The 54,872-nt window shown below is 64.4% G+C and carries 57 protein-coding genes, 1 tRNA gene and 1 other RNA gene (1 of these 59 only partly in view); 22 read left to right on the top strand and 37 right to left on the bottom strand.

Annotated features, from left to right (window positions below):
- Positions 1–58 precede the first annotated feature (58 nt).
- On the top strand, positions 59–2,095 hold the full coding sequence (locus tag MU516_RS09050; protein ID WP_260276902.1) for an OmpA family protein: 2,037 nt from the start codon (positions 59–61) through the stop codon (positions 2,093–2,095).
- A gap of 84 nt (positions 2,096–2,179) precedes the next feature.
- Here the strand turns inward: MU516_RS09050 and MU516_RS09045 are convergent, their stop codons facing one another.
- From MU516_RS09045 to rlmB, 3 genes are all read right to left on the bottom strand, one after another.
- Complete coding sequence (locus MU516_RS09045; RefSeq protein WP_260276901.1) at positions 2,180–2,611, bottom strand: CoA-binding protein; 432 nt, start codon at positions 2,609–2,611, stop codon at positions 2,180–2,182.
- A gap of 214 nt (positions 2,612–2,825) precedes the next feature.
- Entirely contained in the window at positions 2,826–3,239 is a 414-nt protein-coding gene (locus tag MU516_RS09040; RefSeq protein WP_260276900.1) for a YHS domain-containing (seleno)protein, read from the bottom strand.
- An 85-nt stretch (positions 3,240–3,324) separates the two neighbouring features.
- Entirely contained in the window at positions 3,325–4,128 is an 804-nt protein-coding gene (gene rlmB, locus MU516_RS09035) for a 23S rRNA (guanosine(2251)-2'-O)-methyltransferase RlmB (protein WP_260276899.1), read from the bottom strand.
- A 122-nt stretch (positions 4,129–4,250) separates the two neighbouring features.
- On the opposite strand from rlmB, the gene MU516_RS09030 reads away from it, so the two are divergent.
- Positions 4,251–4,334 (top strand) — tRNA-Tyr (locus MU516_RS09030).
- A gap of 424 nt (positions 4,335–4,758) precedes the next feature.
- Here MU516_RS09030 and MU516_RS09025 read toward each other — a convergent pair.
- Positions 4,759–6,465 (bottom strand): D-alanyl-D-alanine carboxypeptidase family protein, encoded by a 1,707-nt coding sequence (locus MU516_RS09025; protein ID WP_425606837.1) that lies wholly within the window; start codon positions 6,463–6,465, stop codon positions 4,759–4,761.
- 269 nt (positions 6,466–6,734) lie between these two features.
- On the opposite strand from MU516_RS09025, the gene clpS reads away from it, so the two are divergent.
- From clpS to MU516_RS09010, 3 genes are read left to right on the top strand one after another with little or no spacing between them, the layout of a single operon-like run.
- Entirely contained in the window at positions 6,735–7,052 is a 318-nt protein-coding gene (gene clpS / locus MU516_RS09020) for an ATP-dependent Clp protease adapter ClpS (RefSeq protein ID WP_260276898.1), read from the top strand.
- A 3-nt stretch (positions 7,053–7,055) separates the two neighbouring features.
- The gene (locus MU516_RS09015; protein WP_260276897.1) at positions 7,056–8,063 is read left to right on the top strand and encodes a class I SAM-dependent methyltransferase; all 1,008 of its coding nucleotides are present in this window, start codon (positions 7,056–7,058) and stop codon (positions 8,061–8,063) included.
- Positions 8,060–8,866, top strand: coding sequence for an SDR family NAD(P)-dependent oxidoreductase (locus MU516_RS09010; protein WP_260276896.1), 807 nt, complete (start codon positions 8,060–8,062; stop codon positions 8,864–8,866). Before MU516_RS09015 ends, MU516_RS09010 begins: the two co-directional genes overlap by 4 nt.
- Before the next feature lie 3 nt (positions 8,867–8,869).
- Here MU516_RS09010 and MU516_RS09005 read toward each other — a convergent pair whose 3' ends face one another.
- Complete coding sequence (locus tag MU516_RS09005) at positions 8,870–9,286, bottom strand: hypothetical protein (protein WP_260276895.1); 417 nt, start codon at positions 9,284–9,286, stop codon at positions 8,870–8,872.
- Between the two features lie 74 nt (positions 9,287–9,360).
- On the opposite strand from MU516_RS09005, the gene hemF reads away from it, so the two are divergent.
- Positions 9,361–10,215 (top strand): oxygen-dependent coproporphyrinogen oxidase, encoded by an 855-nt coding sequence (hemF, locus tag MU516_RS09000; RefSeq protein ID WP_260276894.1) that lies wholly within the window; start codon positions 9,361–9,363, stop codon positions 10,213–10,215.
- An 18-nt stretch (positions 10,216–10,233) separates the two neighbouring features.
- Here hemF and MU516_RS08995 read toward each other — a convergent pair whose 3' ends face one another.
- Entirely contained in the window at positions 10,234–11,112 is an 879-nt protein-coding gene (locus MU516_RS08995) for a DMT family transporter (RefSeq protein WP_260276893.1), read from the bottom strand.
- Positions 11,109–12,137, bottom strand: coding sequence for a uroporphyrinogen decarboxylase (hemE, locus tag MU516_RS08990; protein WP_209055485.1), 1,029 nt, complete (start codon positions 12,135–12,137; stop codon positions 11,109–11,111). Before hemE ends, MU516_RS08995 begins: the two co-directional genes overlap by 4 nt.
- Positions 12,138–12,213: 76 nt before the next feature.
- On the opposite strand from hemE, the gene hemC reads away from it, so the two are divergent.
- On the top strand, positions 12,214–13,155 hold the full coding sequence (hemC, locus tag MU516_RS08985; RefSeq protein ID WP_260276892.1) for a hydroxymethylbilane synthase: 942 nt from the start codon (positions 12,214–12,216) through the stop codon (positions 13,153–13,155).
- 205 nt (positions 13,156–13,360) lie between these two features.
- On the opposite strand, the gene lexA is transcribed toward hemC, so the two are convergent.
- The 4 genes from lexA to trpC form a co-directional block, all read right to left on the bottom strand.
- Positions 13,361–14,092: a transcriptional repressor LexA gene (lexA, locus tag MU516_RS08980; RefSeq protein WP_260276891.1), complete on the bottom strand. Its 732-nt coding sequence runs from the start codon at positions 14,090–14,092 to the stop codon at positions 13,361–13,363.
- 89 nt (positions 14,093–14,181) lie between these two features.
- A complete protein-coding gene (locus tag MU516_RS08975; protein WP_260276890.1) occupies positions 14,182–15,366 on the bottom strand; it encodes a molybdopterin molybdotransferase MoeA in 1,185 nt (394 codons plus the stop codon).
- A complete protein-coding gene (gene moaC / locus MU516_RS08970) occupies positions 15,363–15,836 on the bottom strand; it encodes a cyclic pyranopterin monophosphate synthase MoaC (RefSeq protein ID WP_260276889.1) in 474 nt (157 codons plus the stop codon). Before moaC ends, MU516_RS08975 begins: the two co-directional genes overlap by 4 nt.
- Entirely contained in the window at positions 15,833–16,636 is an 804-nt protein-coding gene (gene trpC, locus MU516_RS08965; RefSeq protein ID WP_260276888.1) for an indole-3-glycerol phosphate synthase TrpC, read from the bottom strand. Before trpC ends, moaC begins: the two co-directional genes overlap by 4 nt.
- 125 nt (positions 16,637–16,761) lie before the next feature.
- Here trpC and MU516_RS08960 point away from each other — a divergent pair, with 125 nt between their 5' ends.
- Genes MU516_RS08960 through MU516_RS08950 form a run of 3 tightly spaced genes read left to right on the top strand, consistent with a single transcriptional unit; the run spans position 16,762 to position 19,187 of the window.
- Positions 16,762–18,063, top strand: a complete 1,302-nt coding sequence (locus MU516_RS08960) for a lipoprotein-releasing ABC transporter permease subunit (protein ID WP_260276887.1) — start codon at positions 16,762–16,764, stop codon at positions 18,061–18,063.
- Positions 18,056–18,730 (top strand): ABC transporter ATP-binding protein, encoded by a 675-nt coding sequence (locus tag MU516_RS08955; RefSeq protein WP_260276886.1) that lies wholly within the window; start codon positions 18,056–18,058, stop codon positions 18,728–18,730. The genes MU516_RS08960 and MU516_RS08955 overlap by 8 nt, the downstream gene beginning before the upstream one ends.
- Before the next feature lie 49 nt (positions 18,731–18,779).
- Positions 18,780–19,187, top strand: a complete 408-nt coding sequence (locus tag MU516_RS08950; RefSeq protein ID WP_260276885.1) for a c-type cytochrome — start codon at positions 18,780–18,782, stop codon at positions 19,185–19,187.
- An 11-nt stretch (positions 19,188–19,198) separates the two neighbouring features.
- Here the strand turns inward: MU516_RS08950 and MU516_RS08945 are convergent, their stop codons facing one another.
- The 5 genes from MU516_RS08945 to glmU all read right to left on the bottom strand — a co-directional run bounded on the left by MU516_RS08945 (position 19,199) and on the right by glmU (position 26,012).
- Positions 19,199–19,978: a hypothetical protein gene (locus MU516_RS08945; protein WP_260276883.1), complete on the bottom strand. Its 780-nt coding sequence runs from the start codon at positions 19,976–19,978 to the stop codon at positions 19,199–19,201.
- Positions 19,979–19,995: 17 nt separating this feature from the next.
- Positions 19,996–21,957: a DNA topoisomerase IV subunit B gene (gene parE, locus MU516_RS08940; RefSeq protein ID WP_260276882.1), complete on the bottom strand. Its 1,962-nt coding sequence runs from the start codon at positions 21,955–21,957 to the stop codon at positions 19,996–19,998.
- Between the two features lie 121 nt (positions 21,958–22,078).
- Positions 22,079–22,738 carry a glutathione S-transferase family protein gene (locus MU516_RS08935; protein ID WP_209055475.1) on the bottom strand — a complete coding sequence of 220 codons (660 nt, stop codon included), beginning with the start codon at positions 22,736–22,738 and terminating at the stop codon, positions 22,079–22,081.
- Between the two features lie 113 nt (positions 22,739–22,851).
- Positions 22,852–24,669 (bottom strand): glutamine--fructose-6-phosphate transaminase (isomerizing), encoded by a 1,818-nt coding sequence (glmS, locus tag MU516_RS08930; protein ID WP_260276881.1) that lies wholly within the window; start codon positions 24,667–24,669, stop codon positions 22,852–22,854.
- The gene (gene glmU / locus MU516_RS08925; protein WP_260277019.1) at positions 24,669–26,012 is read right to left on the bottom strand and encodes a bifunctional UDP-N-acetylglucosamine diphosphorylase/glucosamine-1-phosphate N-acetyltransferase GlmU; all 1,344 of its coding nucleotides are present in this window, start codon (positions 26,010–26,012) and stop codon (positions 24,669–24,671) included. The genes glmS and glmU overlap by 1 nt, the downstream gene beginning before the upstream one ends.
- 129 nt (positions 26,013–26,141) lie before the next feature.
- Between glmU and MU516_RS08920 the strand changes: the two genes are divergently transcribed.
- Positions 26,142–26,855: an HAD hydrolase-like protein gene (locus tag MU516_RS08920; protein WP_260276880.1), complete on the top strand. Its 714-nt coding sequence runs from the start codon at positions 26,142–26,144 to the stop codon at positions 26,853–26,855.
- Positions 26,856–27,060: 205 nt separating this feature from the next.
- Here the strand turns inward: MU516_RS08920 and bfr are convergent, their stop codons facing one another.
- Both bfr and MU516_RS08910 read right to left on the bottom strand, forming a co-directional pair.
- The gene (gene bfr / locus MU516_RS08915; RefSeq protein WP_260276879.1) at positions 27,061–27,546 is read right to left on the bottom strand and encodes a bacterioferritin; all 486 of its coding nucleotides are present in this window, start codon (positions 27,544–27,546) and stop codon (positions 27,061–27,063) included.
- Complete coding sequence (locus MU516_RS08910; protein ID WP_260276878.1) at positions 27,494–27,787, bottom strand: (2Fe-2S)-binding protein; 294 nt, start codon at positions 27,785–27,787, stop codon at positions 27,494–27,496. Before MU516_RS08910 ends, bfr begins: the two co-directional genes overlap by 53 nt.
- A 143-nt stretch (positions 27,788–27,930) precedes the next feature.
- Here MU516_RS08910 and queA point away from each other — a divergent pair, with 143 nt between their 5' ends.
- The 4 genes from queA to MU516_RS08890 all read left to right on the top strand — a co-directional run bounded on the left by queA (position 27,931) and on the right by MU516_RS08890 (position 33,097).
- Positions 27,931–28,977 (top strand): tRNA preQ1(34) S-adenosylmethionine ribosyltransferase-isomerase QueA, encoded by a 1,047-nt coding sequence (gene queA, locus MU516_RS08905; RefSeq protein WP_260276877.1) that lies wholly within the window; start codon positions 27,931–27,933, stop codon positions 28,975–28,977.
- A gap of 90 nt (positions 28,978–29,067) precedes the next feature.
- Positions 29,068–30,330: an MFS transporter gene (locus MU516_RS08900; RefSeq protein WP_260276876.1), complete on the top strand. Its 1,263-nt coding sequence runs from the start codon at positions 29,068–29,070 to the stop codon at positions 30,328–30,330.
- A gap of 79 nt (positions 30,331–30,409) precedes the next feature.
- Positions 30,410–31,801, top strand: a complete 1,392-nt coding sequence (gene lpdA, locus MU516_RS08895) for a dihydrolipoyl dehydrogenase (RefSeq protein WP_260276875.1) — start codon at positions 30,410–30,412, stop codon at positions 31,799–31,801.
- Positions 31,802–31,990: 189 nt separating this feature from the next.
- Positions 31,991–33,097: a Hint domain-containing protein gene (locus tag MU516_RS08890; RefSeq protein ID WP_260276874.1), complete on the top strand. Its 1,107-nt coding sequence runs from the start codon at positions 31,991–31,993 to the stop codon at positions 33,095–33,097.
- 229 nt (positions 33,098–33,326) lie between these two features.
- Here MU516_RS08890 and MU516_RS08885 read toward each other — a convergent pair whose 3' ends face one another.
- Positions 33,327–35,741 (bottom strand): penicillin acylase family protein, encoded by a 2,415-nt coding sequence (locus MU516_RS08885; protein WP_260276873.1) that lies wholly within the window; start codon positions 35,739–35,741, stop codon positions 33,327–33,329.
- A gap of 182 nt (positions 35,742–35,923) precedes the next feature.
- Between MU516_RS08885 and MU516_RS08880 the strand changes: the two genes are divergently transcribed.
- The 3 genes from MU516_RS08880 to MU516_RS08870 all read left to right on the top strand — a co-directional run bounded on the left by MU516_RS08880 (position 35,924) and on the right by MU516_RS08870 (position 39,009).
- Positions 35,924–36,790 (top strand): NAD(P)-dependent oxidoreductase, encoded by an 867-nt coding sequence (locus MU516_RS08880; protein WP_260276872.1) that lies wholly within the window; start codon positions 35,924–35,926, stop codon positions 36,788–36,790.
- Between the two features lie 143 nt (positions 36,791–36,933).
- Positions 36,934–37,320, top strand: coding sequence for a PaaI family thioesterase (locus MU516_RS08875; RefSeq protein ID WP_260276871.1), 387 nt, complete (start codon positions 36,934–36,936; stop codon positions 37,318–37,320).
- 66 nt (positions 37,321–37,386) lie between these two features.
- On the top strand, positions 37,387–39,009 hold the full coding sequence (locus MU516_RS08870; protein WP_260276870.1) for a long-chain fatty acid--CoA ligase: 1,623 nt from the start codon (positions 37,387–37,389) through the stop codon (positions 39,007–39,009).
- A gap of 23 nt (positions 39,010–39,032) precedes the next feature.
- Here MU516_RS08870 and MU516_RS08865 read toward each other — a convergent pair whose 3' ends face one another.
- From MU516_RS08865 to MU516_RS08830, 8 genes are all read right to left on the bottom strand, one after another.
- Positions 39,033–39,911, bottom strand: a complete 879-nt coding sequence (locus tag MU516_RS08865) for a CHAD domain-containing protein (protein ID WP_260276869.1) — start codon at positions 39,909–39,911, stop codon at positions 39,033–39,035.
- Positions 39,912–40,007: 96 nt separating this feature from the next.
- Entirely contained in the window at positions 40,008–40,457 is a 450-nt protein-coding gene (locus MU516_RS08860) for an acyl-CoA thioesterase (protein ID WP_260276868.1), read from the bottom strand.
- Positions 40,458–40,507: 50 nt separating this feature from the next.
- Positions 40,508–40,735, bottom strand: coding sequence for a ribbon-helix-helix domain-containing protein (locus tag MU516_RS08855; protein ID WP_260276867.1), 228 nt, complete (start codon positions 40,733–40,735; stop codon positions 40,508–40,510).
- A 10-nt stretch (positions 40,736–40,745) separates the two neighbouring features.
- The gene (locus MU516_RS08850; protein ID WP_260276866.1) at positions 40,746–40,925 is read right to left on the bottom strand and encodes a DUF4169 family protein; all 180 of its coding nucleotides are present in this window, start codon (positions 40,923–40,925) and stop codon (positions 40,746–40,748) included.
- Positions 40,922–41,305, bottom strand: coding sequence for a VOC family protein (locus tag MU516_RS08845; protein ID WP_260276865.1), 384 nt, complete (start codon positions 41,303–41,305; stop codon positions 40,922–40,924). The genes MU516_RS08850 and MU516_RS08845 overlap by 4 nt, the downstream gene beginning before the upstream one ends.
- Positions 41,302–42,696 (bottom strand): class II fumarate hydratase, encoded by a 1,395-nt coding sequence (gene fumC, locus MU516_RS08840; protein WP_260276864.1) that lies wholly within the window; start codon positions 42,694–42,696, stop codon positions 41,302–41,304. Before fumC ends, MU516_RS08845 begins: the two co-directional genes overlap by 4 nt.
- A gap of 79 nt (positions 42,697–42,775) precedes the next feature.
- Complete coding sequence (locus tag MU516_RS08835) at positions 42,776–43,669, bottom strand: dihydrodipicolinate synthase family protein (RefSeq protein WP_260276863.1); 894 nt, start codon at positions 43,667–43,669, stop codon at positions 42,776–42,778.
- Positions 43,670–43,739: 70 nt separating this feature from the next.
- On the bottom strand, positions 43,740–44,225 hold the full coding sequence (locus MU516_RS08830; RefSeq protein ID WP_260276862.1) for a DUF2306 domain-containing protein: 486 nt from the start codon (positions 44,223–44,225) through the stop codon (positions 43,740–43,742).
- 104 nt (positions 44,226–44,329) lie between these two features.
- On the opposite strand from MU516_RS08830, the gene MU516_RS08825 reads away from it, so the two are divergent.
- Entirely contained in the window at positions 44,330–45,109 is a 780-nt protein-coding gene (locus MU516_RS08825; RefSeq protein WP_260276861.1) for a LytTR family DNA-binding domain-containing protein, read from the top strand.
- Here the strand turns inward: MU516_RS08825 and MU516_RS08820 are convergent.
- From MU516_RS08820 to MU516_RS08805, 4 genes are all read right to left on the bottom strand, one after another.
- A complete protein-coding gene (locus MU516_RS08820) occupies positions 45,104–45,673 on the bottom strand; it encodes a class I SAM-dependent methyltransferase (protein ID WP_209055453.1) in 570 nt (189 codons plus the stop codon). The genes MU516_RS08825 and MU516_RS08820 overlap by 6 nt on opposite strands.
- A 63-nt stretch (positions 45,674–45,736) precedes the next feature.
- Positions 45,737–46,222, bottom strand: coding sequence for an SspB family protein (locus MU516_RS08815; RefSeq protein WP_260276860.1), 486 nt, complete (start codon positions 46,220–46,222; stop codon positions 45,737–45,739).
- A gap of 142 nt (positions 46,223–46,364) precedes the next feature.
- Positions 46,365–46,720, bottom strand: a transfer-messenger RNA (tmRNA) gene (ssrA, locus tag MU516_RS08810).
- 3 nt (positions 46,721–46,723) lie between these two features.
- The gene (locus tag MU516_RS08805; protein ID WP_260276859.1) at positions 46,724–47,179 is read right to left on the bottom strand and encodes a DsrE family protein; all 456 of its coding nucleotides are present in this window, start codon (positions 47,177–47,179) and stop codon (positions 46,724–46,726) included.
- Between the two features lie 112 nt (positions 47,180–47,291).
- Between MU516_RS08805 and MU516_RS08800 the strand changes: the two genes are divergently transcribed.
- Both MU516_RS08800 and MU516_RS08795 read left to right on the top strand, forming a co-directional pair.
- Positions 47,292–47,705: a VOC family protein gene (locus MU516_RS08800; protein WP_260276858.1), complete on the top strand. Its 414-nt coding sequence runs from the start codon at positions 47,292–47,294 to the stop codon at positions 47,703–47,705.
- Entirely contained in the window at positions 47,705–48,391 is a 687-nt protein-coding gene (locus MU516_RS08795; RefSeq protein WP_260277018.1) for a fumarylacetoacetate hydrolase family protein, read from the top strand. Before MU516_RS08800 ends, MU516_RS08795 begins: the two co-directional genes overlap by 1 nt.
- Positions 48,392–48,611: 220 nt before the next feature.
- Here MU516_RS08795 and MU516_RS08790 read toward each other — a convergent pair whose 3' ends face one another.
- The 4 genes from MU516_RS08790 to ectA are packed head-to-tail and all read right to left on the bottom strand — an operon-like array spanning position 48,612 to position 52,343.
- Positions 48,612–50,051, bottom strand: coding sequence for an aspartate kinase (locus tag MU516_RS08790; protein WP_260276857.1), 1,440 nt, complete (start codon positions 50,049–50,051; stop codon positions 48,612–48,614).
- Positions 50,052–50,054: 3 nt separating this feature from the next.
- Complete coding sequence (locus MU516_RS08785) at positions 50,055–50,447, bottom strand: ectoine synthase (RefSeq protein WP_209055448.1); 393 nt, start codon at positions 50,445–50,447, stop codon at positions 50,055–50,057.
- 5 nt (positions 50,448–50,452) lie between these two features.
- Positions 50,453–51,739, bottom strand: coding sequence for a diaminobutyrate--2-oxoglutarate transaminase (gene ectB / locus MU516_RS08780; RefSeq protein WP_260276856.1), 1,287 nt, complete (start codon positions 51,737–51,739; stop codon positions 50,453–50,455).
- A gap of 55 nt (positions 51,740–51,794) precedes the next feature.
- Positions 51,795–52,343 carry a diaminobutyrate acetyltransferase gene (ectA, locus tag MU516_RS08775; protein ID WP_425606836.1) on the bottom strand — a complete coding sequence of 183 codons (549 nt, stop codon included), beginning with the start codon at positions 52,341–52,343 and terminating at the stop codon, positions 51,795–51,797.
- 224 nt (positions 52,344–52,567) lie between these two features.
- Here ectA and MU516_RS08770 point away from each other — a divergent pair, with 224 nt between their 5' ends.
- Entirely contained in the window at positions 52,568–53,074 is a 507-nt protein-coding gene (locus MU516_RS08770; protein WP_209055445.1) for a MarR family winged helix-turn-helix transcriptional regulator, read from the top strand.
- A gap of 22 nt (positions 53,075–53,096) precedes the next feature.
- Here MU516_RS08770 and gndA read toward each other — a convergent pair whose 3' ends face one another.
- Positions 53,097–54,491 (bottom strand): NADP-dependent phosphogluconate dehydrogenase, encoded by a 1,395-nt coding sequence (gndA, locus tag MU516_RS08765; protein WP_260277017.1) that lies wholly within the window; start codon positions 54,489–54,491, stop codon positions 53,097–53,099.
- A gap of 68 nt (positions 54,492–54,559) precedes the next feature.
- Positions 54,560–54,872, bottom strand: partial view of a PaaI family thioesterase gene (locus MU516_RS08760; RefSeq protein ID WP_260276853.1) — the 3' portion only. Its footprint extends 149 nt past the window's final position; the window shows 313 of its 462 coding nt (coding positions 150–462); the start codon falls outside the window, past its right edge; its stop codon occupies positions 54,560–54,562.

Here is a 54,872-nt window from a genome sequence, read left to right as displayed (position 1 = left end):
GACCTGTTATGAAGATCAGGAATGCAGAAGCCGACTTCCGGGATAGGCAGAGGGACCCATGCGCAAGCTTGTTCACAACACGACGGCATTGGCCGCATGTCTTTCAATGATCGCGCCGCAGGTGGCGCTGTCGCAGGGATGGCCTTCGGCCCCGTCGGCGCCGATCACGGCCGCTGGCGATCCCGTGCTGCTGGCCCAGTCGGTCAAGGATCTTCAAGGGATCGACGAGGATGTGCGCAAGCAGCTGATGAAGGCCGAGCGCAAGAAGAAGGAAGAAGCCGCCAAGCCAAAGGCCGAAAAGGCCAAGTCACACGATAAGGGCAAGGCTGACAAGACCAAGGACCGCGGCAAGAAGCAAGCCAAGCAGCAGGCCGATGGGCATGGCAATAAACACGCCTATCGGCCCGACCGTGACCAGAAGGCGAAGCCCGCAAAGCAGCATTCGGGCAACGGGAAGCACGACGAGCGCAAGGCGTCGAGCGAGGGCAAGGGAAAGAAGCCGAAAGAGGATCGTCGCGACAAGGCATCGGCTGGAACGAAGAAGGATGCCCAGGCCCAGGTCGAGGCCGCGCGAAAGGCCAAGCAGCGCAAGGAGCAGGCGCAGCGTCAGGAAGACACGGCTCGGGAAAAGGCCCGCGAAGCGGAACGTGCCCGGGACCGCGATGACCGGCTTAAGGCTGCCGCGGCGAACAGCCGGGTCGGTCGCGCCGGATCGCAGTCCGCCAAGCAACGCGCCGGTGAGATGGCCGGTCTCAGCAAGGTTCTGGATCAGGAGATCGCGTCGGGTCTGACCGAGGATCGGCTGTCCTGCGTGTCGGGCGGCAGCTTTCCCTGTGCGCGGGGCACGCGGGTCATGACGCCGCGCGGCGTCGTGCTGGAGCGGGATGGCGACGGCTATCGCCTTGCGCCGAAAAACGCCCAGACCTATCGCGCCGATGGCGACGGCAAGATGATCGCGCGCGGGTCGAACGACAGCGACCGACGCGGCAATCATGCCGCGAAAGCAGCCGCCAGAGAGACCCGCGCAGCCTTGGCACAGGCGTTGGATGACCGGCAGACACGGCGTGACATCAGGGAACAGCGGATCACCCGGGAAAACAGGCGCAGTTCCTCTCAGGATTTCTCGACCAGTTTGCGCGATGTCTTGGCGCAGACCTCGGGTCAGGCGCCTCGTGATCGCGCGCGCAAGGATGACGACGACGACGACAATGATCTGGTCAAGGCGTTGCTGTTGGGGGCAGGGGCCCTGGCGGTCGGATCGATGCTGAACAACAATCGTCAGGTCGCGCTTAGCAGCCCGGATCGGGTCGTCTTCACGCGTCCTGACGGCAGTCACGAGGTGGTCAAGGACGAAACGGTCCTGCTGCGGCAGCCTGGATCGAACGTGACGACCGAAAATTTCGACGACGGGTCTTCCAGGACCATCGTGACGCGTCCGGATGGCAGCAAGGTCGTGACGATCCGTGACGCGGATCTGCGTATCCTGCGCCGAACGCTGATTTCGGCGGATGGTCGCAGCACAAGGCTGATCGACGATACCGAGACGGTTCCACCCGTCGATATCGCCTCTTTGCCGCGTCCCGTTCCGGCCCCTGCCTCGCGCAACGATGCCGACATGGATCAGGCCGCACTGCGCGAGGCGCTGCGCCGGGAAACGTCGATCGATCGGCGCTTCACACTGGGTCAGATCCGGAACATCCCCGAGGTTCGTTCGCTTGCCGCGCCGCTTGATCTGGATGCGATCACGTTCGACACCGGGTCTGCGGCGCTTCGTCCCGATCAGGCGGCGCAGTTGTCCTCACTGGGGTCGGCGATCAGCACCGCGGTGGCCGAGAACCCGCGCGAGATCTTCATGATCGAGGGATACACCGATACCGTCGGTCCCGACGTTGTGAACCTTGCCCTGTCCGATCGGCGCGCCGAATCCGTGGCGCTTGCGCTGACCGAATATTTCGATGTCCCGCCGGAAAACCTTGTCGTGCAGGGCTATGGAGAACAGTTTCTCAAGGTGCGCGCCGAAGGGGATGTCAGGGACAATCGCCGCGTTGCCGTGCGGCGCGTCACCGACCTGCTGCAGGTCTCCGACAGCCGCTAGCACAACGGGGAACGACCCCAAACATCACAAAGAAGGCCCCGCAGATCCTGTCGGGGCCTTTTCTATCTGCGATCGGGCGTTGCGTCAGAGATGGCGCGGAAACTCGATCTTCGGGCAGCGGTCCTGAACAACCGTGATGCCCCGCTTGGACGCCTTGGCAGCGGCTGCGTCATCGCGGACGCCCAACTGCGTCCAGATCACCCGCAGATCGGGCAGGCACGCAAGGGCTTCGTCCACGATCCCCGCGACCGCCTCGGAACGGCGAAAGATATCGACCATTTGGACGCCGGCGTCAGCAGGGATGTCAGAGAGATCGCCATAGACCCGTTCATCCAGAATGATCGTTCCCGCATGATTCGGGTTGACCGGAATGACCCGATAGCCCTGCGCCTGAAGATAGCGCGCGACGCCCCAGCTTGGCCGATCCTCCTTTGGTGAAAGGCCAACCATCGCAATGACTTTCGTGGATTTCGCAATTCGCGCGATGTCCTCGTCGTCGTCAAGATCAATGTCCATGGCGAGCCTCCCTCCCTCATCCACAGGTTGCAGCAATCTGACATAGAAAAGGCGCCCGGTCCAGAAATCCGGCCGGGCGCAAGTCGCGGAACGAGGGACAGTGATCCGAACATGACCGTTCCGGGGTCATGTTCTATTAGACAAATGAGTATCACCCGTCCAAAGTTCCAGATCTGTCGCGAATTCGTGATTCTGAATCACGGGTTCACGATTTTCATTTCAGTTTTCGCCAGTTCTGCTTTGCCTTCTCAAGCGTCTTTCGCGGGGCGGCAAGTATTCTGCGCGCGGCTGCCTCTGATCGCATCAGGTACAGGTGTTTGCCGATCACCACGACATGCCGGGGATTGCCCTTTTCGCGTCGTCCCTCGGACAGAGACATCGGGCAGAATCCTGCGAATCCGGGCGCGTAGGCGCGTGGGTCTGCTTCGAATCGCGCGCGATTATCCTCGGTCGCGAAATGCCACAGCTTTCCCTTCCACATCGTCACGACATCGCTTCGGCCGGGAACCGCATGGCCCGCGCCACGGGATGCAACCGCGTCAAAGCCGCCCAACGCCCAATCCTGCGCCATCGCGCCAACGGGCGGGCTCAGCAGGGCGATCAGAAGTGACAGGGCAGCGGTCTTCATGCGGGCACTTTCGGGCTATCAGCCTAAATGGCAGGCCCGAAGGTGATTCTCAACGTTGCCATGCCGATGTCGCAGCGAAGTGATGCTAGGATCGGCCGGCGGCATACAGAGCGACGGCCGCGGCGTTCGAGACGTTCAACGACCCGAAATCGGCCGCGAACGGGATGCGGGCAAGATGATCGCAGTTCTTCATCGTCAGGTCGCGCATTCCCGGACCCTCGGCCCCCATGACCAGACAGATGGCGCGCCCCCTCAGGTCGGACAGCAGATCGGGCAGGGTGTCGGTCGCGGTGCCATCAAGGCCGATCAGCGTGAATCCCATGCCCTTCAGCTGCGACAGCGCCTCGGCCAGATTGGGTACCCGCAGGTAGGGCTGCCGTTCCAGCGCCCCCGAGGCGGTCTTGGCCAATGCGCCGGTTTCCGGGGCGGAATGCCGCGCGGGCGCGATGACGGCGCGTGCGCCGAAAACCTCTGCGGATCGCAGGATCGCACCGATATTGTGCGGATCGGTGACGCGATCCAGGGCAACCAGCAGCGGCCGGGTCTCGCCCGGCACTTCGCGCAGGGCGACCTCGCTGAGACTGCCCCATTTCAGCGGCCGCACCTCAAGCGCCGCGCCCTGATGCACGCTGTCGGGCGCAAGGGGCACGGTCTTGCCGAAGACGCGCGGATCGGTGATTTCGGGCGTCATGCCGAATAGATCGCCCAAACGGTCCAGCGCGTTGCGCGTCACGACCAGGCGCAGTTTCTGACGGGCCGGGTTGGCAAGCGCGTCGCGGACCGCGTGCAAACCGAACATCCAGACCGTCTCGGCGGCCGCAGCGCGCCGGCTTCGTTCCTTGTCGATCACCCATGCGGGTTTTTGCGGCTTCGACTCTTTGCCTGCCATCGAAATCTCCTGTTGTCGCGTTCCTCTGTGCGCGTGCAGACGCGTTCGCGCAAGACCCGGAAATCCGCTTGACGCCCCCGAGCGAGGCAGCTAATCACGCCCCCACGCCGACGGCGTTCGGCGGGCGACGTGCTGCAAGGTGCGGCAGCGGACTGTAACTCCGCCGGGGAGACCCATGCCTGGTTCGATTCCAGGGTCGCCCACCATTATTCTTGAAATGACAGGATAATCCGGTGGTTTGATACGGATCGGCGATTTGCCAGAGCGTCATCCCCGGCCAATCTGAAGCTTTGCGGGTTTTCCCAATTCCACGGGCTGTGATCGACGTTCGATCTCGTTCTGCTGATGCTGGGTCGAAACGCTGCACGAAGATGTCAGGACGACCGTGTCTCCTCAGGCACGCGCATCTCTTTCTTTAAAAGCCGGCGCCAATCATTCGCATGCTCAGCTGCGGGTCATGCGAAGGCACTTGCAGACATCGTCTTTGTGGAAATGCATTGGATTGATGGGCTGGAAGCGGCCTACCGCGTCGCGATGATCAGCCAAGGCATCATGGCCTTCTATACGACAGGGGCGCCGCGCATTTGCATCGCGACGCCCCTTTGACTTGTGAACGAGAGTTCGGTCGGATCAGGGACCAACCACGCGGCAGGTCTGCGAACGGGCCTTCAGGCGCTCGCACGCAAGTTGCGCGTCAGATTTCGACAGGTTGACGAAATTCGCCTCGAAACCTCGCAGCGTGTCGGCGATGCGGCGATTTGCCCCTTCAAGCACCGTTCCGTCTTGCAGGGCGGTTTGCAACAGCAGCTTTTCGGCTTCCGAATGCGACCGGTAGAGGCCCAGATTGACACCCCAGTGCCGCCCGCTGTCCGCCGGCCGGGACACGATCTCCAGCGCTTCGGGTTCGGCGATGTCACCTTCGCCCATCGCCGCCAGAATGACTGTCTCGGATCGTGGTTTCGGCGCGGGCGAGGCCAGAAGCGACAGGGAATTGTTGTCCTGCCCGGTTGCCTCGGCGACCGCCTGTGCGACGGCGTCTGCCTTCCCATCATCGCGGGACTGGATTGCCGCAACGCTGGCAGAGCCTTGCGCCTCGCGGCTGCGGGGCGCGCGCGCGGGGCGCATCGACGCTTGCAGAACGGGTGCGGCAAGGCTTGCTGATTGCGCAGCAGGCTCAGCGGCCGAGGCAACCGCGCTGGCAACCGCTTCGTCCACGGCGGCCCCCTGAGCGGCTGGCCGCAGCCTGGGCCGGATGCTGGACGCCAAAGCAAGGCGGCTGGCCGATGCTGCAGGCGACGGCGCAGCCTGTGTCGCTTCGCGCATCGCAGCGGCTAGCGCGTCGCGCGTCGCAACCGCAGCCGTGGACGCCGAGCCACGGCTTGCCGGAGCCGGCGGTTCGGAAGAGTTCAGGACCAGACGTTGCGTCTGGGGTTGTGTCGCTGCCGGTTTCGGCTGGACCTGCGCACGACGCACGACCTTCTGCTGCGCAACCAGTTTGGGCGGGGCCGGGCGGGTTTCGCGCACGCGGTTCGGGACACGGCTGAAGCCCGAATCCAGCAGCTGTGCCATTGTCTGATTGCGCTGCGCGGTCGAGGTGCCCCCGAAAACCGTTGCGATCAGCCTTTTCTTGCCGCGCTGCGCCGAGGCGGTCAGGTTGAAGCCGGCGGCGCGCGTATAGCCCGTCTTGATCCCGTCCGCGCCGGAATAGGCATCAAGGAAACGCTTGTTCGTCGATGAGACCTTGGCGATCCCTGCATCGGCCGAGCGGCGCGAGAACAGGTTGTAATACTGGGGGAAGTCGTAGAACAGATGCCGTCCCAGAATGCTCATGTCATGAGCGGTCGAATAATGGCCCTCTTGCGTCAGACCGTTCGCGTTCTTGAACTGCGTGTTGCGCATTCCAAGCGCCCGCGCCATCGCCGTCATCTGCTGCGCGAACGCGGTTTCGGAACCGGCCAGACCCTCGCCGATCGCCGTCGCCGCGTCGTTGGCCGACTTGATTGCGGCGGCACGCAGCAGATAGCGCAGCTCGATCTTCTGCCCGGCCCGGAGGCCCAGTTTCGAGGGCGGCTCGGCCGCGGCGTTGGACGACACCGGGAACTTCGAATCCAGACGCACCTGGCCGCGTTCGATCGCGGTGAACGCCAGATACAGGGTCATCATCTTTGTCAGGGACGCCGGATGAAGCTTAGTATCGGCGTTTTGCTTGTAGATCGGTTGACCGGTGCGTGCGTCCATCACATAGGCGGCAAACGGTGCCGCCGAAAGGCTGACCGGCATCAGGACGGCCAGCATGATAAAGGCCCACAGCCGGGCTGTCAGGGAAAATCGGGTCACTGTCGCGGTCTCTCTGCCTCGTGCAGGTGTATCTTTTGTCGCACACCCGTCGTTGATAAAACGATAATAGCATGAGTATATTGCACGTGAAACCTTGCATTTGACTTATTTTGCCTGCGTGTCGTCCGCGGTCGCCGTCGGCAGTTGCGGGGCTTTCATCCACGGCAGAATCGACTATATTTCAACGCGAACGGGCTGCGCTGGTCGCGGCCCGAAAATTCTTCCAGCAGGCCCCAAGACGGCCGGAACATGACGCGATGACGCATTGGATGACCGACAGCGACAAACCCGACGATCAGATCGAACTGGCCGTCAAGCCGCGCACGAAACCGCAGCGACCGCCCCTGTACAAGGTGCTGATGCTGAATGATGATTTCACGCCGATGGAGTTCGTCGTCCATGTCCTTGAGCGGCTTTTCAACATGACCCATGCGCAAGCGATCGAGATCATGCTGACCGTGCATCGCAAGGGTGTCGCGGTGGTCGGTGTCTTCTCGCACGAGATTGCAGAAACCAAGGTGGCTCAGGTCATGGAACTTGCGCGCCGCCAGCAGCACCCGCTGCAATGCACCATGGAAAAAGAGTAGCCCGTGTCGGGATCAAGATTCGCGCTGGCCTTTCCGGCCGGCAGCCCCGAGGGCAGGGTTCTGGTCGCCGGCGCACGCGCCGACAGCGATCTTGCGGGCCTCGATCCGTCCGCGACGCGGATTCGGCAGGGACATTTCCCGGATCACCGGGCGCTGTCCGCGCAAGGCTGGCAGGTATCGCCGCGGGTCGAGGGGGAATTCGACACGGCCATCGTCGTGCTGCCCCGCGCCAAGCCGCAGGCGCGTGCGTGGATCGCGGACGCCGCCAGCGGCCTTCCCGCAGGCGCATCGCTGTGGATCGACGGGCAGAAGACGGATGGCATCGATTCGATGCTTAGGGAAATGCGCAGGCTTGCCGATGTCGATGAGGTGCACAGCAAGGCGCATGGCAAGATCTTCCGGGTGACAGTGCCCCAGGGCGACTGGCTGCCTGCGGACTGGGCCGCGAAACCACATCAGGCCGCGCCGGGCTTTGTCACCCGACCGGGTGTCTTCTCGGCAGACGGCGTCGATCCGGGTTCTGCGCTGCTGGCGAGGCATCTTCCCGACAGGCTGCCGACCCGGTTGGTCGATTTGGGCGCGGGCTGGGGCTGGCTTGCCGCGCAGGCCCTGTCCCATTCCGGTGTCGAGATCGTGCATCTTGTCGAGGCCGATCACGATGCGCTGGAATCCGCGCGCGACAATATCGCCGATCCACGCGCCAGGTTTCACTGGGCCGACGCACGCGACTTCACTCTGCCCGAACCTGTGAACGGGGTCATCATGAACCCGCCGTTTCATCTGGGGCGCGATGCCGATCCCAGGCTGGGCGCGGCGTTCATTGCGTCGGCGGCGCGATTGCTGACCGGCGCGGGCCGGTTGTGGATGGTCGCGAACCGTCACCTGCCGTACGAGAACGTGCTTGCCGATCATTTTGCCCAGATCGCAGAGATCGGTGGCGACAATCGCTTCAAGGTCATCGAAGCCAGCGGGGCCGGACGCCCGGCGAACCGCAAGGGAGGCCGAAAATGAGCCTGTCCATTCAGGGCAAGACCGCCATCGTCACCGGTGCGGCCCGGGGCATCGGCCTTGCCGTCGCCCAGAACCTTGTCGAACGCGGCGCGAATGTCGTCTTCACCGACGCGGACGAGGAAGGTCTGGACCGGGTGGTATCGGACCATGGCAAGGACAATCCCCAGGTTCTGGATTTTCCCGGCGACATCTGTGAAAAACTGGTCATGGCCAACCTGCTGTCGGCGACGCTGGATGCCTATGATCGTGTCGATATCCTTGTGAACGCGCATCGTTTCGTGAAGGGATCGGACCCGCTGGACACCGATCCCGGAATTCTGGAAGAAATGCTGCGCCAGAACATGATCGCCGGGTTGCGGCTGTCGCAGATGGTCGCCAAGCGGATGATCAAGCAAAGCGAAGGCCAACCCGATATCGTGCAGGCAGGATCGATCGTGAATGTCTCGACGCTGGCGGCATCGCGCCCGGTGCCCGCAATGCTGGGCTATTCCATTGCATGCGCGGCGCAGGAACAGGCAACGCGCGGGCTGGCGCTGGCGCTGGCGCCGCACCGGATCCGGGTGAACGGGGTGCGTTTCAGCAGCATCATGTCGCACGAACTGAAATGTGCGCTGAAGGAAGACGTCGATATGCGTCAGCAGATCATCGACGGCACGCCCCTGGGCCGCATCGCGTCGGCTGACGAACTGGCCGACGCGGTCCATTATCTGGCCAGCGAAGGCGCCCGCTTCATCACCGGGCAGATCGTCACGGTCGATGGCGGGCGCAGCCTTGCCGACCCGGTCACGGCGCAGGATCTGTAGCCGCTATTGCCCATCCTCGGGGAAGGCCGTCTTGCAGGCGCGGACATAGGCGGCGGCCCGATCGCTCAGCGCGGCCTTGCGCGCCGCCAGACCGTCACGCTTGCGCTGTTCGGCCGCCGGATCGATCGGCACGCGATAGCGTTCGGTATCGACATAATCCCGCCAGCAGGGTGTATAGCTGACCTGCGCGTTCCCGTCCTTGTCGCGATAAACGTCGCGGCATTGGGTCAGACGGTCGCGGACGACCTGGCGTTCCTCCCACGCATAGCCGCGCGCCAGGTTGCCCTCGACCTCGGCCAGCAGGCGGCTGACGGTGCGGTATTCGCCGGTGTGGCGGCTGATGCAGCGATCCTGTGGTGTGCCACAGGCCGCAAGTGCCAGCGGCAGGACGATCACGGCAAGGGTGGTGTTGCGGGGCATGGCCTGTCTCATTAAGCGTGTCAGGGGATGCTATCTGCCGGGCGGCCCGCTTGGCAACTCACGATGAGGTTTGAATGCTGGACCAACGTCGCCACGCCGCAAGCTGGTTTCGGGAACTTCGCGATCGGATCGTGCTGGCCTTCGAGGCGCTGGAGGATCGCGGTCCTGGAACCGGCATGCCCGGCCGTTTCGTCGTAACGCCGACGCAGCGCGGCGAGGATGGCGGCGGCGGGCTGATGTCGGTGATGCGCGGCGGCCGGGTCTTCGAGAAGGTCGGTGTCAACTGGTCCGAGGTCCATGGCACGCTGGCCCCCAAGGCCCAGGCGGCGATGGCCGCGCGCGGTGTGCCGGGCATGGACACGGATCCGCGCTTCTGGGCTTCGGGGATCAGCCTCGTGGCGCATATGCAGAACCCGCACGCGCCTGCCGTGCACATGAATACACGGATGTTCTGGACCCCCGGCGCGTGGTGGTTCGGCGGCGGATCGGACCTTAACCCCTGCATCGAGTACCCCGAGGATACGGCCCATTTCCACCAGACGCTTCGCGATGCCTGCGCGCCTCATGGCAGCGATTACTATGATCGCTTCAAGGCATGGGCCGACGAGTATTTCTTCATTCCGCATCGCGGCCGCGCCCGCGGCGTCGGCGGGATCTTCTACGACGATCTGAACAGCGGCGACTGGCAGGCGGATTTCGCTTTCACACGCGACGTTGGCGCCGCATTCCTGCCGGCCTTCCTGCCGCTGGCCGAGGCGCGCATGTCGCAGCCATGGGACGACGCCGACCGCGAGACGCAGCTTGTGCATCGCGGGCTTTATGCCGAATACAACCTTGTCTATGACCGCGGAACCCGGTTCGGGCTTGAGACAGGGCATGATCCGGATGCGGTCCTGATGAGTCTGCCGCCGCTGGCGAAATGGACCTGATGCGCGCGTGAGACGGGATCAGGTCGTTGCGACCGCCAGCAGCAACCCGACCCCGGCCACGATCAATGCCATCCCGGCCAGTTGCCGTTTCGAGGTCCGTTCACGAAACACCCGCCCCGAGACGATCTGCGCGAACACCACCTCGACCAGTGCCAGCGTCCGCACATTCGCCGCCGGCGTCAGCGCGAAGCCGATGAACCAGAACAGCGATGCGAAGGCGCCAAGCGCCCCAGCCGAAAGCGATACCCGCCATTCCGCGACGATTCCGCGCAACGCGGCACGGTCAACCATGATCAGCCAGACCAGCATCGCCGCCGATTGCAGCGCCAGTGTCAGGACCAGGATCGTCAGCGCGTGCACGACATAGCCGCCGGGCGGCAGCGACAGCAGGGCGCCGCGGAAACCGACCGCGGACAGACCGAACAGCGCGCCTGCCACCAGCCCGGTCAGCACCGGGCGCAGCCCTGCGCGCGACCATCTCGCACCGCTGCTCAGAACCACGCCAAGCGTTGCCATCGCAATCGCGGTCATCCGTGCCGGGCCAAGCGGTTCGGCCAGCACGACCGCGCCAATGATGGCCAGCGTCACGGGTTCGGTCTTCATCAGGGCGGTGGCGATGCCAAAGCTTTGGCCGCGCATGGTCAGCAGCATGAATGCCGTGGCGGCAATCTGCGCGACCGCGCCAAGCGCCGTGAACGCAAGTGCGCGGAGGGCGATCGGCGGCAGATCGGCAAAGGCCGACAGGCACAGCAAGGCCAGCGCCGCGAAGGGCAGCCCGAAGATGAACCGGACCGAGGTCGCGCCGATCGTGCCGATCCGCGCGGTCAGACCGGACTGCGCGGCGTTTCGCGCGGTCTGCGCCAGCGCCGCGATCAGGGTGGCGGCGACCCAGATCATGCGGTCCGGACAGCCTCGATCATTCGCGCGACGTTGTCGGGATCGGCGTCGGGCGTGATGCCGTGGCCTAGGTTGAAGACATGTGGGCCGCCGCGCAGGGCGCGGGTGATGCGCTGCGCCTCGGAAACCAGATCGGGACCGCCGGTGACCATGTGGCGCGGATCAAGATTTCCCTGCACGCAGCCTTGGGTCTGCACGTTCTTGGCCGCCCATTCCGCGCCGACCGAATTGTCCAGCGCCACGCAGTCTGCCCCCGTCGCCTGCGCAAAGCCAACATAGCGTTCGCCCGCCTCGCGCGGGAACGCGATGATCGGGATGCCGGGATGGCGCGCCTTCAGCGTCGCGATGATCTTGCGGGCCGGGGCCACCGAGAAGTCATCGAAATCGCGCCCGACCAGGCTGCCGGCCCAACTGTCGAACAGCTTCACGGCCTCGGCGCCCGCATCGATCTGGGCGGACAGATACAGGATCGTCGCCTCGGTGATGCGGTCGATCAGCGCGGAAAACGCGGCGCGGTCGGCCGATTTGAACTGATGCGCGGGGCCCTGATCGGGCGTGCCGCGGCCGGCGATCATGTAGGTCGCGACTGTCCAGGGGGCACCGGCGAAACCTATCAGCGGCACATCTGCGGGCAGTTCGCGCGACAGGATCCGCACCGTTTCGTAGATTGGGGACAGCGTCTCGTGCACGTCCTCGGCGGGCCTCAGTTCCGAGACACCGGCCGCATCAGTGATGGTGGACAGGCGCGGACCCTCGCCCTTTACGAACCACAGATCCGCCCCCAGCGCCTGCGGAACCAGCAGGATGTCGGCGAACAGGATGGCGGCATCAAAGCCGAAACGCCGGATCGGTTGCAACGTCACCTCGGCGGCCAGCTCGGGATTGTAGCACAGCGACAGGAAGTCGCCGGCCTTCTCGCGGGTGGCGCGGTATTCGGGCAGATAGCGTCCGGCCTGACGCATCATCCAGATCGGGGGCGTCGGCAGGGTCTCTCCGGCCAGGGCGCGCAGCAGCAGTTTCGTCATGGGGCCTCCTTGTCCGGCCCATGAAGGCGAGGCGGCAGGCGTTGTCAAGGACGCGGCCGCCAGCTATGGCAGGGCCATGACACAGATGCCCGATCCCACCCGTCCTCTGAAAATCGGCACGCGCGGCTCGGTCCTGGCGCTGGCGCAGGCGCATGAGACGCGTGCCCGGCTAATGGCCGCCCACGACCTGCCTGCCGAGGCGTTCGAGGTCGTGGTCATCAAGACCACTGGCGACCGCGTGACCGACCGGCCCCTGAAGGAAATCGGTGGCAAGGGACTTTTCACCAAGGAAATCGAAGAGGCGCTGACCCAGGGCGAGATCGACATCGCCGTGCATTCGATGAAGGACATGCCGACGATCCAGCCGGACGGCCTGCTGATCGACTGCCTGTTGCCGCGCGAAGACGTGCGCGATGCTTTCGTCAGCCCGCATGTCGCCTCGATCGCCGAGATACCCGAAGGCGCGGTTGTCGGTTCGTCCAGCCTGCGGCGGCGCGCGCAGCTGGCGCATCGCAGGCCCGATCTGAAACTGGTCGAGTTCCGCGGCAATGTGCAGACCCGGCTGAAAAAGCTGCAGGATGGCGTGGCGGTGGCGACCTTCCTCGCCATGGCGGGATTGCGCCGGCTGGACATGCTGCATGTGGCGCGCAGCGCCATCGATCCTGCCGAAATGCTGCCTGCCGTGGCCCAAGGCGCCATCGGCATCGAGCGTCGCGACGATGACATGATGACGGCGGCGCTTCTGCGACCGATCCATGATGTCGAGACCGGCCAGCGCATTGCCGCGGAACGGGCGTTCCTGGCCAGGCTGGACGGGTCATGCGAAACGCCGATCGGCGCACTTGCGGAACTGATTGATGGTAGATTGGTTCTGCGCGGCCAGATCCTGCTTCCGGACGGGTCGATCGAGATCAGCGGTCGGCGCGATGGCGAAATCGCCGACGGGCCGGCGATGGGGCATGATCTGGCAGAGGAATTGCTGGCCAAGGCCGGTCCCGGCTTCTTCGATCATATCTGATCCAAGGCCGCGAAACGTGACCCGAGGACATCCCGGCAGACCTGGGTGCGTCCCGCCTCAGACTGCGCCTTCCCGGTCGTCGCGGCTTAACGTCCTGCGCTGCAGTTGACTGCGGGCCGATCATGGCGCGCAGGCGGCGCGCCAGTCTTACGTGACTGGCAATTGCAGTATTCGCCGGGCAGGCTGGCCGCCAGCCGCGACCCGATCAGTAGCTGCGGATAAGTCCGACAAGCCGCCCCTGGATACGCACGCTTTCCTCGGGCAGGATGCGGGTCTCGTAGGCGGGATTGGCGGCCTCCAGCGCGATCATCGCACCCTTGCGGCGATATCTTTTCAATGTTGCCTCGTGCCCTTCGATCAGGGCGACGATGATATCGCCGTTGTCGGCGATGTCCTGTTCGCGGATCACCACCACGTCGCCGTCATTGATCCCGGCCTCGATCATCGAATCGCCCCGGACTTCCAGCGCATAGTGATGATCGCGCCCGGACAGCATCGTGCCGGGCACCGAGATATGGTGCGAAATCTCTGAAATCGCCTCGATCGGAACGCCAGCCGCGATCCGGCCCATCAGAGGCAGTTCAACCGCCGGGCTGTCGACGATGCTGACGGCGCCCCGCGGCCGCGCCGGACGGTCGTTCGAGATCACGCGCGGACGGAACCCGCCGCCATGATACTCGGAATCCTTTGGCTTGGGATCGGGCGCCGCAAGACCGGACAGCGCATCGGGCAGCCGAACGATTTCCAGGGCCCGCGCACGGTGCGGCAGGCGGCGGATGAAGCCGCGTTCCTCCAGCGCCGTGACCAGCCGATGAATACCGGACTTCGAGCGCAGATCCAGCGCATCCTTCATCTCATCGAACGAGGGGGGGACGCCGTCGCGCGCCATCCGCTTGTGGATGAATTCAAGCAGCTGAATCTGCTTCTTGGTCAGCATCGGTTTGTCCTCACCACATGTTCCGTTAATGTTCTAGCCTGCATCGCGAATCGCGTCAATCAGCAGAACAAAACGGGGTGAAGAAACGGTTAAGCCTGACGTGGCAGCGGCAGGTATGTCACGATGTCGCCCGCAGCGCGTGCCGGGTCCGCAGCAGGACGCACCAGCAACGCGTCTGCCTGCGACATCAGGGACAGCCGCGCCGAATCCTGGTCCGCGAAAGGCCGGATCAGCGGCAGGTCGTCGCCGTCCCGCAGCCCGGCGCGCAGATAATGCTGGCGCGGCCCTTCGGGACCAAGATCGCGGTCCAGCCGTGCGCGCCGCAACGTGATGCCGTCGCCAAGCCCTTGCATCGCGCGGATCAGAGGTTGCATGAACAGTATTCCGCAAACCATTGCCGAGACGGGGTTTCCCGGAAGGCCAAGCATTGGCAAGTCGGCGATCTTCCCGGCCATCAGCGGTTTGCCGGGACGCATGGCAATCTTGTAGAAGCTGCGCTGCATTCCCAATTCGGCCGCGACCTTGGCGATCAGATCGTGATCGCCGACCGAGGCGCCGCCGATGGTCACGATCAGGTCGGCGTCCGACGCGGCGGCAAACCCCTCACGCAGACTTTCCAGCGTATCCCGGGCAATGGGCAGGATCTGCGGGATGCCACCGGCCTCGGCCACCTGTGCCGCGATGGCCAGGTCATTGGAACTGATGATCTGGCCGTCCATCGGCGTCTGACCCGGCCGGATCAGTTCGTCGCCACCCGCAAGGATCGCGACACGAGGACAGCGGGCAACCGTGACCTCGGGGACGTTCATCGCGGCCAGCAGGCCGATATCGGCGGCGTTCAGCCGCCGTCCTGGGGCAAGCTGGTCGCCGGTGGCGAAATCCCCGCCACGGGGGCGGATATGAGTGGCCTCGCCACACTCGGTCACGGTCAGGCGATCACCCTCGCGTCGGGCATTTTCCTGCATGATCACCCGATCATAACCCGCAGGGACCGGAGCACCGGTGAAGATGCGGATCGCGGTGCCGGGCGCGGCCTTGCCCGACCAGGGATGCCCTGCCGCGGCCTCGCCGATGACGGTCAACGTGCCGTTCAGATCCTCGGATCGCAGCGCATAGCCGTCCATCGCCGCGGAATCGAAGGGGGGCTGGGTCAGTCTTGCAGTCGCAGGCTGCAGCAGCGCCCGTCCCGCTGCATGATCCAGGCTAACGGTCTCTGGCCGGGGCGAGCCGGCCAGCGCAAGCACATGGGCAAGGGCCTCGACGACCGAAATCATGGCTCTGCCCTGTAGTCGCCCGATTTCCCGCCGCTTTTCGCCACCAGCCGGATCGCGTCGATGCGCATGGATTTCTGCGCCGCCTTCAGCATGTCATAGATCGTCAGGCAGGCCACCGAAACGGCGGTCAGGGCCTCCATCTCGACGCCAGTTCGGCCGGTCGTGCGCACCGTTGCGGTCACGCGAATTCCCGGCAGTTCGTCATCCGGCGTCAGGTCCAGTGCAACGCGCGACAAGGGCAGGGGATGGCACAGCGGGATCAGGTCCGAGGTCCGCTTGGCCGCCATGATCCCTGCCAGCCGCGCCACGCCCAGAACATCGCCCTTGGCCGCGCCGCCCTGCGCCAGCGCAAGGGTGTCTGCCGTCATCAGGACACAGCCTTCAGCGGTGGCTTCGCGCGTCGTCACATCCTTGGTCGAGACATCGACCATATGTGCCTGACCGGCGCTGTCGAAATGGGTCAGGCTCATGCTGCCCCCGCCGGGGCGACATCCAGGATGCGGCGCGTTGCGGTGGCCACGTCGGACTGCCGCATCAGGCTTTCGCCGATCAGGAAACGGCGCGCCCCGACATGCATCATCGCTGCCAGGTCATCGGGGCTGAACAGCCCGCTTTCGCACACGATCCGGCGATCTGCCGGAATGCGCGGCGCCAGCTCGCGCGTGACATCAAGAGTGACGTCGAACGTCTTGAGATTGCGGTTGTTTATGCCGATCATCGGCGATTTCAGGCGCAGCGCACGGTCCAGCTCGGCGGCGTCGTGAACCTCGATCAGCGCGTCCATGCCCCAGTGCCGCGCGGCATCCTCAAGCTCGGCCGCCTGAGTGTCATCGACCGACGCCATGATGATCAGGATGCAATCGGCGCCCCACGCGCGCGCTTCGGCGACCTGATAGGTGTCATAGAGGAAATCCTTGCGCAGCGCTGGCAGGTCGCAAGCCTCGCGGGCGGCGCCAAGAAATTCGGGCGCCCCCTGAAAACTGGGACCATCGGTCAGAACCGACAGGCACGTCGCGCCGCCCTGCTGATAGGCTCGGGCCAGCGCCGGCGGGTCGAAATCCGGACGGATCAGGCCCTTCGACGGGCTCGCCTTCTTGATCTCGGCGATCAACGCGGGGCCGGTTTCGGCATTGGCGTCCAGCGCGCGGGCAAAGCCGCGCGGCGCGGATGCGGCGCGGGCGGCGGCCTCGATATCCGCCAGCGGGCGCGCGGCCTTGGCGGCGGCGATCTCGTCCAGCTTGTAGGCCTTGATCTTGTCCAGAATATCCATGCCCCGGTTCTAGCGCCGTGTGCGCGCCGAGGGAAGGGGGCGGGCACGCGCCGCTCACGCCATTGTCGGCTTGAACTTCCCGGCGCGCGGGGTCAGGGTCTGCGCGATTTTCGCAAGGTTCACGCATGTCCAGCCCCGCGCCTTTCTCTCGATACGAATTCATGATCGCCTGGCGCTATCTGCGCGCAAGACGGGCCGAGGGCGGGGTCAGCGTGATGACCTGGATCAGCCTGATCGGGATCGCCCTGGGGGTGATGGCGCTGATCGCAACGCTGTCGGTGCGCGCGGGCTTCCGCGCCGAGTTCGTGGACACGATCCTGGGTGCCAACGCGCATACCACCGTCTACATGGCGCCGCAGCGGGTCGAGAACGAGTTCACCGACGATGTCTATGTCGTGCCGGGCCGGATCGCGGATTACGATCAGATGGCGGCCAGGCTGGCGCAGATCCCCGGGGTCGAACGGACCGCGCCGGTCATCCGTGGGCAGGTCATGGCGACCGCCAACGACAATTCAAACGTCGCTGAAGTTTACGGGATAACTGCCGAAAATCTCAAGAAAATGCCTCGGATCGTGGATCCGATCACGGCCACCGGAGACATCGCGGATTTCGACAACGGCGTCGCCATCGGCGCCGGGATCGCGCGCGAACTGAACCTGCGGATCGGTGACAAGGTCAGGTTGATCGCCCCCGAGGGCGCGCGCACCGCCTTCGGCACGACGCCGCGCGTCAACGCCTACGAGGTGGTTTATGTCTTCAGCGCCGGTCGCTATGACATCGACCGTACGCGCATCTACATGCCGATGTCCGAGGCGCAAAGCTATTTCAACCGCGAAGGCGTCGCTGACGAGATCGAGGTCTTCGTGGACGATCCCGAAAGTGTCGATGACTGGACTCTGCCGCTGCTTCGCGCCGCGGGCGAGGGCGCCCAGGTCTGGAGCTGGCGCGACGCCTCGGGATCCTTCCTGTCCGCGCTGGACATGGAAGACGACGTGATGTTCGTGATCCTGTCGGTGCTGGTGCTGATCGCGTCGATGAACATCACCTCGGGGCTGATCATGCTGGTCAAGAACAAGGGCCGCGATATCGGCATCCTGCGCACGATGGGCCTGACCCAGGGCGCGGTGCTGCGAGTGTTCTTCCTGTGCGGGGCGTTCACCGGCGTCATCGGGACCGTCGTCGGGGTGATCCTTGGTGTGCTGCTGGCGCTGAACGTGGATCACATCATGGCGGGCATCAATGCGCTGACCGGGGGCGGGGCTTGGCAACCCGAGGTGCGCGGCATCTATCGGCTGCCGGCGGAACTGCGGGCATGGGACATCTTCCGGGCCGTGGCGCTGTCGCTGGGGCTGTCCTTCATCGTGACGATCTTTCCCGCGCGCCGTGCCGCGCGCATGAACCCGGTCGAGGCGCTGCGCTATGAGTAACGAGGTTCTGCGTCTGGAAGCGGTCGGCAAGACCTATGGCAAGAACGGCCCCGCGCCGGTCGAGGTGCTGCACGGGCTGGACCTGACCGTGGCGCGCGGCGAGGTCGTGGCGCTGGTCGCGCCCTCGGGGGCGGGAAAATCCACGCTGCTGCATATCGCGGGGCTTCTGGACACGCCGGATTCGGGGCGGGTCCTGCTGAACGGGCGGGACATGACCGGACTGGGGGACAAGGCGCGAACCCAGGCGCGGCGCCGCGAGCTGGGCTTTGTCTATCAGTTCCACCACCTGCTGCCCGAATTCACCGCGGCCGAGAATATCGTTCTGCCGCAACTGGCGAATGCGGTTCCGGCACGGCAAGCCCGGCTGCGGGCCGCCGACTTGCTGGACCGTGTGGGGCTTGGCCCGCGCGCCGATCACCGCCCGGCGGAACTGTCGGGCGGCGAACAGCAGCGGGTGGCGTTCTGCCGGGCGCTGGCCAACAGCCCGGCCCTGCTGCTGGCGGACGAGCCGACCGGCAATCTGGACCCCGAAACCTCGGACCGGGTCTTCGGCGTGCTGATGGATCTGGTGCGCGATACCGGACTGTCGGCGCTGATCGCGACGCATAACCACGATCTTGCCGCGCGGATGGACCGGGTGATCCGGCTTGACGAAAGGCTTGCCTGAGGCTTGCTGGCGATGCAAGCTTGGGCACAGGCAATACAAGGTGGCAGCGATGAAACCGTTATTCTGTGCAGGTTTGGCCGGTGTGACGCTGGCGGGGCTGATCGCCGCCTGCGCGCCGCAGACGCAGGCGTCCAGCGCGGCTGAGGATTATGTGACGCTGTGCGCCGATTGCCATGGCCCCGGCGGCAAGGGCGACGGCCCGCTGGCCGAGGGTATGACGCCCAGGCCCGTGGACATCACCCGGATCGCGCGCGACAATGGCGGCGTCCTGCCGAAGGCGCGGGTGATGAGCCATATCTACGGCTTCACCCCCGGCCGCAGCGAATCGCCGATGCCGCAATTCGGCGACCTGATGGACGGCAAGACGGTGATGTATGACAGCGGCGACGGCATCCCGACGCCCACGCCCGCGCGTCTGGTGGCGCTGCTGGAATATGTCGAGGGGTTGCAGGAATAGGTCGTGACCATCTAGCGCAGTTCGACCAGCGATTTTCCCAGCCGGAACGGCGCGGCAATGGCAATCAGCGACAGTGCCAGCACCTGAAACAGCACGAACAGCGAATTGCTTTGCAGGAATTCCCAGTCGGCCTTCACGCGCCTTAGCGATTCGATCAGATCGCGATATGTCAGGGCCAGAACCCGGAAATCTGCGGCGATCTCTGGCGTTGCGATTTCAGCGATCTTGATCGCCATGACGACCTCCGCATCAAGTGGTTCAAAGGCAACCAGCTTTGCCATGTCGAACTGCTGCACGCGGGCCAGCTTGTCGGCATAATCCGCCCGGGCTTCGCCGTCCGGATGCATCGGTTCTCCGATCAGGGGGCGCAACGCTCGCAGCGGTGCGCTGGCATGGGCGACATCCGCGAAAAACGGCAGATCGGCGTTGATCGCGGTCGAGGCCGACAGGAACTCGACCTTGTCACACAGGATCAGGACGGCCGGGGCGGGCACGGCCGCGCAATATCGCAAACGAAAGCGCGCCGCATCTCGATCAAAGCTGTCGGATGCCGAAAAGCTCAGGTCGATTTGCCGCTTCAGCCGGTTGCTGTCATCGGCATAGACACCGGCCAGCAGCGCGGTGACCACACCCAGGCCACCAAGCGCGACCCAGACCAGATCCGCGATGCGCCACCAGCGGCTGTGACGGCTGTGGCGCATGACCACAGCCATGCCAAGAAGCCCAGCCACAAAGCAGCACAGAATGATCGGCAGTTGATGTTCGATGATGGCGGAGACAATCGACTGCATCATCTCCGCTCACCGTTTCACACGTCCAGTTCTTCCACGAACCGGGCGTTTTCCTGGATATACTCGAATCGCAGTTCCGGTTTCTTGCCCATCAGCCGTTCGACCAGATCACCGGTTTCGCCGCCCTCGTCGTCGTCGATGCTGACCCGGATCAGCTTGCGCGTCTTCGGGTTCATGGTGGTTTCCTTCAGGTCCTTGGCGTCCATCTCGCCCAGACCCTTGAATCGCTGCATGTCCACCTTGCCCTTGCCGCCCAGACCTTTCGCCAGCAGCCGGTCCTTTTCGGCGTCGTCGGCGACATAGACGCGATGCGCGCCCTGCGTCAGGCGGTAAAGGGGCGGGCAGGCCAGATACAGATGCCCCTTGTCGATCATCGGCCGCATCTGGCTGAAGAAGAACGTCATCAAGAGCGACGCGATATGGGCACCGTCCACATCCGCGTCGGTCATGATGATGACCTTGTCATAGCGCAGGTCGTCGATGTTGAAGCGCGATCCCATTCCGACGCCAAGCGCCTGGCACAGATCGTTGATCTCCTGGTTCTGGCCCAGTTTCGAACTTGCCGCGCCCAGCACGTTCAGGATCTTGCCGCGCAGCGGCAGCAGCGCCTGCGTCTGGCGTTCCCGCGCGGCCTTGGCCGACCCGCCCGCGCTGTCGCCCTCGACGATGAACAGTTCGGTGCCGTCGCGGTTGGTGGCGCTGCAATCGACCAGCTTGCCCGGCAGGCGCAGCTTCTTGGTCGCGGTCTTGCGGGCGGTTTCCTTTTCCTGGCGGCGGCGCAGACGTTCCTCGGCCCGCAGGACCAGAAAATCAAGAATCGCCCCGGCCGATTTCGTGTCCGAGGCCAGCCAGTTGTCGAAATGGTCGCGCACCGCATTTTCGACCAGCCGCGCGGCCTCGCTGGTGGCCAGCCGGTCCTTGGTCTGGCCGACGAATTCCGGCTCGCGGATAAAGCACGATACCAGCGCGCAGCCGCCGGTCAGCAGATCCTCGCGGGTGATCTGCGCCGCCTTCTTGTTGCTGACACGTTCGCCATAGGCGCGCACGCCCTTCAGGATCGCTGCCCAAAACCCCGCCTCGTGGGTGCCGCCCTCGGGCGTCGGCACGGTATTGCAATAGGACTGGATGAACCCGTCGCGCGACGGCGTCCAGTTGATCGCCCAATCGACCTTGCCCGGCACGTTGAAGCGCTTGAAATCGACCGTTCCGGCGAAGGGGCGGTCGGCATAGCTGCTGGCGCCGTTCAGCGTTTCCGACAGATAGTCGGCAAGCCCGCCGGGAAAATGAAATACCGCCTCGACGGGCGTCTCGCCGTCGTCGATCTTGGATTTCCAGCGGATCTCGACGCCCGAAAACAGATAGGCCTTGGATTTCACCATCTTCATCAGCCGCGCGGGCTTGAAGCGGTGATGGCCGAAGATCTCTTCATCGGCGTGGAAGGTGACGGTGGTGCCGCGCCGGTTCGGCGCCGCGCCGATCCTGGCGACCGGGCCTTCGGGCACACCGCGCGAAAATCGCTGTTCGAACAATTCCTTGTTGCGCGCCACCTGCACGACAAGGCTGTCCGACAGCGCATTGACGACTGACGCGCCGACGCCGTGCAGGCCGCCCGAAGTGGCATAGGCATCGCCCGAGAACTTGCCCCCCGCATGCAACGTGCACAGGATCACCTCAAGCGCGGACTTGCTGGGAAATTTCGGATGCGGGTCGATCGGAATGCCGCGCCCGTTGTCGCGCACGACGACGCTGAAATCGGCCAGCAGTTCGACCTCGATGCGGCTGGCGTGACCGGCCACGGCCTCGTCCATCGAGTTGTCGAGGATTTCGGCGACCAGATGATGCAGCGCCCGTTCATCGGTGCCGCCGATATACATGCCGGGCCGCTTGCGGACAGGTTCCAGCCCTTCCAGAACCTCGATCGACGAGGCGGAATAGCTGTCTGCACCGGCGTCGGCGGCGGAAAGAAGATCGTCGGCCATGGGCTGCTCGTTTTCTTTGTATCGCTTTGGTGGCACTATCTCATGGCGAAGGCCGCGGCGGCAAGGGTTTGTGGTGGACCGCAGATATGTCCACATCCCCTAGCGTCGGCCCGGCCTGCCTCTATTCCGGTTCGGCCAGCCGCGCTTCCCACATCTTGCGGAAGGCGGGGCGTGACTGGCAATCCTCCAGCCATGCCCGGATCGCGGGAAACCGGTCCAGCAATGGCCGGTAGCCCTGCGCATAGCGCAGCACCTCGGCCATGTTGATGTCGGCGACGGTAAATCGCCGCCCCACCATGTTCCCCTGCGTGGTCAGGTGATCCTCGACCACGCTCAGCGGACGGATCAGGCGTTCGGCGGCCACCTCGACGGCGGCGGCCTCGTTGGCCGACGGGGTCCGGCCGGGCGCATGCAGGAACAGCAGCGTCAGGGCATCGGTCTCGATCGTCGCCGCGGCGTAGAAGCTCCACTGCATCATCAGCGCGTCTTCGGCCGCGTCGGCGGGGCCGAAGGGCTGGCCATATTTGCGCGCCAGATACAGGGTGCAGGCCATCGACTCGCTCAGTCGCAGCCCGTCATCCTCGATCACCGGGATCGCACCCGCCGGCGACAGCCGCAGGAATGCAGACGACCGCGTGTTCAGCGGCGCATCCGCAGCCATCGGGTCGGGCAGGCGATAGGCCTGGATCACCGGGATCTGGCGGAACGGCAGCCCGATCTCGTGGCACAGCCAGATGATCCGTGACGCGCGCGATCGGGTGACGCCGTGAATGGTCAGCATGGGCGGGCTCCTTGGTCCAGCATCTGCGGCGCGCAGGTTAGCCGCGCGGCGGGGCGACGAAAAGCGGCATCATCGGGCAAGGTTCAGGATCCCGCCGGGACGACCGTCCCGGTTCATTCGACCGTCACGGATTTTGCAAGGTTTCTGGGTTGATCGACGTCGGTGCCTTTCGCGACGGCGCTGTGATAGGCCAGATACTGCATCGGGATGGCATACAGGATCGGCTGAAAGATCCCGCCGCCTTCGGGCAGGCACAGCGTCGCGTGGGGGCCGTCACCCGCAGCCGCGATCCCGGCGCGGTCCGACAGCAGCAGGATCTGGCCATGCCGGGCCATCACCTCCTGCATGTTCGAGACGGTCTTTTCGAACAGCGCGTCATGCGGGGCCAGCACGATCACCGGCACGTCGCGGTCGATCAGCGCGATGGGGCCGTGCTTCAGCTCGCCCGAGGCATAGCCCTCGGCGTGGATATAGCTTAGCTCCTTCAGCTTCAGCGCGCCTTCCAGCGCCACCGGGAACAGGGCGCCGCGTCCCAGATACAGCACGTCCTGTGCCTGGGACAGCCATTCGGACAGCACCCGGCAATCATCCGACAGGTCCAGCGCCTGTTGCATAAGGCCGGGGATGCGGCGCAGGTCGGCCAGGTGCCGGGCCAGGTCCGCATCGCCGATCCGGCCCCGGTCATGGGCGGCCTTCAGCGCCAGGATCGCCAGAACCGTCAACTGGCAGGTAAACGCCTTCGACGACGCGACGCTGACCTCGATCCCGGCCAGCGTCGGCAGCGCGATATCGCTGTCGCGGGCGATCGCCGAGGTGCCGACATTCACCAGCCCGACCGTCCGCGCGACATGGTCGCGCGCGTAATGCAGCGCGGCCAGCGTGTCGGCGGTCTCGCCCGACTGGCTGATCGCGACGAACCAGCTTTGCGCCGACAAGGGCGGCTCGCGATAGCGGAACTCGGACGCCACGTCGATGTCGCAGGGCAGTCCGGCCAGCTGCTCGAACCAGTATCGCGCCACATGTCCGGCCAGATGCGCGGTGCCGCAGCCGACCAGCGCGATACGGTCGACGCCCGCGAAATCAAGCCCGTCGGGCAGCACGATCCGGTCGCCCTTGACATAGTGGTTCAACACATCGCCGATCACCACCGGCTGCTCGGCGATCTCCTTAGCCATGAAATGGCGGTAGCCGCCCTTGTCGATCGCGGTCGCGCCCACGTCGATGCGGGTCTCGCGGCGGGCGACCGGGCTGCCGTCGCCGTCGAACACCTGCGCCCCGGCGCGGGTCAGCACGGCGTGGTCGCCGTCCTCAAGATAGGTGATGCGGTCGGTAAAGGGGGCCAGCGCCACCGCGTCCGAGCCGACGAACATCTCGCCCGCGCCATGGCCGATGGCCAGCGGGCTGCCCTTGCGGGCGACGACCATCAGGTCGGTCTCGCCCTGGAACAGGAAGGCCAGCGCGAAGGCGCCGCGCAGCCTGGCCAGCGTCGCGCGTGCGGCCTCGACCGGGGACAGGCCCTGTTCCATGTGCCGGCCGGTCATCAGGGCCACGGTCTCGGTATCGGTCTGCGATTGCGGCTGAATGCCGGCGGCGATCAGCTCGTCCCGCAATTCGCGGAAATTCTCGATGATGCCGTTATGGACGACCGCGACCGGCCCGTGCCGGTGCGGATGCGCGTTCGCTTCGGTCGCGGCACCATGGGTGGCCCATCGCGTGTGGCCGATCCCGGCGTGACCGCGCAGCGGCTCGTGCACCAGTCGGTCGGACAGGTTGATCAGCTTGCCGACCGCGCGGCGGCGGTCCAGCCGGCCGCCCGCGTCCACGGTCGCGACGCCGGCGCTGTCATAGCCGCGATATTCCAGCCGCCGCAGCGCATCGACCAACTGCGGCGAGACCTCGTGCTTTCCCAGAATGCCGATGATGCCGCACATTATCTCTTCTCCTTCGCGGCGCGCAGGCTGGCCATCAACCGCACCGCAAGGCCGGGCTTGTTGGCCTGTCGCGCCCGCGCCACCGCCAGCGCCCCGTCCGGCACGTCCTGGGTGATCACCGATCCCGATCCGGTCAGCGCCTCGGCGCCGACACGCACCGGCGCGACCAGCATCGTGTCGCTGCCGATGAAGGCGCGGGGACCGATCTCGGTGCGGTGCTTGCCGACGCCGTCGTAATTGCAGGTGATCGTGCCCGCGCCGATATTGCTGTGCTCGCCCACATGCGCGTCGCCCAGATAGGTCAGGTGGCCGACCTTGACGCCCTCTTCCAGCACCGCGTTCTTGATCTCGACGAAATTGCCGACATGAGCATCCCCGCCCAGCTCGGCCCCCGGACGCAGCCGCGCAAACGGCCCGACCGTCGCCCCGGCCGAGACATGGCAGCCTTCGAGATGGCAGAAGGGCAGGATCTCGGCGCCGGATTCGATCGTCACGCCCGGTCCGAAGACGACATTCTGGCCGATGATCGCATCGCGCCCGATACAGGTGTCCAGCGCGAACCAGACCGTGCCCGGATCGCTCAGCGTGACGCCGTTCTCCAGGGCTTCGGCGCGGGCGCGGGCCTGGAACGCGGCCTCGGCGGCGGCCAGTTCGGCGCGGGTATTGATGCCCAGCGTCTCTTCCTCGTCGCAGGTCACGACATCGGCGCGCAGTCCCTCGGCACGGGCCAGCGCGACCAGGTCGGTCAGATAGTATTCGCCCGCCGCGTTGTCGTTGCCCAGCCGCCCGATCAGTTGCCGCAGCCGCGCGGCGTCCAGCGCCATCACACCGCTGTTGCACAAGGCGATCTGCCGGGTGGCTGCGTCCGCGTCCTTGTATTCGACGATCCGTTCCAGCCCGCGCGCGCCGACCACCAGCCGGCCATAGCGGCCCGGATCCTCGGCCTCGAAGCCCAGCACCACCAGATCGGCGGGGTGGCTGGCCAGCGCGGCCAGCGTGTCGGCGCCGATAAAGGGCGTGTCGCCGTAAAGCACGACGACCTTGCCTTCGAACCCTTCCATCTCGGGCAGGGACTGGCGCACCGCGTGGCCGGTGCCAAGTTGTTCGCGCTGCAGCACGATCCGCGCATCGGGATCCAGCCTCGCCACCGCCCCCTGCACCAGATCGGCGCCATGGCCCGCGACGACGATGACCTGTTCCGGATCAAGGCTGCGCGCGCCCGCAAGCGCGTGACCGATCAGCGGCACGCCGCCCAGACGGTGCAGCACCTTCGGCAGATCCGACTGCATCCGGCTGCCCTGACCCGCCGCCAGGATCACCACCGCTATCGGAACATCCGCCATCTCTGCCCTCATTACCTGTTCATTTTGCTTGCAAAGCGTTCTAGTCCGGGCACGGCGCGCTGGAAAGGCCCTGTCGGCCCGGGCGCGTTCACCTTTGTTTACGGAACATTTCGCAAGGCAGGATGGCGCATGACGGGAACGGTGGTCTTCGATCTGGACGGCACGCTGGCCGATACCTCGGGCGATCTGGTCGCCGCGGCGAATGCCTGTTTCGAGGCGCGCGGCCTTGGCGCGCTGCTGGACCCGGTGGCGGACGCGCTGATCGCCTTTCACGGCGGCCGCGCGATGTTGCGGGCGGGATACGGGCGGATCGGCAGCGACACGCTGTTACCGCCCGCGGCCGAGGATGAGGATTATCCCCGGCTTCTGGATCACTACGGTCGCAACATCGCCGTCCACACGCGGCTGTATCCCGGGGTCGCGGCGGCGCTGGACCGGCTGCAGGACGACGGGTTCCGGCTTGCCGTCTGCACCAACAAGCCCGAGGCGCTGGCCCGAACACTGCTGGCCGAGCTGGGCATCGCGGGCGTGTTTCACGCGCTGATCGGGGCCGACACGCTGCCGGTTCGCAAGCCCGATCCGCGCCCCTACCGGGCGGCGGTCGAGGCGGCCGGCGGGCAGGTCGGTCAGTCCTTTCTGCTGGGGGACACGGAAACCGATCGTCGCACCGGCCATGCCGCCGGGGTTCGGGTGGCACTGGTGTCCTTCGGCCCCGAGGGCGAGGCGATCGCGCGGCTGGCCCCCGACGCGCTGATCGGCCATTATGACGAGTTGCACGGCTTGGCGCATCGCTGGCTGCGGTCATCGGGGTCGGGGGATGCCGGTCACGGTTTGGCGCTGTGAAGGGGGCGGTTCGCCCCCGTCCCGTGCCGGGACCGCCCCGGAGGATCTTTCTGAAAAGAAGAAGACGGCGTTAAGCCTTCGTTAACCGTTCCGCGTTAACGGTTCCCATGCGGGCGGTCAGAGGCGCCGCCCCGCAAATCAGGCAGCGTGTCCCGCCCGTGCCAGATCTGCCAGTCGGCAGGGGCGGGACACGCAAATGCCGGGCCTATTCCGCTTCGCTGGCCGGCTTGGCGTTCAGCTGGCCGTATTGCTGGGCGCCGATCGTGTCGTGCAGTTCCAGCTGGGTTTCCAGGAAGTCGATATGGCCTTCCTCGTCCGCGATCAGATCCTCGAACAGGTTCTTGCTGACATAATCGCCGACCTTGTCGCAGTGGTCGCGCGCCTCGACATACAAGGTCCGCGCATCATGCTCACCGGCCAGATCGGCTTCCAGCGTTTCCTTGAGATTCTGGCCGATCCGCAGCGGATCCAGCTTCTGCAGGTTCGGATGACCTTCCAGGAAAATGATTCGCTGGATCAGCCGGTCGGCATGGTTCATCTCTTCGATGGATTCGGCCCGCGACTTGTCGGCCACGTGGCCATAGCCCCAGTCTTCCTGCAGGCGGTAATGCAGCCAGTACTGGCTGACCGCCGTCAGTTCAGAGCGTAGTGCCGCGTTGAGATATTCGATGACCTTTGCGTCGCCCTTCATTCCGGTTGCCTTTCGTATAACCTGATTTCGCCCGCAAGATCGGTGGGGCTACTCCCAGACTATCGCAACCGCGCATGGTGTCCAGAAACAGCGGCATGCAGCCGCCACAATCTGCTGACTTTCCAAGGGCGTGATAGATCTTTCCGGGGGTGATGATCGTGTGCGGGTCCGACGCGCGCATCCACTCGATGGCGGCGCGGATCTCGTGGTCGGAAATCTGGGTGCAGTGGCAGACGATCATGAGGCCTCCGGAACTGGGCGGACCCTAGCGAATTTGTCAGATAAGTAAAGACCAAGGTTTTCGATTGGGAATCACATGCGGGCGAGTGTCGCTTGACGAGTGTCGCTTGACCTGCCGCGCGCGCGGGCGCAGAAGCCCGGGCCATGAAACTGTCCGATTTCGATTTCCACCTGCCCGAGCATCTGATCGCCACCCGCCCGGCGCGGCCGCGCAGTTCCGCGCGTCTGCTGCTGGCCGAAGGCGGCGCGATCGCGGATCGGCGTGTCAGCGACCTGCCGCAGATCCTGCGTGCGGGCGATCTGCTGGTGCTGAACGACACACGGGTGATCCCGGCGCGGCTGACCGGCACGCGAACCCGTCAGACGGGGCAGGGCGAGGCGGTCGCCAGGGTCGAGGTCACGCTGCTGGAACCCGCCGCCGATGGCTGGCAGGCCCTGGCCAAGCCGCTGCGCAAGCTGCGCGAGGGCGAGGTGATCCGCTTCGGCGATGCGCTGTCGGCCGAGGTGACCCGGATCGACGAGGGCGGGCTGCGATTGCGATTCGATGCGACGGGCGAGGCGTTCGATGCGGCGCTGAACGCCGTCGGCGCGATGCCGTTGCCGCCCTATATCGCCAGCCTGCGCGCGCCCGACGCGCAGGACCGCCACGATTACCAGACCGTCTGGGCGAACCGGCAGGGGGCCGTGGCCGCGCCCACCGCCAGCCTGCATTTCGATGCGTCGCTGTTGCAGGCGCTGGCTGCGCGGGGCGTCGAATTCGTGCATGTCACGCTGCATGTCGGCGCCGGCACCTTCCTGCCTGTCAAGGTCGAGGATGTGACGACGCACCGGATGCACGCGGAATGGGGCGAGGTGACGCCGGACGCCGCCGCACGCATCAACGCCGCCCGCGCGCAGGGGCGGCGGGTGATCCCGGTGGGGACCACCGCGCTGCGACTGATCGAATCGGCGGCGGACGCCGACGGAACGATGCGCCCGTTTGAGGGGACCACCGACATCTTCATCTATCCCGGCCATCAATTCCGGGTGACCGACGGGCTGATGACCAATTTCCATCTGCCGAAATCGACGCTGCTGATGCTGGTCTCGGCACTGATGGGATCGGAAAATATCGAACGGATCTATGCACATGCCGTTGCGGAACAATACCGCTTCTTCAGTTACGGCGATGCGTCGCTTCTGATACCCTGACGGCGGATTCCGGCTGGCATCCGCACGCTGCCGGACGTAGTGGCAGACAAACTGACTGATCAGTCAAATCTTGATGGAATGGGGTGCCGAATGTCTTCGGTGATGCGCAGCTCTTGGCCGCTGCTTTTGGGGATTCTGTTGCTGATGGTCGGCAACGGGATGCAGGGCACGCTGCTGGGGATTCGCGGCGGGATCGAGGGGATCCCGACGTCGCAGATGTCGGTCGTGATGGCGGCCTATTTCGGGGGCTTCCTGCTGGGCAGCCTCGTCGCGCCGCGGATGATCCAAAGCGTCGGCCATGTGCGCGTGTTCGCCGCGCTGGGGTCGCTGATCTCGGCGGTGCTGGTGTTGTATGCGGTGGCGCCCGACTGGATCTTCTGGTCGGTGATGCGGTTCCTGATCGGGTTCTCGTTCTGCGGCGTCTATATCACCGCGGAAAGCTGGCTGAACGCCAGTGCCACCAACAAGACGCGCGGGCAGGCGCTGGCCGCCTACATGATCGTGCAGATGCTGGGCATCATCATCGCGCAGCTTCTGCTGAACACCGGCGATCCGGCGGGCTTTCTGCTGTTCATCATTCCGTCGGTTCTGGTGTCGCTGTCCTTCACCCCGATCCTGCTGTCGGCCCAGCCCGCGCCCGCGTTCGAGACGATCAAGCGGATGTCCTTCGGGCGTCTCTATCGTGCCTCGCCGCTGGGCTGCATCGGCATCTTCCTGATGGGCGGCGTCTTTTCGGCGATGTTCGGCATGTCCTCGGTCTGGGGGTCGGCCAAGGGATTGTCGGTCCGCGACATCTCGATCTTCGTCGCGGCGATCTATGCGGGCGGGCTGCTGCTGCAATTTCCGATCGGCTGGCTGTCGGACCGCATGGACCGGCGCAAGCTGGTGCTGGCGCTGTCCGTCATAGGCACGCTGGTCGTCGTGGCGACCGTGGCGCTGCAGCCTGGCATCATGTGGCTGACGGTCGCGGGCGCGCTGATCGGCGGCGTCGCCAACCCGGTCTATGGCCTGCTTCTGGCCTATACCAACGATTATCTGGACCAGTCCGACATGGCGGCCGCCTCGGCGGGGCTGCTGTTCATAAACGGGCTCGGCTCGATGGCCGGGCCGCTGATCACCGGCTGGCTGATGGGGCTGATCGGCCCGGACGGGTTCTGGGTCTATATGGGCGTGCTGATGGCCGCCCTCAGCGTATATGCCGGCTGGCGGATGACGCGTCGCGCCGCGCTGCCCACCGCCGATCAGGGCAATTATGCCGTCATCACCCCCAGCGCGACCGTCCTTGCGGTCGAGGCCGCGCTGGACGACGCACAATCCCCTGACGACGCCGAAAGACCTGCCGCGCAAGGCTGATCTGCGCCCTCCGCCCCCTGCTTGCTGACCCCGGTCAAATGGTTTAACGCTGAACTATCTTCAGCAAGCGGGGGACGCGATGGCCCAGAATTTCGACATGGTGGTGATTGGCGCGGGGCCTGGCGGATATGTCGCCGCGATCCGCGGGGCGCAGCTTGGCCTGAAAGTGGCCTGCATCGAACGCGAACACCTGGGCGGCATCTGCCTGAACTGGGGCTGCATCCCCACCAAGGCCCTGCTGCGCTCGGCCGAGGTCTTTCACCTGATGGAACGGGCCAAGGATTTCGGCCTGTCCGCCGACAAGATCGGCTATGATCTGGACAAGGTCGTGGACAGGTCGCGGGGGGTCGCCAAGCAGTTGTCGGGCGGCATCGGTCATCTGTTCAAGAAGAACAAGGTGACCACCATCATGGGCGCGGCGACCCTGTCGGGCAAGGGCAAGGTCACTGTCAAGACCGACAAGGGCACCGAAGAGGTAACGGCGAAATCCATCGTCATCGCCACCGGCGCGCGGGCCCGCGAATTGCCGGGGCTGGAACCCGACGGTAAGCTGGTCTGGAACTACAAGCATGCACTGAAGCCGCCGCATATGCCGAAAAGGCTGCTGGTCATCGGATCGGGCGCCATCGGCATCGAATTCGCGAGCTTCTTCAACACGCTGGGCGCCGATACCACCGTGGTCGAGGTGATGGACCGCGTCCTGCCGGTCGAGGATGCCGAGGTGTCGGCCTTCGCCAAGAAAGCCTTCGAAAAACAAGGCATGAAGATCATCGAGAAGGCGTCGGTCAAGAAGCTGGACCGCAAGGGCGACAAGGTCACTGCCCATATCGAAAAGGCGGGCAAGACCGACACGATGGAATTCGACACCGTGATCTCGGCCGTCGGCATCGTCGGCAATACCGAGGGGCTAGGCCTCGAAGAGGCCGGCATCAAGGTGGATCGCACCCATATCGTCACCGACGAATATTGCCGCACCGGGGTCGAGGGCGTCTATGCCATCGGCGACGTGGCGGGCGCGCCCTGGCTTGCGCACAAGGCCAGCCACGAGGGCGTGATGATCGCCGAACTGATCAATGGCGGCCATCCGCACCCGGTCAAGCCGTCCAGCATCGCGGGCTGCACCTACTGCCAGCCGCAGGTCGCCTCGGTCGGGCTGACCGAGGCCAAGGCCAAGGAACAGGGCTACGACATCAAGGTCGGCAAGTTCCCCTTCATCGGCAATGGCAAGGCCATCGCGCTTGGCGAACCCGAGGGCTTCATCAAGACCGTCTTCGACGCCAAGACCGGCGAGCTTCTGGGCGCCCACATGATCGGTGCCGAGGTGACCGAACTGATCCAGGGCTACATCGTCGGTCGCACGCTGGAAACGACCGAGGCCGAATTGATGGAAACCGTCTTCCCGCACCCGACCCTGTCCGAGATGATGCACGAGGCGGTCCTGGACGCCTATGGCCGCGCGATCCACTTCTAGGCACCAACGGGCCTGCCTGACCGGAGCCCGGCTCTGGTCAGGCAGGGACTCTTGCTATGTGTCTCGATCGCCACGCTCCGACCGTTTCGCTGCCCCCGCTCAATTGGGTGTATCTGCGCGAACTGAAGATTGAGTTTTACGCAAGACAGGATATGGTTCCGGGCGCGCGGCTAATTTGCAGGATGCAGCATGCCCAGATGGTTTTCATATCGTCAGACAATTTTTGGAACGCAGACGACTGTGAATGGTGCTGCGTTCGATTTCGTGGCAGGACCCGGTGTCGGCCAGACATTCCGATGGACCGGATCGCAGTTCACCCACACGGTCCGCGAACAAAGCGATACTGCGACGAATTACAATGGCGATCCGACCAACGAAGAGGTTTCGCCTAACGAACGGATTGGCGCGACTGGTCAGCAGTCCACCGAGGTCGCGGGCACGGCACGTCCGACGATCATTGACTATGTCTTCGGCGTCACCGATGGAACGCAGTCCTACCAGATTGGTGTGATTGATGTCGATCTCAACGGAAATAACACTATCGGCACGGGCGAGAACGGGTATTACCTGATTTTCATCGGGGATCCACCGCCCGCTGACACCGACCTGACGATTCAGGGCATCACCAGCAACAACAACGCGTACCCGCACGACGATTTGGGTGCGCTTGTAGTCTGTTTTGCCCGCGATACGCAGATCATGACCGATCAGGGCCAGGTTGCCGTCCAGGTCCTGGGCGGGGGCGACCTGATCATGACGCGCGATGCGGGGCTTAGACCCGTGCGCTGGATCGGCAGCCAGCGCCTGTCAGCTGCCACGCTGAATGCGTTCCCAAATCTGCGGCCGATCAGGATTCGCGCAGGCGCCTTGGGCGAAGGATGTCCCTCTCAGGATCTGCTCGTGTCGCCGCAGCACCGCGTTCTGGTCCGGTCGCGACTTGCACAGGATCTGTTCGGCACGGACGAAGTTCTGGTGGCGGCCAAGCAACTGCTGTCGATTGCCGGGATCGAGACCGCCGAAGATCTGCCCGACGTCGAGTATTTTCATTTCCTTCTCGACGATCATCAGGTCGTCTTCGCCAACGGTGCCGAGGCTGAAAGCCTCTATACGGGCCGACAGGCGTTGAAGGCCGTGGGACGCGCCGCGCTTGACGAGATCTATGCGATTTTCCCAGAGCTGCGGGATCGCGACCCGGATGACCGACCCGAGGCCGCCCGCCGTCTCTTGACCGGCCGCCAGGGACGCATCCTTGCCGCGCGCCACGCTGCTGCGAACCGCCCGCTGCTGGACGCCTAGAGGACGCGGGCCATGAGATCTGGGCGCGAGGGCATCTTCTTGCAGCTGGCGCGCTGAAACCGGGCAGCGTCGGAAACCGCGCAACGCGCGCACGCTGTGTACAGGCTGTGCACAGCTTGTGCCGCCCCGGTGCACGGCCTGTGCAGCCAGAAACCCAGCAAATGCTGGCCGCAGATATCGCGGCATCTGTTGCGTGTGCTCATGCAACGCGCGTTGCTGTTGCGCCGTGCTATTCCTCTGCCGGGATCAGCCGCGTGACGCCCAGTGCCGCGGCGCGCGCCAGTTCCGGGTCCAGCGACATTCCGATATACTCGCCCCGCCGCCACAGCCCCGCCAGGTCGTCATAGTGGCGTGAAAACGGGTGCCCGGATTGGCCGGTTGAGGTGATGAAGACCGAACTGTCGGGATCGGCAAGATCATAAACGCCGCGATACCCCGCGCCCGTCGCGGCCTCGAAAGGTTCCGCACCACCGCCCAGCAAGCCACTGACCGCGATGGTAAAATCCCCGCCCGACACGGATTGCGTCAGGTTGACGATCCATCCCAGCGCCGGCAGATCGCCCAGGCCAGGATGCAGGTGCCGGGCCTGATGCGCGTCGCCCCATCGCCAGCTTGTGACATTCGGGCCAAAGCGTTCGGTCAGGTCCAGGATCGCCCGGTCCAGCGCCTGCCGGGCGATGGTCGTGCAGTCCTCGACCGGCGCGCTTTGCACGATGTCGCACCACCGCGCCGCGCCATCCCTGTTGCGAAACACCGCGTCGATGAAGCCCGGCTGCAGCATCGTGATGTCGTCCGCCAGCGGCCCAAGCTCATCCCGGATCAACCGGTCCTGCAACGCCCGCATCCACGCCGCATATATCAGCGGCTCGGGCAGGTGCTCGCTCATTTCGCCGTCCCATTCGGCCAGCAGATTCAGGGCATCCTGACGCTGACGCTCGGGCGTGCCGGGCGCTGCGGGCTCGCCCGTGAACCACAGATCGGCACCGACAGGCGGCAGCAGCGCGCGCGCCGCCGGGCTGACCGTATCCAGCTGCGTGGCGATGAAGCTGTCGCGCGAATGCACCTCGCGATCCTGCAGCAACCGGCCTAGCCGCGTGCGCCGCAGCGCCGGGGCATCGCGTTCCTCGGTGGCGATCAGAATGCCATCGGACGGGCTGATGTCGGTGGTCACCGGCTCGGCGCCCTGCCAGCCGGTGCTGTCCAGCCAACCCGGCGTCGGCAGAGCCCCGCCGGTCGGGTGGTCTTCGGCACGGCGCGGCATGGCACCGGCCGTGATCTGCCGCACGCCGTCCTCGTCGGCCAGCGTTACCGTCAGGGCAGGCGCGACGACCTTGGCCAGCGCGGAACTGGCGCTTTGGGTGTCCGGCGCGCGCATCAGACCGATCAGCGCGGACATGGTGCGATCGGTGTCGGAAAGCCCGGTCCAGTTCAGGGCGGCGACATGGCCAGCTGGGGTGATATCGGGCAGTCCGGGATCGAAGCCGGGGACCAGCGGCCCGTTCTCGGTCCGCCGCAGGGTGATCGACTGGTCCTGGCCGTCCAGAACGCGAATGACCTCTTGCCGTGTCTGGAACTCGGTCCAGCCGTTTCTGCCGCGATACCGGGCCGAGTTGCCCGGCTGAAGCTCTTCGATGAACAGATCGGCATCGTCGACGGGCGCCGGGGTGATGCCCCACGCCAGCCGAGGGTTGCGCCCTGACAGGATCGCGGGAATTCCCGGAATGGTCGCGCCGATCACCCCGCCCGAGGAAAGTTGCAGCCGGGCCAGATAATACAGCGATGGCACCGTCAGCGGCACATGCGGGTCGTTGGCCAGCAATGCGCCGCCGACCGCCGTGCGATCCGACGCAGCGGCAAAGCCGTTAGCACCAAGGCCCTGTCCGGGGCGCAGGAAGGCCAGCGGATCGCGGGATTGATCGGGGGCGACTTGCGCGCGCGGCGGGCCAAGCCTGGTGCCCGGAAACAGCGTCGCATAGGCCGGAAGGCCAGGTAGGCTGGCGCCGTCCAACACCTCGGTTCCGTGTTCGGGTGCTGCCAGCGACAGGCGCGCGCGCAGAACCTCTTCCGTTGCGGCGTTGCTGGATGCGGCGGCGAACAGTTTCAGGATCGCCAGCGAATCCTCGGGTTGCCAATAGGAGATCTGTCCGGGAACCAGGAAGAATTCAGGTGCGCCACGTCCCAGCGCATTCTGGTTCACCTCGGCGATCCACTGATTCACCCCGGCGGCATAGGCGTCAAGCGCGGCGCGCGTATCGCTGTCCTGCGCCTCAAGCGAGGCCGAGGCAGTGCGGTACAGTTCCAGCCGCCGAGCCAGATTGTCGCTGCCAAAGGCGCGCGCGCCAACGATTTCCGACAGGCGGCCCTGTGCGGCGCGGCGCAGCACGGTCATTTGGAACAGCCGGTCCTGCGCGTGGGCGACGCCAAGCGCGAAGAACATGTCGGCATCGCTTTGGCCGAAGACATGCGGGACATTCTCGGTCGACCGGACGATCTCGACCGGCGCCGACAGACCCTCCATCCTGTAACTTGCGCCATAGTCCGGCAGGGACCGGACGGCGAAATACCAGGCCAGCAGCGCGGCCAGCACCAGAAAGGCGATCAGAACGACGGTCAGCCGAAGCAGCCAGCGGAATAGGGTCAGCATGAGAGGACGTCGTTCATCTGCAGGGCTGCTAGCCTTGAAAGGGCGTGCCGGTGCTTGACCATGGCACGCTTGAATGGTGGTGTGTTGCATAGGACAGCCGCGTTGTCATTTCAACGCGCGAGCGGTGGCGCAGGTCACAACCGCTGCGACTGTCGGGGCGCGGCAACACTGGAGGATGGAATATGGCGAAACTGGCGTTTCTGGGCCTTGGGGTGATGGGGTATCCGATGGCCGGGCATCTGAAAGCCGCGGGGCATGATGTCACGGTCTATAACCGCACGGAGTCAAAGGCGAAATCCTGGGCGGCCCAACATGGCGGCGCATCGGCGCCGACCCCGCGCGAGGCGTCGTCGGGTGCTGACCTTGTGATGGCATGCGTGGGCAACGACGACGATCTTCGGTCGATCTGTCTTGGCGAAGACGGCGCGTTCGCGGGGATGGCGAAAGGCGCGATTTTCGTCGATCACACCACTGTATCCGCCGCAGTCACGCGAGAACTGGCCGCAATCGCCCGCGAACACGGGATAGGCTATGTCGATGCGCCGATCTCGGGCGGACAGGCCGGTGCCGAAAACGCTCAGCTTTCGGTGATGTGTGGCGGCGATCAGCAGGATTTCGACAGCGCTGCGCCGGTTATCGACGTCTATGCCAAGATCTGCCGCCGGATGGGCGATGTCGGTGCCGGGCAGATGACGAAGATGTGCAATCAGATCGCCATCGCCGGGCTGGTTCAGGGCCTGTCCGAATCGCTGGCCTTCGCACAGAAGGCCGGGCTGGATGTCGAGAAGGTGGTCGAAGTCATCAGCCAGGGCGCTGCGGGCAGTTGGCAGATGGTCAATCGCCACAAGACCATGGCCGCAGGTCAGTTCGAACACGGCTTTGCGGTCAACTGGATGCGCAAGGATCTGTCGATCTGCCTTGCCGCTGCCGACGAGGTGGGGGCGTCGATGCCTGTCACGGCCCTGGTCGATCAGTTCTACAAGGACGTGCAGGTGATGGGCGGGGGACGTTGGGATACCTCGTCGCTGATCGCGCGGCTGACCCGCTGACTGGGTCCGGCGTCCGGTCTGTCCGCATTGCGCGGCATTATCCCAATGCAAGGCCGGAACGCCGGATGGTCCCATCGCGTTTAACACGGGCTATGAGGAATCGCCGGCCTATCGCTCGGCGCGTTAGCAGACAGGAGGCCATGATGGCCAACCGCACCTTGACCGGACAGGTCGAGTTCGACGTTACTGGTGTATCCGAGACCGAGGCGCAGGGCGAGATGCAGATCGGTCCAGGTATGTTGAACCCTGTCGGCACGGTCCACGCCGGTGCATTGATGTGGTTTGCAGACGTCGTGGCAACCAATCTTGTCATGGGGGGCGAACAGGTCACCGAAGGCATGGACAGCTTTCCGGTGGCCATCACGCTGAACGCGCAGCTTCTGGCCAATCAGAAGCATGGCAGCCTTGCTGCGCGGGCCGTCTGGCTGCGTCGGGGGCGGCGCGTCTCGACCGTACGGACCCAAGTGACCGACGAAAGCGGCAAGGTTCTGCTGGATCTGACCTCGACCCATCTGGGCACACACCGCTGAAAGCCGTCGCTTGATCCGCGCGGGCGCTGGCTGCAATCTGTTCCGAACCAAGGGAGGACAGGACGGATGGACGGCCTGATGATGCATCGCCCGCTGATCCAGAGCGGGCTTCTGGACTATGCCGCCGACAGCTTTCCCGACGCCGAGATCGTATCGCGGCGGGTCGAGGGAGATCTGCACAGACAGACTTACGGTGCCGCAAGGAAGCGGGCGGTCCAGCTATCCTTCGCGTTGCAGCAGATGGGCATTGGCGCGGGCGACCGCGTGGCGACCTTGGCGTGGAACGGCTATCGGCATTTCGAGATATATTATGCGGCACCGGGCATTGGCGCGATCTGCCACACGATCAATCCGCGCCTGTCGGCCGAACAACTGATCTTCATTGCCCACCACGCGGGCGACAAGGTGCTGTTTCTGGACCTGACCTTCCTGCCGATAGTCGAGCGGCTGAAGGATCGGTTGCCGCAAATGCGCTATGTGCTGATGACCGATCGGGCCAACATGCCGGAAAACAGCCTTGATGCGCTGTGCTACGAAGATCTTCTGCTGGGGCAGCCCTCGGACCGGGACTGGCCCGAGTTTCCCGAAACCACGGCATCGGGGCTGTGCTACACGTCGGGCACGACGGGTGATCCCAAGGGCACGTTGTATTCCCATCGGTCCAACATGCTGCACGCGATGAGCGTTGTGGTCTGCCTGTCCGCCGATCTTGGACCGCAGCCGCGCATCCTGCCGGTGGTGCCGCTGTTTCACGTCAACGCCTGGGGGCTGCCATTCGCCGGGCCGTTGATGGGCGCGTCGCTGGTGATGCCGGGGCCGCAGTTGGACGGATCCAGCCTGTGGCAGCTTTGCGAAGACGAAGCGGTCGAAAGCGCCTGGGGCGTGCCGACGATCTGGCAAGGGCTTTACGCCGAAATCCGTCGCCGCGGCGCCAAGCCCGACGCGCTGCGCCATATCGTCGTCGGCGGCAGTGCGATGCCACGCAGCCTGACCGAAGGTTTCGAGCAACTGGGCATCGAGGTGAATCACGCCTGGGGCATGACGGAAACTTCGCCGCTTGGAAGCCACGGGTCCTTACCCGTCAGCAGCCGCGCCGAGCCCTTCGAGGCGCGCATGGCGCTGAAGGCTACGCAGGGGCGTCGGGTCTTTGGCGTCGAGATGAAGATCGTGGACGATGCCGGACAGCGACAGCCCCATGACGGCAACGCGATGGGGCAGTTGTTCGTTCGTGGAAACACCATCGCCAGCGGATATTTCAACAATGAAGAAGCCAGTCGGAAGGTGATCGACGCCGAGGGCTGGTTCGCCACCGGCGATATCGCCTCGATCAGTCCCGACGGATATCTGACCTTGCGCGACCGGGCGAAGGATCTGATCAAGTCGGGTGGCGAATGGATCAGTTCGATCGATGTCGAGAATTGCGCGCTGGCCCATCCAAAGGTTGCGCAATGCGCGGTCATCGCCATGCCGCACCCGAAATGGGGCGAGCGTCCGCTGATGATCGTCAAACCCGCAAACGCTGACGATCGGCCTAACCTAAGCGAAATCCATGAAGTTCTTTCCCCGCATCTGGCCCAGTGGCAATTGCCCGATGATCTGGTTTTCGTGGACGAACTGCCACTGACAGCGACAGGCAAGGTCAGCAAGCTGAAGCTGCGCGAACAGTTTCGCGACCATGTGATGCCATAGTCTTCGCCAGGCTGGCTCGCGGCTCAGGAGAGAGGCGCACCCGTCCACCATGGCGGGATCTGCCGCAGCTTCTTCCAAGCCTTCTGGGCAGTGCGCAAAGCGTCGGCTTCGATCTGGTCGGCGTCTGGCGGCAGACCCGGGGCGGTCTCGTTTGACGCCTCGGCGGCGCGCATCGTGTCGATATCGTTCACGATGCCCAGTGCGTCCTGCATGCCGGCCATCCTTTTCGACATGGTCTTCGGATCATCGTTGAAGACTGGGCCAAAAAATTCGGAAAGATAGCGCATGTCCTTGGCCCGCTTGCGGAATTCGTGCAATTCGCCGCGCGGCAGGCGGCGCAGGTCGGGGCCGAAGGACAGAAGCTCGGTCCATGCGGTCTGTAACGCGCGCGACGCCATTACGCCCACCGGCGACGCGGCAAGACGCTGGCGCCGCGCGCCACGCATCACAGCGTTGGTATCGTGCAGCAGCGCTTCGATCTCGGTCTTCAGGGACAGCGCCTTGTCTGACGAAAGTTGTTCACGAATATCAGCACGCAGACTGGCGGCTTCCCTGGACGCCGCCTCGGCGTGGTCGGTCTGGCTTAGCGCCTCGGCGTGTACGTCGGCGTCGCGCAGCGGCCCCAACGCCTGAAATCGGGACTTCAAAAGATCGCTCAGCCGATCCGCGCTCTTGCGGGTCAGCATGTCTGAAAAGCCGCGAACCAGCGACCGCAATCGCCGCAGCGCAACCCTTGCCTGATGGACATGCTCGGGATCGTCCGATTCCAGAATGCCAACACGGCGCGCCTCGTAGATCGCAGCACCCTCGCGCAACAGGCGCCGCAAGGCGTCGATCCCGGTCGTCTCGGGCGCGATGCCTGCGGATTTCACCATCTTCTTCGCTTTGGGTTTGCTGGTCATGCCATATCCGTGGTGTCAGGTGGGGCAGGGTGCCTTTTGCGTCAGTCTAACGCATAACGTGGGCAAGCCAGGCAGGTTTCAGCGGTCGCGATGACGTCAGCTCTGCGGGGTGGCCTGCAGGGACCGGAACGCATCAAGCTGCGGCGCGGGGGTCGGGATGGGTCTGCGGGTGTCGTTGTCCACGGTCACCAGAACGAAAAAGGCGCGCGCGGATTCGGCCTGATCCATTTCGCGAAACATCCCCAGTTCGATGCGGATCGAGCTGTTGCCAAGCGCCTCGACCCGCAGCCCGATCTGCAGGCGATCCGGATGGGCAACCTCGCGGAAATAGGTGCAGCCATTTTCGACCACGACCTGGATCGGACCTGGCCCGCGATGGTCAAGCAGGCCCATCCCCATCAAAGTCATGTTCATCGCTTCGTCGAAAAGCGCGATATATGTCGCGTTATAAAGATGTCCGAACTGGTCGTTGTCGTTCCAGCGGGTCTGCATCGGCTGGAATATGGCATAGGCGTCGCGGCTGTGCGGGGTCTTTCGTGGGGACATGCTTCCTCGGGGCTTCAGGCGTGGCGGTCAGGCTGGTTACGGCGTGTCATTCAGCTGTCCCGCCCGGACTTTTGCACATCGGCAAGAACGAACAGGCGGATGGCGGTGGCCAGGCCGACATTGGCGGGTCGGGCATGGTCGATCTGCCCGATCAGCAGCGCGCGCGTCGTGTCACGGGCTCGCGCGGCGCGGCCCAGCGCCGTCCAGAACGGATCTTCCAGAGAAACCGACGTACGATGCCCGTCGATGGTGACCGACCGCTTGATAGGCGGCGTCATCGGAGGCAGGTCAGCCGTCATCGCGCTTGTGGGCGTCGTGGGCCCGGTCGTTTCGCCTTGCCTCGGCCTCGCGTGCCTGACGCTGGTTCTTGGCCTCGCCGAATTTCGCGGCGTTCGCGTCGCCCTTGGCGCGCTTGTCCATCCGACCGCGCTGCTTGCGCGCCTGCCGCAGATTGATGATCGTGGTCATGCGCTTTCCCCTGATGTCAGCGCGATCTGCCAGCTGACGCCGAACCTGTCGGTCAGCCAAGTATAGCGCGGCGCGAAGGGATATTCACCCAGCGGCATCAGGATATCTCCGCCGGTTGCCAGAATCCGGGCGATCCGGTCCATCCGGGTCGCGCTGTCACAGCGGATCAACAGGCAGAACGGCCGCGCATCTGCGGGTTCGTCGTCAGGCGTTCCACCGGTCAGGATCAGCGGTTGGCCGGCGATCTCGACCCGCTGCGCGCACGGTGGGCCGTCTGCGCCGGTCGGTTCGGCCGACATGTCCGGGAAAGCGAGGGACCAGAGCGCGACGGCATCAGCCACCGCGCCCCGAAGTTTCAGTTGCGGCGTATCCGCCGTCAATCCTTTGGACCGATCATGTCCTCGGGGCGCACGATCCGGTCAAAGGTCTCGCCATCCACGAAGCCAAGCGCGATCGCCTCTTCGCGCAACGTCGTGCCGTTCTTGTGCGCGGTCTTCGCGACCTTGGTGGCGTTATCATAGCCGATGGTCGGGGCCAGCGCCGTGACCAGCATCAGCGATTCCTTCATCAGCTTTTCGATCCGCTCGATATTGGCCTTGGTGCCGACCACCATGTTGTCGGTAAAGCTGCTGGCCGCATCGCCCAGTAGCTGCATGGACTGCATGACGTTATAGGACATCATCGGGTTATAGACATTCAGTTCGAAATGTCCCTGCGACCCCGCAAACGTGACGGCGGCGTCGTTGCCCATCACATGCGCGCAGGCCATGGTCAGCGCCTCGGCCTGGGTCGGGTTCACCTTGCCGGGCATGATCGACGATCCCGGTTCGTTTTCCGGCAGGATCAGTTCGCCCAGACCCGAACGCGGCCCCGAGCCGAGCAGACGCATGTCGTTCGCAATCTTGAACAGCGATGCGGCAACCGTCTTAAGCGCGCCGGAAAAGAACACCATCGCATCATGGGCGGCCAGCGCCTCGAATTTGTTCGGCGCTGTCACGAAGGGCAGGTCGGTAATCTTGGCGATTTCGGCCGCGATGGCGGTGTCCCAGCCCTTCCTGGTGTTCAGCCCTGTGCCCACGGCGGTGCCGCCCTGTGCCAGTTCGTAGATCTGCGGCAGGCACATCCGCACACGCTCGATACCCATCTTCACCTGATGGGCGTAACCGCCGAATTCCTGGCCCAAGGTCAGCGGCGTGGCGTCCTGGGTATGGGTGCGACCGATCTTGATGATGTCCTTGAATTCCTGCGACTTGTCTTCCAGCGCCTTGTGCAGCTTTTCCAGGCCGGGGATCAGCACGTCGCGGGCCATCATGCCGATGCCGACATGCATCGCGGTCGGGAAGGTGTCGTTCGAAGACTGCCCCATATTGCAGTGGTCGTTGGGGTGAACGGGATCCTTGCTGCCCAGCTTGCCGCCGAGGATCTCGATGGCGCGATTGCTGATGACCTCGTTGGCGTTCATGTTCGACTGCGTGCCCGACCCGGTCTGCCAGACGACCAAGGGGAAGTTGTCGTCAAATTTACCCTCGAAGACCTCGGTGGCGGCCTGTTCCATCGCGCGACCGATGCGTTCGTCCAGCTTGCCCTCAGACATGTTGATCCGCGCCGCAGCCAGCTTGATTGCCCCCAGCGCGCGAATGATCGCGACCGGCTGACGTTCCCAGCCGATGGGGAAATTCATGATCGAGCGTTGGGTCTGGGCGCCCCAATATTTGCTGGCGTCCACCTCCAGCGGGCCGAAGCTGTCGGTTTCAGTGCGGGTCTTGGTCATGATGATGGCTCCCTCGCGGTTTCGCGGCGGTTTTACCGCCCGGTGGCCTGATTGGCAATTCGTATGCAGTCGTATGCCGTTAAGGCCGCGGCAGCGCCTCCAGCGCTTCGCGAAGCCTGTCATGTTGTGTCCCGGGCAGGGGCAGGATCGGCAGAGGTGGTTGGGCGTCGGACAGTCCCAGCTTATTGGCGGCGGCGTAAACGACCCGAAGACTGCCGAAGTCGCGGAACAGGGACCACAGCAGCCCGAAGGCCGCATCGATCCGCCCGGTCAGTGTCGCATCGTCCGACATCGCGGCGCGCCCCAGCCGCAGGAACGGTTCGGGCAGCAATCCGGCGGCGACGCTGAAGAACGCATCCGCCCCGGCCAGCAGTGAGGGCGCCGCACCCCAGTCGCCACTGTAGCCGATGACGAAATCCGGGGGCAGGGCATCGCGAAGACGCCCGATCTCGCCCGCGAAATCGCCATCCCCAGGCAGAGGCATCTTGACCGCGCAGATATTGGGCAATTGCGCGAGGCGGGCCAGCAGCGGCACGGAAAAGCTGAAATGCGTGGTCGATGGATTGTTGTAGATGCATAGCGGCAGTCCCGCGGCCTCGGACACGGCTGCGAAGTGATGGAACACCTCGTCCTCGGTCAGCGGCGTATAGCTGACGGGTGCCAGCAGCAATCCGTTGGCACCGGCGCGTTCGGCGTGCCGCGCCAATGCCACGGCATCGGCCGTGCGCAGGGCGCCGACGCCGGTGACAACCGGAACCTGTCCGTCGACCCGCGCCAGAGCCAGGTCCAGGACGCGCTGACGTTCGGCCAGCCCAAGATAGGCATATCCGCCCGTGCTGCCCAGAAGACCGACCGAATCGACCCGCGCGGCGACTAGCCGATCCAGAAGCCGCCTCAACGCGGCAGGATCGGCGCAGCCATCGGCATCTGTCGGGGTGATCGGGAAGGCCGAGATGCCTTGGAAAAGGGTCATGGGCGGTTCCTTCGCTTGCGCGTGAAGATCGCCATGGATGCACGCGGAAGGCAAGATGTCAGCCGCGATTTTACCTGAACTCCCGCGCGGCGCGTGTATGGATCGCCAGCCAGACCAACCCTGCCGCAAGAAGGCCCAGAAACACCAAAGCCCACGACTGCCCCGCCGAAAACGCGACGTGATGCATGATCCGGCCCGGCAGGAAGGTGAAGGCGCCAGCGCCCACCAGCGCGAACCAGAAAAGCTGCGTCACACTGCGGCGGTGTGCGGTGATCCGACCCGCGCGCGCAAGCATCGGGATCCGCACGCACAGGACAAGCGTCAGGGCCGACAGCAGATGGATCGGCGAGAATGGCCCGATCATGCGGATCGTCTGGATCCAGAAGGACGCGACCGCCGCGACCACCATCAGGATGATCCAGATCCTGCCCCAGAAGCGATGACGGTTCGTGCCCTTGCGCCCCAGCAGCAGGGCGACACCCAGCAAAGCGGCCGGAATGACCACCGCGACATGGATCTGGATCGCAATCGGGGCGTGGATCAGCGGGTCGAACATGGTCGGGCCTCCTTCCGGGCAGCATCGGTTGCGGTTGCCCATGCAACTGGCCATTCTTGGGGCAGATCATCAACGCGGCCTGCGCCGTCCGACCGGAGAAATGCGTGAACGCAAAAGACCTGCATTCCGCGCTTCGCGAGTTGCAGCACAACTTGTCGCTGCCGCGCCTGTGGATCGTGTTCGCGGTGGTGGTGGGACTGTTCGCCGTGACCGGACCGTTCGGGACATATGACCGGCTGCCACCCGCCGCACGGCTGGGATACTGGCTGATCGTGCAGGCGCTGGCGTGGCTGTTCGCCCTTTCCGCGGCAGTCCTGTCGGGATCGCTTCTGCAGCGCGTCGTTCCCGGCGCATTCATCCGCCTTCTGATCGCCGGGGCCATCGCGGCGCTGCCGATCGGGGTCATGGTGACGCTGGTCGACCGGGTCATCCTTGGTGACAGGATCGACCTCTCCGGCATTGTGCTGGGTGTCGCCCACGCGCTGCCGGTCAGTGTCGCGGTATGCGCGCTGAACTGGCTGGCGCTGGACCAACCGGATCCACCCTCCTCGGACACGGTGTCAGCGCCCGCGCTGCTGCGGCGATTGCCTGCGCCGGCGCGCGGCGCGCTGATCCGGATCGAGGTGCAGGATCACTATGTCCTCGTCGTCACAGACCGGGGCCGCGAGATGCTGCTGATGCGGTTTTCGGACGCCATCGCCGAAACCGATCCTGCGCCGGGGATCAGGGTGCATCGTTCGCACTGGATCGCGCTGCGCGACGATATTCAGACGGTTCGGTCGTCGGGCAGGAACGCCCGGCTGATGCTGAGGACCGCCGATGGCGCGCAGATCCCTGTCAGCCGCAGCTACCTGACAGATGTGCGCAGCAGGGTGGGATCATAGGCCGGGCGTCGCACGGTCCTGTCGGAAGACATAGACGCGTGCGGGCGGCAGATTGGCCCAGATGCGCCTGCTGCGTTCGTGGCGCAGCCCGAACTGGCGCCGCACGCTTTCCGACAGCGGCGGCAGCGGGCCATAGGTGATCTGCACAAAGGCGGCGCCCGGCCGCATCATCTGCAGCGCCGCGCCGACGATGGCCGCCTGCAACGCATCCGGCATCGGCAGGGTCGGCACACCCGAGATCACCGCGTCAAGATTCGCCCGCCCGACATTGACCATTTCCTGCGCGGGCAGGTTGTGGACGCGGGTGCCGGGATACAGGGTCCGAAGCCTGTCGCAGAAGGCCGCATTCAGTTCGTAAAGTTCCAGCGCCTCTGGCGGCAGACCACGCCCAAGGATGGCGCGCGTGATGGTGCCCGTGCCTGCCCCGATCTCGGCCACCGCACGCATGTCCGGCGTGATCACCCGCGCCATTTCACGGGCAGCCGCGCGTCCGGTCGGCGCAACCGCTCGGATCTCGGATGGGTGCCGGATGAACTGGCGAAAGAATAACGACAGGTCTGACATGGCGGACTCCTGCTGGTATGCCGAAGTCCGACCTATTTCAAACGGGTTACAGACGTATGACGCCTACTTGCGCCAGCGATCCAACTGAACGACCTCGCCACCGCCGGGGGGAATGTCGTCGGGGCTGTCGTCGCTGCCCTGATCGTCGTCAAGCTGGTATTCGGCGTCCTCGTGCTCTTCGTCGTCATCGCTGTCCTGCGTTTCGAAACGCAGGCCGAATTCGACCGAAGGATCGACAAAGGTCCGCAGCGCGTCGAACGGGATCCGCAAGGGTTCGGGCGAGTTTCCGAAATTCAGCGTGATGCCGAAACCCTCATCGTCGATGATCAGATTTTCGAACCAGCTTTGGATGACGATGGTCATTTCTTCGGGATAGCGTTCGCGCAGCCAGTCGGCCATCTCGACGCCATCTTCACGGGTATCGAAGGTGATGAAGAAATGATGATCACCAGGCAGCCCGTCCCGGGCCACGCCTTCCAGCACGCGCGCGATCAGTCCCTGCATCGCGCGATGCATCATTCCACCGTAGTCGATCCCTGACCGCGCCATGCCGTCACCTCTGCTGATTGGGGCCAAGCATAGGGATCTGACGGGCGATGAAAAGGGGGCGTGTTCGCGCCTGCCGGGCAAAATGTGCCGACCGGCCGCGATCTGCCGCGGCGGCTGCAAGCCAATCGATAAAAGGGGTGAAGGTGCAGGATTCTGTTGCAAGGCTCCTGCGGGCCCCGCCTTACGCTGCTAGGCGCAAGGAGTTAGGTTTCGGTTACTCGAGCTGCTTACGCAGCCAGAGCGACCGGAGCACGGTTGTCGTTGGCAACTGTACATTTCGCACCGATAACGGTGGTAGCTCACCGGGACAAAGCAAACCCCTTTAGACGTTCGTCGATCCTGTTTCGGCCCCATGATCCCCCAACGAGGTGATTTTTGGTGGAGCCGCCGGGTACCGCCCCCGGGTCCGATCCGCTTATTACGAGCGCGTTTATGTCCATAGTCCGGCTTGCGCCGAACAGTCCCAATATAGGGGCGGACCCGGTGCGCCGCAAGGCGGTGTCAGGGTTTGATATAGGCGAAACCTTCCATTTGCAGCTTGCCCAGTTCCGCCACCCCGGACGGCACGATGTCTTCCGGCCAGACATCGAACAGATCTGTCTCTGCGTCGATGTCGCGACCTTCCAAGGTGTTGTTGCAGACAAGAAAACGTACGCCATCATTCTTCAGGCCCGAGATCAGGCCCTGCAGTTGCTGGTTGTCCTTGGCCTTCGCCAGCAGGTCGAGCCCATCCCCATGCATGACGACGCGCAGGTCCAGATTATCCTTTCCGACGGCCTTGATGTGATTGCGGATATTGCCAAGCGCCCCCTTGTAGCCGCTTCCGTCATCGCCGCCGGTTTCATTGATGTGATAGACGACCTTCTGGGGTGCATAGCCGTCCTGTGCGACGACCGGGCCGCTCGCCAGCGCCCAGATCGCGGCAGCCGCCACGATGAGTGTTCCGATCAGTTTCATTGCGCGTCTCCTCCTGTTCGCATTCCATTATCGGCATGTCGAAGGGGTATGATGCAAGCTTTTCCATGGCGCAGGGCGAATCGATCGGCTAGCTGATGCACAGGAGGACACCATGCGATCACTGTTTCATCTGGCAATTCATGTCACCGACCTGGAGGCGGCGCGTCGGTTCTACGGCGAGGTTCTGGGCTGCGCCGAGGGACGCTCGACCGATAGCTGGATCGATTTTGATTTCTTCGGACACCAGCTTTCTCTGCATCTGGGCCAGCCGTTCGGCACAAGCCGCACTGGCAAGGTTGGCGACCACATGGTGATGATGCCGCATATGGGCGTGGTCCTGCCGCTGCCAGATTGGATGGCCCTGGCCGACCGGCTGGCGGCAAAGGGGGTCGCCTTCGACATTCCGCCCGTGATCCGGTTCCAGGATCAGCCGGGTGAACAGAGGACAATGTTCTTCTTCGATCCTTCCGGAAACCCGATCGAGATCAAGGGTTTTCGCAACTTCGACGGGCTGTTCGCATCATGATGGACTATGTCTTCGCCCCAGCTCCGCTGCCGTCGGTGCCGGTCGCGGGGCAGGCTGCGCGTTTTCCGGTGCGGCGGATCTTTTGTGTGGGCCGCAACTATGCCGAACATGCGCGCGAGATGGGCCATGACCCCGACCGCGAGCCGCCGTTCTTCTTTACCAAGCCCGCCGATGCGCTGCTGACGGATAACGGCGATCTGCGCTATCCACCGCAGACCGCCGATCTGCATTTCGAGGCGGAACTGGTCGTGGCGATTGGCCACGGCGGTCGCGACATCGCGCCGGCTGACGCGCAGGACCATGTCTGGGGCTATGCCGCCGGCAACGACTTCACCCGACGCGACCTGCAGGCGCAGGCGAAGAAAGCCGGCCGGCCGTGGGACATGGCGAAGGGGTTCGATCAGTCGGCGGGCTGCGGCGTTATTCATCCGGTGTCCGGCACAGGTCCGCGCGACAGTGGCGCAATCCGGCTGACAGTAGATGGGATCATCCGCCAGGATGGCGATCTGGCGCAGATGATCTGGTCGGTGCCCGAGGTGATCGGGCATCTGTCATCACTGGTCGCGCTGGCACCGGGTGATCTGATCTATACCGGCACCCCGGCAGGCGTCGGTGCGGTGGAACGAGGGCAAGTCGTGCGGGTCGAGATCGACGGGCTGACCCCGCTGGAGACGCGCATCGTCTAGGGCTGCGACCGACGACCAGAGGGTATCACGAGCCACCGAGTTCGTAACATCCACGATGCGGCATGCAAAGCCGTGTGGTCGTTGGGGTATCCTCTGCGGCTTGCCGCCCCAACCAGCAAAACCCGCGTGCTTGACGCTGTGGACCAAGTGATCCCCAGATCTGGTCGCATGAAAAAGGCCCCGTCGCCGGGGCCCTTTCCACTTCTTGCGTATATTGCGATCAGGCGGCTTCTTGCACCGTCCGGGCGTCGGATTCGACTAGTGCGCGGTGCAGCGCCTTGATCGCCGGCTTCATGATCTCGCGTTCGACGATGAACTGGACATCGACCGGGCGAGGGCCCTGCGTGGCGCCGATCGCCTCCAGCCCGTTTTCGGCCAGAGCGTTGAGGCCACGGCTGAGAACGGCCAGCGTGTCCAAATCGCGCCCAACAGCGGCCACCATCGCGATCGAGCGCGAGGTGATGACGGCAGACGGGTATTTCGCCTGCAGATCCTTCTCGACCCGGCGAAGCACTTTCAGGCTGCTGTCGACGTAATGCGTGATCGTATTGGCGTTCGACACCTTCGATACGATGCGCACATCGTGACGCGTCAGGATGTCGATGATCGTCGCGTCGTAGCCTTTCACGCCCACCATGTCCTGTTCGAACACTTCCAGCGCGAACAGGTCCAGCCCGGTGACGATTTCGACGGCCGGGCTCTCGGCCGGCTGGTCGTCGATCAACGTGCCTGGATCGTGAGGTTCGAAAGCATTGGTGACGCGCAGCGGGACGCCCGATTGACGCAGGGTCTTGGCGGCTTTCGGGTGGATCGCCTCCATCCCCAGATTCGACAACTGGTCGGCCACGTCATAGTTCGTGCGACCCAGCTTGCGCACCGCATCCTGACCGACAAGGTTCGGATCCGCCGAGCTGAGGTGGAATTCCTTGTGGATGATCGCCTCGCGCGCGCCGGTCAGTGCGGCCAGACGCGAGAACGTCACCTCGGAATAGCCGCGGTCGAATTCACGCATCAGACCTTCGGCACATTGCGCGTATCCGGTGACGATAGGCATCTCGGTCGCGGGATCGACGCCCGACATCGCGCCTTCGATCCGCTGGTCCAGGGTTACGTTGCCCTCGTCCCGCCATCCCGACAGATCGATGAAACGGGCATTCACACTTGCGCGCTGAAGCATCAGCGATGTGACAAAGGCAGAATGCGCCTCGCCCAACCCGGATAGCAGTTCACGCGTTTGCAGCATGTGCTCTGACAGACGGAAATGGCCATAGGAACACAGGCGCTGAAGGTCGATCAGACAGTTGCGTGCGCCAAGCAGGCGGTCGCGGACAAACGCGTCGGCGCGTTCAATGTCGCCCGGATGATCCAGCACCGCCTTGTGCGCCGCGATCATCTCGGCCTCGACACGGTCCAGCGCCTGATGCCAGGAATGGTCGCCGTCCGAATTCGCGAAGGCGGCGTAAACGCCTGCTTCTCCGGATTTCTTGTGTTCCAGCAGCAAATTGGTGATGCCACCGAACGCCGAGACGACGAAGATCCGATTATACAGGTCGCTGCCCGAACGATCGCCGATCAGCAGTGTGTCACGCAGTTCGTCCACCCGCGACATCGTCGTGCCGCCGATCTTCTCGACCGTATGATGTTTCTGGGTGTCTGCCATGTCTTACGCCGTTTCTTCCACCGGGGCGTAAGAGCCGTCTTCGCGGTGGACTTCGTTCCCGGTCACGGGCGGGTTGAAGCAGCAAGCCATGACCAGTTCTTCTTCGGCCCGCAGCGTGTGCTTGTCATTCAGGTTCAGTGCATACATCACGCCCGGCTTGATCTCGTGGGTCTGGCCGGTGGCGAGATCGGTGATCGAGCCGCGTCCGGACATGCAATAGACGCTTTCGAAGTGATGCTTGTAGTGGAAGGTATGTTCCGACCCGGCCTGCAGCGTGGTGATGTGGAACGAAAAGCCCATTCCATCATCGGCCAGCAGCATCCGCACCGAATTCCATTTTGCATCCGACACCGACCGGTCGGTGTCTTTCAGTTTGTTGAAATCACGAACGATCATGTCTGTTACTCCGCAGCGATGTTGGTGGTGGCAAGAACTTCACGGGCCGCATCCATCAGGATGTCGAAGCCCTTCTCGAAGGTCTCGACCGGTGTTGTCAGTGGTGCCAGGACCTTGACCACCTCGTCCTCGCTGCCCGAGGTTTCGATGATCAGACCCTTGTCATAGGCGCGGCCGCAGATCTTTTCGGCCAACTCGCCGGACCCGACATCGACGCCCCGCATCAGGCCGCGGCCTTTCAGATAGGCGCCGGGGATCAGATCCGCCAGCTCGGTCAGGCGACGTTCGATCAGCTGGGCCTTGTCGGCCAGTTCCTTCTGGAACGCGTCATCGGCCCAGAACTTCTCGATCGCAACGCGGGCGGTCACGAAGGCATGGGTGTTGCCACGGAAGGTGCCGTTGTGTTCCGCCGGACCAAACACGTCATGTTCCGGACGCACCAGCAGCAGAGCCAGGGGCAGGCCAAAGCCCGAGATGGATTTCGCCATGGTGACGATGTCTGGCGTTACGCCCATGTCCTCGAAGGAAAAGAACGTGCCAGAGCGTCCGCAACCGGCCTGAATGTCGTCGATGATCAGCAGGGCGCCGTGTTTCGTGGCGATGTCGGCAATCTTGCGCACGAAGTCGCCGGACGCGGCGTTCAGCCCGCCTTCGCCCTGGATGGTTTCCAGCATGATCGCTGCCGGTGCGTCGATCCCGCCCGAGGCGTCCGACAGCATCAGGTCCAGCAATTCAGCGCCGTCCACCCCGTCGGCAAAGCCATCATAGGGCATGCGGGTGACACCTTGCGTATCCATGCCGGCACCGCCGCGGTGATATCCGTTGCCGGTCGCCGCCAGCGCACCCATGGTGACGCCGTGGAAGCCGTTGGTGAAGGCGACGATATTTGTGCGCCCGGTCTTCTTCCGGGCGATCTTCATCGCGGCCTCGACCGCGTTCGCACCGGTCGGCCCCATGAACATGACCCGGTGGTCCATGTTGCGCGGGGTCAGGATATGACGGTCGAATGCAGTCAGGAAGTCGGCCTTGGTGGTCGTGTGAAGGTCCAACCCGTGGGCAATGCCGTCGCTGGTGATGTGCTCGACCAGTGCCGACTTCATGTCGGGGTCGTTGTGGCCGTAGTTGAGCGAGGAACAACCGGCCAGAAAGTCGATATACTCGGTGCCGTCATTGCCGGTCAGAACCGATCCGCTCGCCTTCGTGAAGACGGCGGGAATGCCGCGGCAATAAGACCGCGCTTCGCTTTCGCGTCGAGTGAAAATGTCGGTCATGTCAACCATGTCCTTGGGCATAGGTTTTCCTTTCGCACCGTGGTGCGTTCTAGAATTTCAGTGGTTCGAGGATCGATCAGGCGGCGTCCGCGCTGTCGGCATCATCCTCTTCGGGCAGCGTGATCGTCACCATGTGTTCGGTGGCGTGCTTACCGTCGAAATGCTCTTCGCGCTTGTAGTGCGCCTCATCGGACAGTTCGCCGCCAACGTGCTTGGCAAAGCTGCGGAACAGCGCCCACGATGCCTCATTATCCTTGGTGATCGTCGTGTTCAGCTGGTTGGCTTCGGCACAGGCCTCTCGGCCGATCAGATGTTCCAGCATCCTGCGGCCCAGACCAAGACCACGGGCCTTGGGGCTGACGGCCACCTGCCATACGAACAACGCGTCCTCGTTCGGGATCATATGCCCCGAGATCCAGCCGACGATGTCGCCTTCCATTTCGGCGACGACACAGGTGTCGCTGAAATGCTCGGCCTGAACGATATTGCAGTACATGGAATTCTCGTCCAGCGGCTTGCAAGAACGAACAAGATCCCAGATTGCAGAGCCGTCCTCGCTGGTTGGTTTGCGAAGTGTCAGCGTCCGGGGGCGCAGCGTTTCAATGTCAGCCATGTCCTTGGGCATGCGATCTGATCCTCAATTGCTTCGGCTAACTAACTAGTAAAGCCGCCCTCAGGTTGCAACCGAATCGTGAAATAATGGTCTAAATCAGCTAAATAGCTATGAACAAAAGGGTTTTGCGGCGGTTTGGTGCCGAAGGTTCCGAAAAATCGCTTAGTCAAGCAAATTATTTGCCCCGGTTTGCTTTGTGGATTGAACTAAATTCGCGTCATGGGCATCATTCCGGCATGAGCAAGACCGATCCTGATCGTATTGACGACGCGCTGATAGCACTACGGCGCATCCTGCGCGCGACCGAGCTGTATGAACGCGATCTGGCGCAGTCGGTCGGGCTGACGCCGGCGAAGCTGCGTGTCCTCCAACTGTTGGCCCTGCGTGATCGCGACGGTGCGACGCCCACGGCGCTGGCACATCAGATGGGGGTCAGCCAGGCGACCGTCACCGCGCTGGTCGATCAACTCGTCAGGCGCGGTTATGTCGCGCGGCATCGGTCCGCATCCGACCGCAGGCAGACAGATGTGGTGATCACGCCCGAGGGTGCCGAGGCGTTGCGGACTGCGCCGAATGCGCTGCAGCAGCAGTTCGTCCAAGGCTTCGGGGCGATGGCCGATTGGGAACAGGCCATGATGATCGCCAGCCTGGAACGTGTCGCGGCGATGCTGAACGCCGAAGGCATCGACGCGGCGCCGGTGCTGGCGACCGGCGATATCCGAATGGGCCGCCCCCGGGCCTGACCGGGGGCAAGCGGTCCGTCCGTCACGCGCCCCAGGGGCCGTGCTTGTCCGGGTTTCCGTCCGTTCGTTCGAAACCGTGGGCACCGAAGAAGTCGCGCTGTGCCTGGATCATGTTGGCCGTGCCGCGTGCGGTGCGCATCATGTCGAACCACATCAGGCCGTTTGCCAGGGCGGGCAGGGCATGGCCCGCGCCCAGTCCTTGCGACACGACCTGCCGCAGCGCCGGCAGCGCGGCCTCGACCAGTTCGGCGAAATGCGGCGCCATCACCAGATTTCGGTCGGGATGATCGGCCAGCGCGTCAGCCATGTCGTTCAGCATCGCCGACCGGATGATGCATCCCGCCCGCCAGATCCGCGCGATTTCCGGCAGCGGCAGCGACCAGTCGAACTTGTCGGAAGCTGCGGCGATCATGGAAAATCCCTGCGCATAGCACAGGATTTTGCCGGCGATCAGAGCCTGTTCCATCGTGGCGGGGTCGAATTCGCACAGTTCGGGCGCGGCACCGAACCGGTCTTCGCCCGCCCGCCGATCCTCCAACCGGGCCGAAACGTTGCGTGCCATCACCGCGGCCTCAATCACCGGGATCGGCGCCGCCAGGTGCTGCGCCTCGATGGCGGTCCAGCGCCCGGTGCCTTTCTGCCCCGCACGATCCAGGATCATGTCCACCATCGGCATGTCGCCATGGGGATCCTTCGCAGCCGTGACCTTGGCCGAAATCTCGATCAGATAGGATTGCAGCGGGCCGTCATTCCAGCCGTCAAAAACCTTCGAGATCGCGGCCGCATCCATCGTCATGCCGTCACGCATCAGCCCATAGATTTCGGCGATCATCTGCATGTCGGCGTATTCGATGCCGTTATGCACCATCTTGACGAAATGGCCCGCGCCCTCGACCCCCATCCGCGCGGCGCAGGCTGTCCCGTCCTCGGCGTTGGCGGCGATGGCGGTCAGGACGGGTGCGACGCGATCCCATTGTTCCGGTGTGCCGCCTGCCATGATCGACGGGCCGTGCCGCGCCCCTTCCTCACCCCCAGACACGCCCATGCCCATGAAGCCGAAGGGCAGATCCGAATTCGCGCGGCGCGTGGTGTCATGAAAATCGGCATTGCCCGCGTCGATGACCAGATCATCGGCGCCAAGCAGCGGTGACAGGGCCTCCAGCTGTTCATCCACTGGCTGTCCGGCGGGCACCATCAGGATGATGGTGCGCGGTGCCGCAATCGCATCCACCAACTCGGCCAGCGTCCGGGTCGGCACGATCCGGTCGGCCAGATCGCCGGCATTAGAATGGAAATCCTGCGTGACGCTGGACGTGCGGTTCCAGACGGCGATGGGAAAGCCCTTCTCTGCGATGTTCATCGCCAACGCCGCGCCCATCGTTCCCAGCCCGATCAGTCCGATCCTTGCCTCGCCCATATCCTGCGCCTCGTGCTTTGATTGTGTTAGCGCCATCCATAGGCCACCGGCCGGGCGCTGTCACGGGGTCAGCCGCGATCTGCGCCGCCCGGCGGGTTCGCCTGCACCCGGATCAATGTCTGAAGGCCTGTCGCGCAATGCGTTCTGGCCTTGCCCGTCACGCCCCAGACATCAAGCTGGCAGATTGTCAGCGTGCGACCGGCCTTGATGACGCGCCCCGTGGCCTCCAGCAGATCGCCGCGTGCCGGGTTGATGAGGTTCAGCTTGAATTCGGTCGTCAGAACCTCGGCGTTTTCGGGGAAAAGCGTGAAGCCGGCATACCCGCCGGCCGAATCCGCGATGGCTGACGTGGCGCCCGCATGGAAGAATCCGTGCTGCTGG

This window comes from Paracoccus maritimus (assembly GCF_025195095.1).
GTDB lineage: Bacteria > Pseudomonadota > Alphaproteobacteria > Rhodobacterales > Rhodobacteraceae > Paracoccus > Paracoccus maritimus.
The sequence above is the reverse complement of the archived record's forward strand: the minus strand, read 5'-3'. Positions and strand labels throughout refer to the sequence as shown.

Excerpts from the sequence above, each read along its gene's own strand:
- glmU (WP_260277019.1), bottom strand. The coding sequence starts at position 26,012 with ATGGCGGATGTTCCGATAGCGGTGGTGATCCTGGCGGCGGGTCAGGGC.
- moaC (WP_260276889.1), bottom strand. The coding sequence starts at position 15,836 with ATGAGCCTGACCCATTTCGACAGCGCCGGTCAGGCACATATGGTCGAT.
- MU516_RS08950 (WP_260276885.1), top strand. The coding sequence starts at position 18,780 with ATGAAACCGTTATTCTGTGCAGGTTTGGCCGGTGTGACGCTGGCGGGG.
- fumC (WP_260276864.1), bottom strand. The coding sequence starts at position 42,696 with ATGACCAAGACCCGCACTGAAACCGACAGCTTCGGCCCGCTGGAGGTG.
- MU516_RS08880 (WP_260276872.1), top strand. The coding sequence starts at position 35,924 with ATGGCGAAACTGGCGTTTCTGGGCCTTGGGGTGATGGGGTATCCGATG.
- MU516_RS08920 (WP_260276880.1), top strand. The coding sequence starts at position 26,142 with ATGACGGGAACGGTGGTCTTCGATCTGGACGGCACGCTGGCCGATACC.
- MU516_RS09050 (WP_260276902.1), top strand. The coding sequence starts at position 59 with ATGCGCAAGCTTGTTCACAACACGACGGCATTGGCCGCATGTCTTTCA.
- MU516_RS08975 (WP_260276890.1), bottom strand. The coding sequence starts at position 15,366 with ATGATTTCGGTCGTCGAGGCCCTTGCCCATGTGCTTGCGCTGGCCGGC.
- MU516_RS08995 (WP_260276893.1), bottom strand. The coding sequence starts at position 11,112 with ATGATCTGGGTCGCCGCCACCCTGATCGCGGCGCTGGCGCAGACCGCG.
- hemF (WP_260276894.1), top strand. The coding sequence starts at position 9,361 with ATGCTGGACCAACGTCGCCACGCCGCAAGCTGGTTTCGGGAACTTCGC.
- MU516_RS08875 (WP_260276871.1), top strand. The coding sequence starts at position 36,934 with ATGGCCAACCGCACCTTGACCGGACAGGTCGAGTTCGACGTTACTGGT.
- MU516_RS08900 (WP_260276876.1), top strand. The coding sequence starts at position 29,068 with ATGTCTTCGGTGATGCGCAGCTCTTGGCCGCTGCTTTTGGGGATTCTG.
- MU516_RS09010 (WP_260276896.1), top strand. The coding sequence starts at position 8,060 with ATGAGCCTGTCCATTCAGGGCAAGACCGCCATCGTCACCGGTGCGGCC.
- trpC (WP_260276888.1), bottom strand. The coding sequence starts at position 16,636 with ATGGATATTCTGGACAAGATCAAGGCCTACAAGCTGGACGAGATCGCC.
- MU516_RS08910 (WP_260276878.1), bottom strand. The coding sequence starts at position 27,787 with ATGATCGTCTGCCACTGCACCCAGATTTCCGACCACGAGATCCGCGCC.
- MU516_RS08855 (WP_260276867.1), bottom strand. The coding sequence starts at position 40,735 with ATGACGCCGCCTATCAAGCGGTCGGTCACCATCGACGGGCATCGTACG.
- MU516_RS09045 (WP_260276901.1), bottom strand. The coding sequence starts at position 2,611 with ATGGACATTGATCTTGACGACGACGAGGACATCGCGCGAATTGCGAAA.
- clpS (WP_260276898.1), top strand. The coding sequence starts at position 6,735 with ATGACCGACAGCGACAAACCCGACGATCAGATCGAACTGGCCGTCAAG.
- ectB (WP_260276856.1), bottom strand. The coding sequence starts at position 51,739 with ATGCCCAAGGACATGGTTGACATGACCGACATTTTCACTCGACGCGAA.
- MU516_RS08805 (WP_260276859.1), bottom strand. The coding sequence starts at position 47,179 with ATGAAACTGATCGGAACACTCATCGTGGCGGCTGCCGCGATCTGGGCG.
- queA (WP_260276877.1), top strand. The coding sequence starts at position 27,931 with ATGAAACTGTCCGATTTCGATTTCCACCTGCCCGAGCATCTGATCGCC.
- MU516_RS08770 (WP_209055445.1), top strand. The coding sequence starts at position 52,568 with ATGAGCAAGACCGATCCTGATCGTATTGACGACGCGCTGATAGCACTA.
- MU516_RS08945 (WP_260276883.1), bottom strand. The coding sequence starts at position 19,978 with ATGCAGTCGATTGTCTCCGCCATCATCGAACATCAACTGCCGATCATT.
- MU516_RS08795 (WP_260277018.1), top strand. The coding sequence starts at position 47,705 with ATGGACTATGTCTTCGCCCCAGCTCCGCTGCCGTCGGTGCCGGTCGCG.
- MU516_RS08865 (WP_260276869.1), bottom strand. The coding sequence starts at position 39,911 with ATGACCAGCAAACCCAAAGCGAAGAAGATGGTGAAATCCGCAGGCATC.
- MU516_RS08860 (WP_260276868.1), bottom strand. The coding sequence starts at position 40,457 with ATGTCCCCACGAAAGACCCCGCACAGCCGCGACGCCTATGCCATATTC.
- MU516_RS08800 (WP_260276858.1), top strand. The coding sequence starts at position 47,292 with ATGCGATCACTGTTTCATCTGGCAATTCATGTCACCGACCTGGAGGCG.
- ectA (WP_425606836.1), bottom strand. The coding sequence starts at position 52,343 with ATGCCCAAGGACATGGCTGACATTGAAACGCTGCGCCCCCGGACGCTG.
- parE (WP_260276882.1), bottom strand. The coding sequence starts at position 21,957 with ATGGCCGACGATCTTCTTTCCGCCGCCGACGCCGGTGCAGACAGCTAT.
- rlmB (WP_260276899.1), bottom strand. The coding sequence starts at position 4,128 with ATGGCAGGCAAAGAGTCGAAGCCGCAAAAACCCGCATGGGTGATCGAC.
- gndA (WP_260277017.1), bottom strand. The coding sequence starts at position 54,491 with ATGGGCGAGGCAAGGATCGGACTGATCGGGCTGGGAACGATGGGCGCG.
- hemE (WP_209055485.1), bottom strand. The coding sequence starts at position 12,137 with ATGACGAAACTGCTGCTGCGCGCCCTGGCCGGAGAGACCCTGCCGACG.
- MU516_RS08785 (WP_209055448.1), bottom strand. The coding sequence starts at position 50,447 with ATGATCGTTCGTGATTTCAACAAACTGAAAGACACCGACCGGTCGGTG.
- MU516_RS08960 (WP_260276887.1), top strand. The coding sequence starts at position 16,762 with ATGTCCAGCCCCGCGCCTTTCTCTCGATACGAATTCATGATCGCCTGG.
- MU516_RS08890 (WP_260276874.1), top strand. The coding sequence starts at position 31,991 with ATGCCCAGATGGTTTTCATATCGTCAGACAATTTTTGGAACGCAGACG.
- bfr (WP_260276879.1), bottom strand. The coding sequence starts at position 27,546 with ATGAAGGGCGACGCAAAGGTCATCGAATATCTCAACGCGGCACTACGC.
- MU516_RS08815 (WP_260276860.1), bottom strand. The coding sequence starts at position 46,222 with ATGGCGCGGTCAGGGATCGACTACGGTGGAATGATGCATCGCGCGATG.
- MU516_RS08830 (WP_260276862.1), bottom strand. The coding sequence starts at position 44,225 with ATGTTCGACCCGCTGATCCACGCCCCGATTGCGATCCAGATCCATGTC.
- MU516_RS08850 (WP_260276866.1), bottom strand. The coding sequence starts at position 40,925 with ATGACCACGATCATCAATCTGCGGCAGGCGCGCAAGCAGCGCGGTCGG.
- lpdA (WP_260276875.1), top strand. The coding sequence starts at position 30,410 with ATGGCCCAGAATTTCGACATGGTGGTGATTGGCGCGGGGCCTGGCGGA.
- MU516_RS09005 (WP_260276895.1), bottom strand. The coding sequence starts at position 9,286 with ATGCCCCGCAACACCACCCTTGCCGTGATCGTCCTGCCGCTGGCACTT.
- MU516_RS08935 (WP_209055475.1), bottom strand. The coding sequence starts at position 22,738 with ATGCTGACCATTCACGGCGTCACCCGATCGCGCGCGTCACGGATCATC.
- glmS (WP_260276881.1), bottom strand. The coding sequence starts at position 24,669 with ATGTGCGGCATCATCGGCATTCTGGGAAAGCACGAGGTCTCGCCGCAG.
- MU516_RS08885 (WP_260276873.1), bottom strand. The coding sequence starts at position 35,741 with ATGCTGACCCTATTCCGCTGGCTGCTTCGGCTGACCGTCGTTCTGATC.
- hemC (WP_260276892.1), top strand. The coding sequence starts at position 12,214 with ATGACACAGATGCCCGATCCCACCCGTCCTCTGAAAATCGGCACGCGC.
- MU516_RS08955 (WP_260276886.1), top strand. The coding sequence starts at position 18,056 with ATGAGTAACGAGGTTCTGCGTCTGGAAGCGGTCGGCAAGACCTATGGC.
- MU516_RS08835 (WP_260276863.1), bottom strand. The coding sequence starts at position 43,669 with ATGACCCTTTTCCAAGGCATCTCGGCCTTCCCGATCACCCCGACAGAT.
- MU516_RS09040 (WP_260276900.1), bottom strand. The coding sequence starts at position 3,239 with ATGAAGACCGCTGCCCTGTCACTTCTGATCGCCCTGCTGAGCCCGCCC.
- MU516_RS08790 (WP_260276857.1), bottom strand. The coding sequence starts at position 50,051 with ATGGCAGACACCCAGAAACATCATACGGTCGAGAAGATCGGCGGCACG.
- lexA (WP_260276891.1), bottom strand. The coding sequence starts at position 14,092 with ATGCTGACCAAGAAGCAGATTCAGCTGCTTGAATTCATCCACAAGCGG.
- MU516_RS08820 (WP_209055453.1), bottom strand. The coding sequence starts at position 45,673 with ATGTCAGACCTGTCGTTATTCTTTCGCCAGTTCATCCGGCACCCATCC.
- MU516_RS08870 (WP_260276870.1), top strand. The coding sequence starts at position 37,387 with ATGGACGGCCTGATGATGCATCGCCCGCTGATCCAGAGCGGGCTTCTG.